Source organism: Paenibacillus luteus (assembly GCF_006542765.1).
In the GTDB taxonomy this organism is placed as follows: Bacteria; Bacillota; Bacilli; order Paenibacillales; family Paenibacillaceae; genus Pristimantibacillus; species Pristimantibacillus luteus.
Genome location: NZ_SKCD01000024.1, coordinates 1 through 57,671, shown reverse-complemented (window position 1 = coordinate 57,671; position 57,671 = coordinate 1). Strand labels below are relative to the sequence as shown.

Genomic DNA, 57,671 nt, shown 5'->3' with positions numbered 1-57,671 from the left:
CTCAAGCAAGCAGAAGAGCACACTAGAAAACAATTGGAGGAGCTGAGCAAGAAATATGCCATTTACAAAGCTGACATGCACCCTGCTCACATTATTTGCATCGAAATAGGAATCAAAGAGTACACAGCCAAACTTGAGACCCTTCAAGAAGGCTTGGTGCGCATGGAACAATTAGAACAAGAGGAGAGAGCATAGCCATGGCAAGCACCGGTTCAAATAACAAGCTTATAATTCTAGCGATGGCGCTCGGCTTGTTGATGTCATCTCTCGACAATACCATCGTGGCGTCCTGTGTCAACAAAATTAGTGAGGATTTTAACATTTTTGACAAGGTCAGCTGGGTATTTACGGCCTATATGCTAGCGGCAACGAGCACCATGCTTGTCTTCGGCAAAATGTCGGACCTGTTCGGCCGGAAAATGTTCTATATGATCGGAATTGGCTTATTTCTTCTCGGCTCTGCCCTATGCGGTGTTGCACAAAGCGCTGATCAGCTCATTTGGTTCCGCGTTATTCAAGGAATTGGCTCCGGGGCGCTTTTTCCGATCAGCTTCACCATTATCTACACAATATTTAAAGATCCGAAGGATGCTGCGAAAATGTCCGGCGTATTTGGCGCCATCTTCGGACTTTCCTCCGTTGCGGGGCCACAACTTGGCAGTTTCATTGCTGAGCATATGGGCTGGAGATGGAATTTTTACATTAATGTTCCGATCGGCTTGGCTTCTATGATCGTATTGATGATTGCCCTTAAAGAAACCCGTTCCGACCGCAAACCGAAAATCGATTATTTAGGAACGCTGTTCCTCATGATGACCACAATCTCTTTAATGCTGGCGCTCGAATGGGGCGGCAAAGATTATGCATGGAATTCCTGGCAGGTGATTGGCCTTTTTGTTACATCTGCTGTTATTGGTACTTTATTTATATTGGTGGAGCTGCGAGCTGCCGAGCCGGTGCTGCCGCTTGGCATATTCAAAAATAAGATGGTTCTCGGAACGAGCATCCTCTGTTTCTGTCAGGGCGTAATCATGTTCTCGGCCATTACGTATCTGCCCAGCTTTACGATCGGGGTGCTCGGTCACACGAATTCGAACGGAGTGCTGACGCCCATGATGGCATCCTTGATTGTAGGAGCAATGTTGTTCGGATTTTTGCAATCCAAATTTGCCTTCCGTACCCTCATGCTCTTCACGATGCTCATGACCATCATCGTAGCCTCCCTGCTTGCTAACGTAGGACCGGATGCTTCGAGCGGATTTATGATTGTGCTAATGATCTTGCTCGGACTCGGAGCAGTTGGCCCCTTAATGAGCGTAGCGCAAAGCGCAATTGCCGCTAATGTTGACCCGAAATATATGGGTGTCAGCTCCTCCATTGTTGGCTTCTGGCGCAATATTGGCGGTATATTGGGAGCCTCCATCATGGCAACGATTGTCAATGGCAACTTGACTAGGCTGATTTCGGATGGTGCGGAACAAGCTGGCATTCCTGCCGATAAAATCAGCACATTAGCTAATCCGGAACTGCTCATGCGCGCTGGCGGTGAAATGGAGCCGCACATTCGTCGATTTTTGCAAGAATCGCTAAGCACGGCCATTAACCATGGCTTCATACTTAGTATTTGTGTTGGCGGCCTTGGCTTCGTTACAGCCATCTTTGTAGGCAAGAGCAGACTGACCTCCGTGAAAAATCAGCCAACTGCTGCCTCTCATGTTTAAATAGGCAATAGGAAGAAGCGGCATCATTTGGGATGCCGCTTCTTTTGTATTATAATTTACCCTATAAAAATAAAAGCAATGGAGCTGAGTAACGACGATGAAAACGGAGATTATGAACCGGTTTATTAAATACGCGCAAGTAGAGACCCAATCGGATGATAGCAGCGAGACCTGCCCCTCAACACCGGGACAATGGGTGCTAGCCCGCATGCTCGTAGAAGAGCTTGCCTCGATTGGCATGCAGGAGATTACGATTGATGATAACGGCTATGTGATGGCTACCCTACCCGCCAACACTGACAAGAACATACCAACCATCGGCTTTCTTGCCCACATCGATACGGCTACCGATTTTACCGGTACGAATGTAAAGCCGAAGATCGTTGAAAACTACGATGGGCAGGATATTATTTTGAACGAAGCATTGAATATCATCCTGTCGCCAAAAGAGTTCCCTGAGCTTACCGGTTATCAAGGCCATACCTTGATTACAACCGACGGCACTACGCTGCTCGGCGCAGACGACAAAGCTGGTATCGCCGAAATTATGACGGCTATGGCTCATTTGATCCGCCATCCCGAGCTGAAGCACGGCAAGATCCGTGTAGCCTTTACGCCGGACGAAGAAATCGGCAGAGGTCCGCACAAGTTTGATGTAGCTGCCTTCGATGCCGTCTACGCTTATACGATGGATGGGGGCCCGCTAGGCGAGCTTCAGTACGAGAGCTTTAACGCAGCTGGCGCGCTCATTACTTGCAAAGGCAAAAACGTACACCCTGGCACCGCAAAAGGTAAGATGGTCAACTCGGCCAAAATTGCTATGGAGCTCCATGGCAGGCTGCCTGCGGATGAGGTGCCTGAGCTCACGGAAGGTTATGAGGGCTTCTTCCATCTCACGTCCATTGAGGGCGACGTCGAACAGACCCAGCTTCGTTATTTGATCCGCGATCACGACGGCACGAAGTTTCAAGAACGCAAAGCGTTGCTTAGCAGCATCGTGAAGGATCTGCAAGCTAAATACGGCGAGCATCGGATCGAGCTTGAAATCAAAGACCAGTACTTCAACATGGGCGAGAAAATCGAACCCGTCAAGGAAGTCGTGGACATCGCTCAGCAAGCGCTCGAAAACCTTGGAATTAAGCCATTAATCCAACCGATTCGCGGCGGTACGGATGGCTCGCAGCTATCCTACATGGGCCTGCCGACGCCAAACCTATTTACTGGCGGCGAGAACTACCACGGCCGCTACGAATACGTCTCTGTAGACAATATGGAAAAGGCTGTAAACACTATCCTTGAAATCGTGAAGCTCTATGAGCAAAAAGCCTAGTTACTTGGCGAGTTAATGTAGCGATAAACGATGGCGCATAGTCGGCCTTATATGGGGTTGTCTCATCAGGCTTCATGCCTGCATGGGCAGCTCCTTTTCTTGTCATTCGGGAGTCGGCTCCGTGTCGAAGAAAGGCAGTAACCACAGGTTCCTCCTCACCCCATTTCATCTCATACCGTTTAAACACTGAACCTGCTCGAAATAAGTTTAAAATTAAAACTATGGTATTGCGCACCCCCTCAATGACCGCCAATATGCCGAATTCGAGAGGAATAAGCCTACTTTTTAGATCTATTTTGTTCAAATGAGCAATATTGGAAGGTTTAGATCTAAAAAGTAGACCTATTTAGTCCCACGTCCCCCTCAATGATCGCCAAAATGCCGAATTCGAGCCGAATAAGCCTACTTTTTAGATCTATTTTGTTCAAATGATCAATATTGGAAGGTTTAGATCTAAAAAATAGATCTATTTAGTCGCACGACTCCAAAATGACCACCAATATGCCGAATTCGAGCCGAATAAGGCTACTTTTCAGATCTAATTTGGTCAAATGTGCAATATTGGAAGGTTTAGATCTAAAAAGTAGACCTATTTAGTCCCACGTCCCCCTCAATGATCGCCAAAATGCCGAATTCGAGCCGAATAAGGCTACTTGTACTGTAAAACCAAAGTTTCCACGCTTCAACAGAACCTTTTGCTAGACTCATGAGAGAGTAAAGTGGCGTCCCGTCCTTCATGCATTCCGTATTCGAATAAGAAAAAGGAATAGCAAAGAGGTTGTCACCCATGGTGACAACCTCCGATAACCTCTTCTGCTTATCTTTGGATAGGCTCGATACGGTATAACGTGCCTGCTTGCTCCTCGCGAATCGCCCAGCCGAAGGATAGAACGGCTGCTAGCCGTTCCTTTTCCGAAGGCGTAAGCACAACCAGCACCGATTCGTTGCCTTCCTCGAGTACTAGCTCAGGCTCCTTGCCATAAGCGACCGCGATCCATGAGCGGATACCGCGGACGGTGTTGTATTTAATCGCGTAACCTTCCTTTACCGCTCTCTCAAATGTCTCAGGCTCTGCCGCGGCAAATGCCGCCAATTCCTGATAATCAAAGTGGTACATGCTCTCGTCAGAAGGTAAATCGGCCTCTTTAACTCTGCGCAGCACGACTTCGTCAGACCATCCTAGCGCCCTAAGTCCTTCGAGTAGCAGCGCATCCCATTGGGATAACTTTACCAGATTGTTCGTCTCCATGCTTCAACCTCCTTCCTTTCTTACTTCCTTATTAGCGGTATGCAATATACTATCCGGGATTTACTTCCTTATTCACGGTCCGCTACAAAGTGTTCGGGAATTACTCCCTAACTAATGTTCCGTACCATAGTTTTCGAAACTTTCTCCCTTATTAATGATCTGCAACAAAGTGCCCCGGACTTACTTCCCTTAGCTCTGCGTGCTGCTTGTCACCAGACGCCTCAAAATCATACTTAAACGCGCTTCTTTCCCTCGCCGCTCTAGGATCGGGGATCGGGATTGCGGACAACAGCGCCTTCGTATAGGGGTGCAGCGGGTTATCGTATAACTCGTCGCTATCCGCCACCTCCACGAGGCGCCCGCCATACATAACGCCAATGCGGTCTGAAATATGGCGCACCATAGACAGGTCATGGGCAATGAACAAATAGGTTAGGCCAAATTCAGCCTGCAAATCCTCCAGCATGTTGACCACCTGCGCCTGTACGGATACGTCGAGCGCTGAGATTGGCTCGTCACATACGACAAAATCCGGCCGTACAGACAACGCTCGCGCAATGGATATCCGCTGGCGCTGCCCTCCGCTGAACTCATGGGGATAACGATACAGATGCTCCCTCTTCAGTCCCACCTTCTCGAGCAGAGCGGAGACGACTTCTTTGCGCTCTTCTTCCTTCTTGTACAAGCCATGGATATTCATAGGTTCGCCGATCAAATCGAGCACGTTCATACCTGGGTTTAGCGATGAGTAAGGATCTTGAAAGATGGTTTGGATTCGCCGCCGGAATGGCTTCAACTGCTTATCACCCAGCTTCGACAAGTCATGCCCGTCAAAATAAACCTCGCCCTCCGTATAATCATACAATCGGATAAGGCATCGCCCGACTGTCGACTTTCCGCTTCCGGACTCGCCTACCAGCCCGAACGTTTCCCCTTTGCGAATTTGGAAGCTCACGCCGTCCACGGCTTTCAGCACCTCTGTGCTGCGCCCCCATAAATCGGTCCCTTTAGAGAAATGCTTCTTCAAATTCCGTACATCCACAAGAATGTTATGGTCGCTCATTCGCCAGCCCCCCTTCCGCTAGTGCACCCTCAAGCGTACTCTTCCCATCCAGAAGCCAGCAGAGAGAGCGGTGACCGTCCGCCAACTCGAACATTGGCGGCAGCTCCTTGCACTTAGCGAACGCATAAGGACAACGCTCCATAAAAGGACAGCCTGTCGGTGGATCAATCAGATCCGGAGGTGATCCTTCAATCGGTACAAGCCTTTCCCGGCCCGTGCCACCGCGCTTCGGAAGCGAGCGGAGCAAGCCCTGCGTATACGGATGTCCCGTGCGATAGAAAATATCCTCGACAGTACCTTCCTCCATAACCATTCCGCCGTACATCACAATGACGCGGGAGCACACCTGAGCAACGACGCCCAAATCATGTGTAATCAGGACGACCGCTGTACCCGATTGTTCCTTCAAATCGTGGAGCAGATCAAGAATTTGCGCTTGAATGGTTACATCGAGAGCTGTCGTCGGTTCGTCCGCAATGAGCAGCTCCGGGCTGCAGGAAAGAGCCATGGCAATCATCACCCGCTGGCGCATACCGCCACTGAATTCATGCGGGTATTGATTAACGCGGCGCTCCGGCTGGGAAATACCTACTTTTCGCAGCATCTCTACAGCCTCTCGGAGCGATTCCTCCTTGCCAAGTCCCCGATGCCTGCGGATCACCTCGGCCATTTGGAATCCAATCTTCTTAACCGGATTCAAAGAAGTCATCGGGTCTTGGAACACCATAGCGATTCGGTTGCCCCTGAGCTGGCGCCACTTCTTCTCCGGCAGCTTGTTCAAACTTTCGCCGCGGAACTGAATCTCGCCTCCAAGCACTTGCCCTGGCGGGGGAATAAGCCCCATAATGGCCTTCGCAGTCACGCTCTTGCCGCTGCCTGACTCCCCAACGATGCCGACGGTCTCGCCGGCATCTACATGAAAGCCGACGCCTCGCACCGCCTGATTTTGCCCGTCCCGAGTATGGAACGAAACCTTTAAATCCTCTACGGTCAGCAGCCGTTTTGCCATCGTACTTCACACTCCTTCATGCCGCCGCACAACGACGGTTAACGTTTACCCAGCTTCGGTTCAAAGCCCACTCGCAAAATATCGCCGAGAACGTTAAAGCTAAGCACCGTTAGAAAAATTAATACGCCCGGAAATATAGCTAAGTATGGCGCTTGGGCCAAATAGCCTTGCGCTCCGTTCAGCATGCTGCCCCAAGTCGCATTCGGAGCTTGGACGCCAAATCCCAGAAAGCTTAACGAGGATTCCATCATAATTGCCGATGCGATATTGTTTGTAGCACTAACGATAACAACGGACATTAAGCCTGGTATGATATGTTTGATAATTATGCCGAATGAGCTTTGGCCTGATGCCTTGGCATACATGACATATTCACGTTCTTTCAGCGCCATCGTCTCCGCCCGAATAATACGGGCAATGTTCATCCACATCAATAAAGAAATAATAACGATAATATTGCCTACGCTAGGCTTTAAATAAACGCTTAGCAGCAGAAGGATGAGGAAGGATGGAATCGACATAACGATTTCCAGCAGCCTCATGAGCAAACTGTCAATGAGCCCGCCGAAATAACCGCTAATGACACCAACCGCCACACCGATACTCGTTGCAAAGACCATCGAAACGAAACCAACCATTAGGGAGACACGACCACCATAAAGCGCCCTAGCCAAGTAGTCCCTTCCGTAATCATCCGTTCCGAACCAATGCCCTGCACCTGGCGGCTTAAGCCGATCTAAGACGTTAATTTGATTTGGGTCCTTTGAAGAGAGAAACGCAAGAGCCGCCGCAGAAGCAATAACCAGCAAAAATAGAAAGGCGGTGATACCCAGTTTGTTCGCCAGCAGCTCGCGGATGACATTGCTCCATTTATTCCGATTCATGAGATCACCTCGTTGTTTTGATTCTCGGGTCCGCAAAGCTGTACAAAATATCCGCGAGCAAATTGCCCAGGATCAACATAACGGAGGAGAACAGTGTAATGCCCATGATGACGGGGTAGTCCATTCCGCGCACTGCGGTCATGCCAAGCGAACCAATCCCTGGCCACGAAAATACGGTCTCCGTCACAATAGCGCCCGCAACCAAGTCGCCCATCGACATGCCTAGCAGTGTAATAACAGGAAGCAGCACATGCTTCAGCACATGCCGAAACAGAATTGTCCGCTTCGCAGAACCAAAAGCATACTGGATTTGAACGTAATCCTCTTTGAGCTGGCTGATCGTGCTGGAACGGATATACCGCACATATACGGCCAAAAAACCGATAGTCAGCACCGAGCATGGAAGGATACCATGTAAGAGGACATCAAACGCAGAATCCATGCCGATCGTCCGCATCCCCATACTCGGCAGCCAGTGAAGTTTAATTGAAAAGAAATACATAAGTAAAATAGCAAGCCAAAAAAGCGGAATCGAAACGCCAATATACGCTAATAAATTGACAAGCTTATCGACCAGCTTGCTGCGGTTGGCCCCTGCGAGCAAGCCAAGGGGAATAGCGATTAATACCGCCAAACCAATAGCAGCGCCCATGAGTCCCGCCGTCGCCGGCAAACGCTCCAAAATTTGATCCAGCACGGGCTTATGATTAATAAGCGAATAACCCAAATTGCCGGTCAAGCATTCCTTCAGCCATAAAAAATATTGCACATAGGCGGGTTTGTCCAGCCCGAGGTTATGCCTGATGCGCTCAATGTCTTCCGCATGCATGTTCGGTGTAACGAAGGAAAGCACCGGATCACCCGGTGCCGCCTTCACCATAACAAAGCAGGCGATTGAGACAAAAAACAGCAACGGCAAAGTTTGCAGCAGTCTTCTGAAAATCAATCGTCTCATGCTTCAATTCTCCCAGCCTCGCAGGGACAAAAAAATAAGCTGGATGTTCCAGCTTATTTTTCGCCCATCCTTATTTCAAGTAAAGTTTAGATAGATCCTCGAAAATAACAACGGGTTTCAGTACCGCTTCTTCCAATCCGCCGTACTTTTTGTCGACAGCGACAATCGTCTTCGTATAGGCAATCGGATAAACCGGCGCGTCAACCGCTATAAGCTCTTGCAGCTTATTATAAATTTCGCCGCGCTTCGTTGCATCCGCTTCACCAGCGCCTTGCTTGAACAGCTCGTCCGCCTCTGGATTTCCATAATGAGTATAGTTAGAATCGCCATCAGTTGTATAAAGAATGCTGTACGCGTCCGGATCGTACCCCATAATGTAGCCTGCCGCAGCAAGCTCGAAGTCTGTTGCTTTCGGATCAACGAATTTATCGCCGTATGCAGAAGCATCCATCGCTTTAATCTCTACGGTAACGCCAATTTCCTTCAGCTTCTGCTGAACATAAAGCGAGATCGCTTCCTGTGCTTTATTGCCGCTGGAGACGATAAACCGAAGTTTAAGTCCTTCAGCGCCGTTAGCTTTCAACAGTTCCTTTGCTTTGGCAACGTCATTATCGTAGCTTGTTACATCGTTGTTGTGGAACAAGCCATCCGGCGTAACAAAGGATTTAGCTGGGTCAGCGTAATCGCTTGAATTGTAAGCCACTTGAATCAACTCGTCGCGGTTCAGCGCGTAGGACAGCGCTTGTCTGACCTCTTTTTTGCCAAGCAAGCCGGTATCACTGTTCTCATTAAAGAGCAGGTAAGACAAACGGCCTTCACTGTATGGCAGAACTTCAAATTTATTCGTTCCCTCTATTGTTGCAACATCCTGAGGGTCTAGGTATTTAATATTAATTTCACCGTTCTGCAAAGCCAGATTCGCCGCATTTGTATCTTTCGCGATACGGTAAGTCACGGAATCAAGATGCGGTTTGCCTGCAAAATAGTTATCAAAGCGCTCCAGCGTTACATACTCACCGGTCTTGTATTCTTTGAACTTAAATGCTCCGGAACCCACGGGCGCATTGTTCTTCGTGCTCTTCTGGATATCGGCTTCGTTCTCGAAAATATGCTTCGGAATCGGCGTCACTTGAACAAGCGTCGCTTCAAAAGCAGGACTAACCTGCGGAAGCTTGAATTCAACCGTTGTATCATCAACCTTCACTGCCTGTATAGCTTTGCCTCCGATGATAAAATTCCCTCTCAGAAGACTGTTTTGTTTCTCATCCAAAATCTTCTCGATCGTAAACACGACGTCATCCGCTGTCAGCTTCTCGCCATCATGCCAAGTAAGGCCGCTCTTCAGCTTCAAGGTATAAGTTAAGTTATCCGCGGAAGGCTCAAGGCTGTCCGCCAAATAAAAAGTTTTCTTGCCATTGTTTACTTGAAAAAGCGGCGCGAAAAGCGCCTGGTCAATCGTAAGGCTGACACGATCTCCCGCATAATTCGGATTTAGTAAGACAGGATCTGCTTGTACGGCTATAATTAAATTTCCGCCGTCTTTTGGCTGGCCTTCCGCGGTTGGCTCCGCGTTGTCCGTTGCCGGGCTTGCGCTTGGCGTATTGCTGCCATTATTGCTTGAGCAAGCACTGATCAGCATCGTTAATAATAAAAGCAAGGTTACCCCTAAACGATTTTTATTCATTTTCTCTCATCCTCCGTGTGTCTGTTTCTCTGTAGGTTATTAACCTCTCAAATTGTATATCGGTTTACTTGGAATTACAACTGTAAAAGCTTCCAATATTGTCATTTCGTTCAGTTTTTTGCATTTTCCACTCATTTTATTTTCAAATACCATCTCATTTATGACTATAGTATGCTTCAAACTTCTAATATTATAAGCCCTTCCTTCACTTATTCTTCAAAATAAATAACTTGATTATACTCTCTGAAAACTAAATAATATGAAGCAGGCCTAATGCGCCTATATATGAAACGAACGGGATGGGCGTTTGCTCGTCCGCAAAAGAAAGGTTGACATAGACAGCATGGATTTAACACATCGTATAACCAAGAAACAAGCCGTAAAAGAACCGTTCCCCGTCTCGATTCTATCCCTTACCGTCGGTGCCTTTGCCATTGGCATGACCGAATTCGTCATCATGGGACTACTGCCTAACGTTGCCGAGGATTTGCATGTCAGCATCTCGTCAGCGGGTCAACTAATTACGATGTACGCCCTCGGAGTAGCCGTCGGGGCTCCTATATTAACCGTCCTTACGCACCGCATTCCGCAAAAGCAGCTCCTGATCTTACTTATGCTATTGTTCATTCTCGGCAACGGCATCTCTGTTATCGCGCCAAGCTATGCCGTGCTTATGGGAGCACGCATGCTAACCGCGCTTACTCATGGAACCTTCTTTGGAGTTGGCGCTGTTATTGCCTCCAATCTTGTCCGTCCGGATAAACGCGCGGGAGCCGTTTCGATCATGATGGCAGGGCTCACTATCGCGAATATTATCGGTGTACCGCTTGGAACCTTTATCGGTCAAAATATGGGCTGGCGCTCCTCGTTTGGCGCTATTGCGATTATGGGAATCATTGCCTTGATCGGCATATTCATCTTCATTCCGAAGCTTAAGCAAGATAAACCAGCGAGCATGATTCAACAAATCTCTGCCCTGATCAAGCCAAAGCTCATGGTGTACCTGCTGATAGGAGCGCTGGGCAACGCAGGCCTTTTCGCCGTTTTCACTTATATTACCCCACTGCTTACGCAAATCAGCGGCTTTGCCGAGCATAACGTGACTTGGATTCTCGTCCTGTTCGGCTGTGGGGTCACCATCGGCAATATTGTTGGCGGCAAGCTTGCGGATTGGAAGCTGATGCCTTCTATCCTCGGCTTATATTTTGCCATTTGCTTGATCCTGACGATCTTCACCTTTACCATTCACAATCCTGTTGCTGCTGTGCTGACGATTTTGCTGTGGGGTACTGCCTCATTCGCTGTCTTTCCCGGACTACAGGTCCGGGTGATGAGCCTCGCGCAATCAGCGCCTGCCCTCGCCTCTACCTCCAGCCACTCTGCCGGCAACTTAGGAAATGCAGCCGGCGCATTTATCGGGGGGTGGGTCATTACCCATCTGTCTCTCGGCGCGCTCCCTTGGGTTGGTGCTGTATTGGTCGGCCTAGCCCTGGTTCTCGGCCTTGTTTGCTACATCACAGAGAGCAGAAACAAATTGGCGTAACACACCCGCTGTCTACCTACACAAAATCCCTGCTTCGCTCAGAAGCAGGGATTTTTGTGCACTTATATGCGAAAGGTATCTAAATCTTTTTGACAAACTCCGATTTCAGCTTCATCGCTCCAAAACCGTCAATTTTACAGTCGATATCATGATCTTCGTCCACCAAACGGATATTTTTGACTTTCGTGCCGATTTTGATAACCGATGAGCTTCCTTTTACTTTTAGGTCCTTAATGACGGACACGGAATCCCCATCGTTTAAAATATTGCCGTTGGCGTCTTTCACCACTTTTTTATCATCACTATTTTCGGCACCTGCATCCAAGCTCCATTCATGGGCGCATTCCGGACATACGAGAAGGCTTCCATCTTCATAAGTGTATTCAGACTGACAGCTCGGGCAATTCGGTAATGTAGACATAATATGAAGTTCTCCATTCGTAAACTATGTATTTGGCTTCGTTTTTCCTTATATAAGTATATTTGATAATCATAAATAGTACCAACACAACCGGTAGTTTGCCGTTTATTATTCCTGCTCCAGCCCTTTAAGAAAGCTCAGTACCGCTATCTTCATCTGTTCTAGACCAGGCTGCTCAATCGGGAAGTGTCCCGCTCCTTCTAATAAGATGCATTCTTTCCTGCTTTTCAACCGATTGAAAAAAGGCTCACTCAGAGCAAAAGGCGTCATCGGATCTACTTCGGGATGAACAAGCAGAACCGGACAGCTGAACTCTTCAGGCTTAAGCTTTGGCTTCATATTTAAAAAAGTTCTCAGCAAGCGCAGCGGAACCTTTGTGCCTGCCGCGTGAGGGTCATTTATTATCAACTTCGTCAACGCCTTATGATTGCTAATGAGCTTCATTCTTGACACTCTAGTTACCGGAATATGCACGGAATCCAATACAAAGGGAAAAGCATCCATCACATATTTGCCTAAACGACTGACCACCTTGTTAGGGGCTACTTGATCCCGAACCTTCGGATTGCTCGTATCCACAAATGTCGTTACAATCAATCCTTTGACCTGCTTGCTATTGACCGCCGTATGGTACGCCAGCATGCCGCCAATACTGGACCCCAGCAATACAACCGGTATACCGTCACGTTTCATTTCCTCTCCAATGAGCGCCGTAAGCAGGTCAATCCATTGCTGATAATCGATGAGAGACGATGACTCGCTGAAGCTTAGACCATATGGAGGAAGATCCGGCGAGACAACCTCATAACCGTGCTGTTGCAGCATCCGTGCGTAAGGAGCCAATAATCTCCCGTTGCCGCCTGCGCCGTGAACAAATATGATTTTTATTTTAGAGTCCGTCACCTTCATACGATCCAGATGAACCTGAATCCCGTTCCAAGCCCACCATTCTTCCGTCGGCAAATCTGATCCGCTTAGTCGTATTTCTTCAGGAAAAAACCGCTGATATTGCTTCCAGTAAGAAACTGAATCGTTATAGGATAAGAAGTTGGCTTTTAATGTCATCGTTCCTCCCCCGTTCCCCTCATCGTTTCTGTATATTTGAGGATTATAGCTTACTTTAGACCGTATTGTAATGGAGCAATCTTTTGTGCGACAATCAATAGGGACAAACGAAACAGGAGGCGTAAACAAATGAGGACGATAAAGCTAGGAAGCAGCACCTTAGAGGTACCCGTAATTGCGGTTGGCTGTATGCGAATTAACTCGCTAGACAAACCCGAGGCTGAGCGTTTTGTTCAGACCGCACTCGAAGAAGGCGCAAATTTCTTCGAGCATGCCGACATTTATGGCAGCGGAACCTGTGAGGAAATATTCGCTGACGCCATACATATGAGCGATGATGTACGTGAGAAGATTATTCTGCAATCCAAATGCGGCATCCGGCCGGGTATGTTCGACTTCTCCAAAGAGCATATTCTAACATCGGTGGATGGCATCCTGAAGCGTCTGAAAACCGACTATTTGGACGTTCTGCTTCTGCACCGCCCAGATACGCTCGTCGAACCCGAAGAAGTGGCTGAAGCTTTTGATCTTCTGGAAAGCTCAGGAAAAGTACGTCATTTCGGCGTGTCCAATCAAAAGCCTATGCAAATTGAATTGCTGAAGAAATCGGTGAAGCAGCCGCTTGTTGCTAACCAACTGCAGCTCAGTATTACCAATACAACGATGATCTCGAACGGATTTAACGTGAACATGGAGAACGATGCTGCTGTAAACCGTGATGGCAGTATTCTGGATTACAGCCGTTTGCACGATATGACCATTCAGCCATGGTCGCCATTCCAATACGGTTTTTTTGAGGGCGTATTCCTCGATAATGATAAATTTCCTGACTTAAACAAAAAAATTGACGAGGTAGCGAAAAGCTATAATGTCAGCAATACGACGATTGCCATTGCATGGCTTCTTCGTCATCCTGCTCGCATGCAACCAGTGATCGGCACCATGAATATTGGCCGGCTACAGGATTGCTGCAAAGCAAGCGAGATCTACCTGACTCGCGAAGAATGGTATGGCATCTACCGTGCTGCAGGCAATATACTTCCTTAATGGCCGCGTCTACAAGGTAGGTCTGCCACTATTCTGCGATTGATCTAGTGTGCAGCGTCTCAAATACGAAACAGCCTCCGGTCTAAATAGACCAGAGGCTGTTTCGTATTATAACTAGAGCTTAAATGAGCTAAGCACTCTCCATCTTCGATAGCAGTCTTCTGTATAAAGTGGCTACTTCTAGAGAAGGACTTAACCCAAGCTCCCTGCGCATATTTTCGGTAAATTTACTATACTGCTGGGTCAATCCTTCTTTATCTTTCTTCAAAGCCAACGCGCGCATAAGCAGCTTGAACGTTTCTTCATTTAGCTCATTCCGTACAAACAGCTTCAATAATAACCGAATGGCCATTTGCGTATCGCCTTTGGCTAATAGGGCCGTACAAAGCCGCTGAGTAAAGGAAGAGTAAAGCTGAGAAAGCCGCTCTACCTCGCTCCAAGCCCATGGGAAGGCACGGTCGCCAAACAAATCGCCGACATAAAGCTGCTGAAGCTCAATCGCCTGTTCCAAATTCATCTGGTTCACGACCGGCATCTCTTTGCAGCCTTCTTCAAAGCTAATCATATCCACGCGTACCTGATGTAGATCCAATGAATAATGGTTGTTATCGGAATGCAAACGATCCCTCAAGCCATAGTTATCGAGTAGTCTGCGCAGCTGATAGACGGTCGTGTTTAAATAGATTTCAGCATTTTTCTGCGGCATGTCGCCAAAAATGTCCTCGATTAACCTAGCTCTCGGTACTTGCCGGCTTTTATTGATAAGTAAATAACCAAATAGCTCTGCGCTTTTGCTCGATTTCCACTTGACGATTACATTTTGCGCACTGCGAATTTCCATACCGCCAAGACAGTTGAACATGATTCGAATCGAAGAAGGCTCCCGCAAGGTAAGCGCCTGCTCTACCTGAACTTCAGCCAACGCTCTTTGGACAGTCTGATGCAGTCTCTCTTGCAATACGGGCTTGACGATATAATCAAAAGCATACACATCAAACGCTGAAAGCGCATATTCCTTGTGGGAGGTAACGAATACGATCTTCGTCTGTCTCCCGCTCTCCCGTAAGCGCCCCGCAAACTCCAGGCCACTCTCCTTCGGCATATTGATGTCAACAAAGATCAAATCCGCATCATGATCCTCTAAATAAGAGAAGGCCGCAATCGTATCATGAAAGGTGCCTACAATTTTGACTTGATCCAGCTTGCCAAGCATGCGTTTCAAAATGAGATGCATCGCTTTTTCGTCGTCGACGATAACAATCTTCACACGATTTCCCTTCTTTCATCCCATTCAATAGAGTAAGTAGACGCTTTACGTGAAGTAGGAACTGAGAAATAAAAAGTGCTGCCTTGTTGGGGAGCGCTTTCGAACCAGATTTCCCCGCCGTTTAAGCGGACGAACTCCCTGCATAGCGTTAACCCGAGCCCCACGCCGCGCTCGCCGGCGGTGCCTACCGATGAGGCCGGATAGGCCTCATTCAGCAAGGTATCGGCTTGCTCTAACGGAATTCCGGCTCCAGTATCGCTAACGGAAACGACCATTTTACCATTTGCCAGTTGGGCATCCAGTTGAATGCTACCGCCATAATCCGTGAATTTAATCGCATTGGAAAGCAAATTGCGAATGATCAGATCGAGCATTTCTTTATCCGCAAACACAAGCGTATTCTCAGGTATAAGAGAATGAATATGAATCCCTTTCCCTTCGCTGCGAACCTGCAGAAAACGTATATTCATTTGGATAGCTTGGGCCAAATCCCTGACCACCGGGTTGAATACCATACCTCCCCTTTGGCTTTGAAACCAATCGAGCAAGCTTTCAACCAGAGTAAAGGTATTGTGGATTTGCTCGCCCATTTCTTGGACGATTTCCTCGTGATTCTCTCCGCAATCTTCCATTTCTTCTTCCATTAGCTCCATTAAATTAATAAGTACCGCGAGCGGATCGCGAATGTCATGTGCGACGACATTGAACATTTTGTCCTTAAATGTATTTAGCTCACTGAGCTGCCTTGCATTATCGAGCAGTATTTCCTCGGAACGAACGGACTCCGTAACATCGCTTAGCAAAACCATTTTCCCAACAGGCTTCATACCGTTTTTGGTGATATAGGAAATATGGACATTATAAAATTCCCGGTCTGCTTGGCCTGAAATTTTAATACGACTTCCCAAGGAAGGCTGCTGCATAATCCTCTCCAGCAATACGGGGTAATCCGCAAATATTTCAAGCGCCGAATTCCCAATCCTTTTGTTCGTTAGGCCTTGAATAATTCGCGCTGCCGATTGATTAAAGCTGGTTAAGCTATTTTCCATATCCAGTACAATAACTGCGTCCTGCATCGATTCAAATATTTTCTGAAGCGCCAGTGGCGCCAGTCTCAGCATATTAAATTGGTAGATTCCCCATAAATAGAAAATTCCTGAGATTACGAAACCAAAAGGAGAGATATCAATGGGCATATAGATTACTCCGCTTAAATAGATGAGTGTGAAACCGAAGGGACCCCATGAGCCAATGATCATTAAGGCCACCTGCTTTTTCATACGGCCCTTCTCTTTGATAAACATTTGGAGCATTAAAACCATGCCAATGACAAAAAAAGAATAGGAATAATAAACATGAAAATAGTATAGGGGACCTTTATCCAAGGTAACCAATGGGAAACCTTCCGAATAATTGAGTGTCATACTCTTATAAAACAAATGATGCCATTCATTCGTATGGTGGGCAACGAATGTGATAAGGGGAACAACCATTAGAGCCGCAACGACCCATTTTTTAACCAACGCTTGACGTCCGGTATATTGCAGTACCATGATAAACCAAAATAATGTACCGAACGGAATGCCCATGTATTCCACCCGCAGCCAAAAACGGATATGCTCCAAGGAAGTACTGACAATCTCAAAAGCATAGCCGAGCGTATAGAAGGCACCAGTCAGCGCACCCAGTCCATAACTGATGGCAATGGGGAGCTCCCTTCTTTTCCAGCAAAGATAACACAACACAAGCGAGCAGCAGGTAGCTCCCATTAATAGTGCCGATAAATACAGATTGTAGCTCATTGCTGACTAGCCTCCATGCAGGATAGGGTCTATGAATCTCTACCTTTCATGTTAACAGAAACAAGTCAAAAAAACTTAGAAACTCCCCACGAAATACCGTGAGGAGCTGCTATATTCTACAAAGAATAAAAGAAGAAACCTAGTTGATGAAATGAACATATTGCATTAAGCGTTTCAACATGACCGATGCTTGCGCACGAGTCGCTTTCGCTGAAGGAGCAAAAGTATCCGAGGTCAGTCCTGTGATGATATTGGCCTCCATCGCTTCTGCTACTGCCGCTTGTGCCCAGCTGCTAATTGCAGCTTGATCCTTAAACTTGGATAACGTCTCGTTTTGGCTTGTTGAGGCACCACCTGTGATGCCCGCTGCAGCAATCGCTCTTGTAACCATAACTGCCATTTGCTCGCGGGTGATCGTATCGTTTGGCTTAAAGCGGTTGCCATCAAAGCCGTCAACAAGCTTGGCCTCTGCAGCGGCGCCGATCGCGCCAGCAAACCAATCACTGGATTTCACATCTGCGAAGGCCGCAGAAGAAGTATCCAGGGATAAGCCTAAAGAGCGGACCAATAACGCAGCAAACTCTGCTCTCGTAATGTTGTTGTTTGGAGCAAAACTAGTTTCCGACACGCCGTTAATCACCAGTTTGGAGGCTAGCAGCTCAATATCTGCTTTCGCCCAGTGCTGGCTAATATCAGAAAATGTTTTGGATACAGAGAGAACTGTATAAATGCTGTTTCCATTGCGCTTAAATGCAACTCTCGTGGAGCCGTCTGTCTGCTTCTCGAAGATAGCCGGAACGAACGAAAATTGACCAGAAGTCGGATCATAACGGACGACGGATGCATGAGCAGCATCCACTGAACCTGTGAGTACGACATTTCGCTCCACATAAGTGGAACCGAAAGCCTTCAGCTCGATCGTCTTTCCATTTCCTGAAGCGACTAGAGTAAATTCAATCGCATTTCCAAGTTGTACAGCAGCTATATCCAGTGCACTCTGTTTGATTTTCGAATTCAAGTCAGTAGTGACTGTCGAGATTTTTACAAGAATGCTAATGTTTTCAGTCGTAGTTCCTAAACCTTGCTCTAACGCAGTAAAATCAATAATACTGAGCGGCAAAGAATATTCCCCATCATTAGTTTGTATTGAAATAATTGTGTTTGGCGCGCTCTTTGCAGCAGCTGCCAATACGGATGAACCCAAGCTAAACTGAACCGCCTCGCCCGCTGCATTGTTGAAAGAGACATAAATAATCGGTGCCGCACCATGATTATCCTGCTTGGCTGCTTTGGCAAGGGCGTCTGCAAGAGCTCCGACGTCTTGGGTAACCGTAGTCGTTAGTTGTCCATTTCCAACCGTTACAGATGATGTTGTATTTTTGCTCGTATCTGCAATGACTGGCTCCGCACCCGATTTACCAGGTGTAATCGGTTTGGCTGCCGCTGGGGTTGGGGTTGTAATGGTTCCGATTGGGCCACCGCCGTCGGTGTTACCGCCGTCTCCACCACCCGTGTTAGCCGTTTTAACAACAAACTCTGCATTAGCTACCTCAGTAGCTTGTCCGGCAATGACTTTGTAAGTGCCAGTAGCCTCGCTAGGAGCTAATGTAAATGAGCTTGAAAATTTCCCGCCGCTTACTTTCGTAATATCATAAAACAATACGCTATTACCCGGGCGCAGCACCTTAATAATCACTTCATCTAGCGTAGATGTGCCGGAAATAACCACGGTGCCTCCTGGCGCCTTCTCTCCTATAACATCTAATGTAACCGCTGAGCCGCTTGCAAAAACCGCAGCAGGCACAAGCGATAAACACAGCGTAAAAATCAATAGCAAACTGAGCTTGCGCAATTTCACTTTACATTCCTCGCTTTTCTCTTATTTATTTCTGCTAGTCCAATTCATTGTTGTTTTTCTCATTCAATGCAATATCAAATTCGGTTTGTGTCTTGATAGATGCGAAATTTAGACCAATATCCGCAAGATCAGCGCCGTATTTGCTCACGACATAAGCTTTGACGGTATAATTCGGATTTGTCGCCGCGTCACTGACGTTAAAGTTAGCTGAATATACGCCTGTTCCGAGCTTTAAATTAGCCGCAACAATACTAACTGGCGTAGTCCCGTTGAACAGTTCAAATACAACGGACTGATTGCCTGTATATTGATTTTGATAAGCATTGTTCAAAAGATTAATTTTGGCTGTAATCCCGTTTTCCGTCGTCACAACCGGTGCTGTCATATAAAACAATTCAGACGATCTGTAAGCTCTGCCATCAAAGTATTTAGTGCTATAGCCTTCAGCATTCACAGAAATTTGGTAGTAATATCCTTCTTGAAACACACCTTTAGCAATCGTAATTTTGCCTTCGCTCAGTTGATATTCAGAGCTGTTCAGTTGTCTTCTCATGCCAATTTTTCCATCATATAAAATGATTTCTTTGACTTGGTTTCTCCACAAGGCATTATCTACAAAAGTTAACTCGCTTGCCGTATTGCTTAGCATATATCCTGTAATCTCTGGAGTAGTGTAAGCAAAATCAATCTCTACAGCTATATTTCTTTTATAATCAAACTGATCACTAACCACTTTTTCAGAAATTTTCACTTTGACCGAGCCAACTTTTATAGCATCATGAAACAATATATTGATATTTCTACCATAAATAGATACGACATCGAGCTCATCCAAAGCTTTATAGGTTGCTCCGTGATCGATGGAATAGGTAATGCTCTCTTTCAGATGGGACACTCCGTCCACTAGGGTTTGATCTACGATATCCGTATCCGCATTAAACTGGATGCTTAACCAACGGCCATTGTAAGAAAAATATCCATTGTACAAATTAAAAGTTTTATCGTTAGGGTAGAACCACTTCGTGTCAAAATTATTATTAGGAATATTTCCCGCTAAATCTTTGAACATATTGGAGTTAAATTGGAAATAATATTGATAGCCTGTTAGCGGCGCGGCAAAATGAATAGTAGCCACAGAACCAGAGAACGTTAGCGTAGTACCCTCCGGAAGTCCGGTTTTCCAGTTCTGACTGTTATACCAATACACGCTTTGCAAGAAATTAGCGTCATCTTGTTTTCCGTTTTGAACATCTTCGTTAAATACGATATTTAAATCCTGATAATTATTTGAGAAATAAGAATATTGATACACCGGCAGTGTTGTATCCGCAGGAAATGGATCGACTCCGCCAACATGGGCTTGTAGAGGTGCTGTTACTGACCGTTCCCTTTGAATATTGCCATAGCGATCTTTTAGGACTCCTGCTTCGACATAAATATAATTGCTCGTTCCAGACAAAGCCTCTTTAAAATGGATTTTCAGCTTTCCGGATTCAATTTCCGCTGAATCACCTTCACCTAATCCTTTAGGCTGCGAATTATTATCTTTTTTTAAATAAATATAATTGCTTAGAGGATTACTTAAGTATGTGTTATCAAAAATATCATCGTAGAAAGAAATTGTTACGTCATGATTATCGCTGCTAACGATAGTACTTTGAATGGTAGGAGGAGAAACGTGCAGCAGCAATTCCTCATTCAAGCTGCCTGCTGCATTTTTCAATGTGCCGCCTGCAATTTTAATCACTGTTTTTTCACCTATAACAATTTTCATATCATTATAGTATTCCATGTAGATTTGCCTAGAACCATTCTGATAGACTTCATTCTGCTCACCCAGTACAGGAGAAAAATGCTCTCCGTCTGCAGCAATGCTTATTTGGGATTTCAGAAAAGCATTAGTTAGATCTTGATCGGCATTCACTGGTGCATTAATTGTAAAATCTTTATCAAAATTCAAGTAAACTTCACCACCTGAATCGTAGACATCCGCACCTATGAAAGCAGGAGCAACAAGATCCTGCGCAGCAATATTACGAATTTCCATATTAGAGTTGTATGGATCTTCATCAATATCAAGGAGTGCTCCTGAAGCTATGTTTATAGCGTTTGCATTTCCATTTAAAGCACTTTCTAAATGAATAATCAATGTAGTCGCAGATTCGCTAGTGGAGAAAGAAATGCTGTCGTTAGCAGCAAGAGGTGAATAGCCAGGGGTCTCCGATCTTTCCAAGGTAATTGCATTTTTCAAATCTTCCAACGTACCCGCTTGTTCAGCATATTCACTAAATGTAACGGTTATTTTTTTGTTAAGGTTACTAACGTCAACCGTTAGCCGCGGTGCTCCTTCTGCAAGCACATCGCGAACAAAGCATTGTTTCGCTTGATTTGGTACGGGATCAGAGCCCCAGGTAGGAACGTTGCAATTAAAACTATTTGTCATCTGGCGATAGCCATAGAGATTGTTTATACCAAAACGAACTTCCTTTGTCCCTGAGATTTCACAGGTACTATTTTCGTTGGCGCAGAAAGCCCAATCACCATTGTCCGCAGATGCGGGTGAAACAAATAAAAATGAAGACAACGCCATTATTGCTACTAGCAGACTGATTGAACCCTTTTTAAAAGGCATTACGCTCGAACGAAAGAGCCGTCCAACCACCGGTTGCTTCACATTCTTTTCTTGCTTTGTCGTATACATAGTTCCTTTGTCACTCCTGATTTCATTTTTTTTAGTAATAAAAGCAGTATAAACTACCTTAATGACAGCAAAATGACAAACATCGACAGCAATATGAGCGCTTACCCCTAGACTCTACAAAACAACTTCTTTTTTATCGAAAACAAGACCATTGTCTCTGCTGATGTGATAAAATCTCTTTAGTCTACTCAGGCAATTGCCGATGAATATAGGGATAGATTTTAATTGGAATAAATGAAAGCCTACATATATTAAACCTGGGGGATTTTCTCGTTATGGACCAAATTTCCGAAAAACGACTTCAACACCTGCTCGAAAGCTGTGGCCACAATTCACACACTCATTTATATCATTTAGGTGATAAAGAGACGTTTTGGGATTCGGAGTGCGAGGCTTTACTTGTTTACCGCTCGATTGGAAAGAGGAAAATTGTACTCGGAGATCCTGTCGGAGCCCATGAAGCTTGCTTGCGAGTCATTGAACAATTCATTGCGTATTGCAAGGAGAACAAAACAAAACCAGTATTTTATCAGGCTAAGTCTACTTTTCTTCCTGTGTACAAGCAATTCGGCCTCCAATGTTCCAAAATTGGAGAAGAAGCCCAGATTAATGTATCCGCTTTTCATTTGAATGGGAAACAATGGCTTAAGCTTCGCAATCGTATCAATAAATTCGAACGCAGCGGCTATTCTTTTCAAGTCATGTATCCTCCTTATACAGATTCATTTCTTCACCGGCTTCAAACGATCTCCAACGAGTGGCTCGGTGATCGCAAAGAAAAAAGCTTCTCCGTTGGCTCTTTTGCGCCTGACTATGTGAGCAGGTTTCCCGTCGCTGTCTTAGTCGGTCCTGATGGAACTTATGAGGCATTCGCCACAATTGCAGGGGACCATCCGCCTAGCATGTTCATGCACCAAGAAGATTCTGTTGCCAGACAAATTACGGTAGACTTGATGCGTTATACGAAAGCCTGTCCACCTGGCACCATGGACGTCTTATTTGCCTCTTTATTCAAGTGGGCTCAAGAGCATCAATACTCGCTATGCAGCTTGGGTATGTCTCCCTTGGCCAACGCCTGTGACCTATTTATTATGAAGCTGCTCTACAAGTATGGGAATAGATTGTATAACTTTAAGGGCTTGTATGAATATAAAAATAAGTTTGCACCACACTGGGTAGAGGTCTACTTTGTTTATCAACCTTCCTCTGTCACCTTAACCGTCGCTGCGCTTGCAAGAATCATTCATACGCCGTTGAACAAGCAGCACTCTGGAGGCAAACTATTCTCAAAAAGGTTCATTAATCGGAATTACAAATCACGAAAACGGACCGCTTCCAGCGACCAGAAAAGCTAATGCTTTTAAGGGTATTTACGAGGGTATTGTCTATTATGGTCCCCTATTAAAATAGCCGAATACTCCGTCGGGAGCATTCGGCTATTCCTTTATTCACTGTGATCTGATTGGCTTAAAGAGTTACCTCACTGGAGAACTCATAGCATCCAATAATGTCTTAATATCTGAATTCATTTGAAGAGTATGCAAAATAATCGTTAATGCTTCCGCACGGGAGGACGGTTTGTTTGGTGAGAATTGTCCATTCCCCTGTCCGCTAATTATTCCAGCAGATGCAGCTTTCTGAATTTGATCTTTATTCCAAGCAAGATCAATATCATTGAAAGCAGATGCCGCATCATCCTTCACATCAGCAAGATTAATGATTTTAGAAATAATGGAGATAATCTCGGCACGGCTAATTTCTTTGTTCGGTTTAAATGAACCATCTTCATAGCCAGAAATAACTCCACTTTCGATTAAGGCATTAATGGATGACTCCGCCCAATGCCCGCTCACGTCGGCTAGTTTATTGTCATTAGCCGTAGCAGACAAATCGAACACTTTTGCAATGATTGCGGCAAACTCCCCGCGTGTAATGCTTGCATTGGGATGGAATGTTCCGTCGCTATAGCCTTTCACAAACCCCAATTGAACAAACATATTCACGGTCGATTGCGCCCAATGAGCAGTCGTATCTTTGAATGGAACGTTTGTAGGATTAGCTTTTGCTTCCTCCACTTGTTTGCTCAGTTTAGATGCCAATTTATCAACATCAATAATTTCGTTGTTAAAGCCAACTTCAGGTTTCGCTGTTGGTGTTGGTATTGGCGTTGGTGTCGATGTTTGCACTGGTGTTGTGACCGTTGGCGTCACTGGTGTTACCACTGGCGATGATGTTGGTGTTGTTTCCGGCGTTGGTGATGGTGTCGCTTCTGTCGTCGGTGATGGCGTTGCTTCCGGTGACGGTGTTGGTTCGATAATTTCCTTCGCGGTCACTTGGACCACTTTAGTTCCATAGACAGCACTGCCGTCAACGGCCGTAGCTTTAACCGTGATAGTTCCTGCCGTTTTACCCGTCAGTACGCCATTCACATCAATTGTCGCTGTGCCTGTTCCATTTTCTACAGTCCATTGAATAGCTGGATCCGTTGCGTTTGCTGGAGCAACCGCCGTTGTAAATGTAACGTTCTCATCCACCTCTACGGTAGATACTCCGGTTACTGTAATCGAAGATACTGGTATTGCCGTAATTGTTAGCGTCATGCTGCCAATGACTTCGCTTCCATCCAATGCTTTTGCTTGCACAGTTACTGTGCCTGGGGAACCCGCAGTTAGCAAGCCGCTTTCTGCATCAATGGACGCTGTGCCTGTTTCAGGAAGGACCGACCACGATACTGTTTTATTTGTCGCATTGGCAGGAGCTGCTGCGGCAAAAATTTGAAGCTCCGTGCCTGTTTCTACTGAGGTTACTTCGTCTTCAGCAGTTATGGAGATGGTTTGTACTGGTACAACAGGCTCAGTAATCGTAATCAGCTTGGTTCCGTAAACCGCGCTGCCGTCAACAGCCATAGCCTTTACAGAGACCGTTCCTGCTGTTATTCCAGTCAATACGCCACTCGCGTTAATTGTCGCTGTGCCTGTACCATTTTCAACTGACCATTGAATGGCTTTATCTGTTGCGTTTGCTGGTGCAACTGCCGTTGTAAATGTAACGTTTTTATCCACCTCTACAGTAGATACTCCGGTTACTGTAATGGAAGAGACCGGTACTGCCGTAATCGTTAGCGTCATGCTGCCGATCACTCCGCTTCCATCCAACGCTTCTGCTTCCACGGTTACTGTGCCTGGGGAACCCGCCGTTAGCAAGCCGCTTGCTGCATTAATGGACGCTGTGCCTGTTCCAGGAAGGACTGACCACGACACCGCTTTATTTGTCGCATTGGCAGGAGCTGCTGCGGCATATATTTGAAGCTCCGTACCTGCTTCTACTGAGATTACTTCCCCAGCAGCAGCTACTGAGATCGTTTGTACTAGTACATCAGGCTCCTTAATTGTAATAAGCTTTGTCCCATAAACAGCACTGCCATCAATAGCCGTAGCTTTTACTGTGACCGTTCCTACTTCCGTTCCGGTCAACACGCCATTGCTATTAATTGTTGCTGCGCCTGTCCCATCTTCCACAGACCACATAACATTGCTGTATAATGCACCAGCCGGCAAAATTTCAGCATACATCGTTAAGGAAGTACCCACATCTAAAGACGATGCATCTTCTTGACTAGTTACATTAATTTTGGTTGCAAGCAAATGATCTGTTTTGAAAGGGTCATTCGTAATGAGCCGAGAGCCGGAATAAATAGAGAGCGGCACTGTTAAAATATCTTCAAGATTGGATTTAATTGAAAAAGTGACCAATCCATTAACTGTATACCAGGAATACCCCTCTTTTACTGTATTATTTCGCGGATTTTGAGTATCGTTTACATCTAAATTATAAAACTCAATGTTAGGATCTGCTGAATGGGCAAATATTTCGGTTTGACCATTCACAAGCTGACCATCGGTGCCATAGACCTTGAAGGTCAGGGAGACATAACCGGTGTTAGAAGGATCGACTACTGGCTTATTGGCTAAAATAATATGATTGATTGGATAGGTCGGTTTCTGTTCTTGAATTCCGCTAATAGTTACATTTGTAAAATAACTCATATTCGGTACCCAACTTCGAGCACCATTGGTCACGTATCCTCCCACAATCGTTCTTGTGGCGTTTGTACTAACGACTACGGAGTTTTCTCCAACAACCAGATCAGGAGCTTGGACAACGCTACCGTCCGAATATCTTAAATAGATATGCTCATCGCTGCCTAGATTGGTACCATTAAAATTAATAATTACTTGGCTTGTTTTGATTACACACCCACTTAATACAATTAAAAAACAGATTGAAATTAAAAATAAAGATCGTACTGAAAATCGTGGCATATCCCTATCTCTCCCTACCCTCATAATAAAATCATATATACGCCTACCCAATTGACAATCTCCTACAACCACACCTCTGACAAATGAATAAATATTATAGTATTTTTCGTAAAAAAACATCCTCTCGGCATTCACCGAGGCAGATGGTACAAGGGTTTCCTTGTATCATCAAACTTGTTTTCCTCCTATCTTCTTAGGGGGTTTTTAATTAACTCCATTTTTCATTAAAGGAAATAGACTAGTTTTCTAGAGATCTTTTTCCTAAATACAACCTTGCTTATGGACGAATACTTAGATCGAGCCCTACGACTCGTGATCTTGCCTCGCTCTTCAATACCAAATATCCTAATATAACTCTTAGGACAATCCTAGTGACTGGTGTCATTAATTTTGTCATATTACATTTTTTTCTGCAGATGGATTCGCTCATTCATGAGGAATGTATTTAGTTACGTCTTTGAGCGTGGATATGTGAATTATGATGCTTATGACTCTTACTCTGAACGCGGAATTCAATTCGTCACTCATCCACTCATTACCTTTTGTTTGCGTATGCTAACTAAAGGAGTAGAGTATACGGACGATACTCAGTATAAATGCACGAATCGCCTGTTCATAAGACACTATTAAAACGGCAAGGCCTCTGTAAATTCAGAGGCCTTGCCGTTTTATCTACAACCTATATTAAAATGGATATGACGACTTTGTCGCCTCCGATAGGTTCAATCCTATTCAACTTCATGTAGAGTTAAAATCTTAACTCATTTCTAGCAATAATTTTTTCAAGTCTATATTCAATTGAAGAGTATGCAAAATAATCGTTAATGCTTCCGCACGGGAGGACGGTTTGTTTGGTGAGAATTGTCCATTCCCCTGTCCGCTAATTATTCCAGCAGATGCAGCTTTCTGAATTTGATCTTTATTCCAAGCAAGATCAATATCATTGAAAGCAGATGCCGCATCATCCTTCACATCAGCAAGATTAATGATTTTAGAAATAATGGAGATAATCTCGGCACGGCTAATTTCTTTGTTCGGTTTAAATGAACCATCTTCATAGCCGGAAATAATTCCACTTTCTATCAAGGCATTAATGGATGACTCAGCCCAATGCCCGCTTACGTCAGCTAGTTTATTGTCATTAGCAGCAGACAGATCGAACACTTTTGCAATGATTGTGGCAAACTCGCCGCGTGTAATGCTTGCATTGGGATGGAATGCTCCGTCGCTATAGCCTTTCACAAACCCCAATTGAACAAAAATATTCACTGTCGATTGGGCCCAATGAGCAGTCGTATCTTTGAATGGAACGTTTGTAGGATTAGCTTTTGCTTCCTCCACTTGTTTGCTCAGTTTAGATGCCAATTTATCAACATCAATAATTTCGTTGTTAAAGCCAACTACAGGGGTTGGTGTCTGCACTGGTGTTGCTACTGGCGACGGCGTTGGTAGTGTCACTTCCGTTGTCGGTGCTGGTGTTGCTACTGGCAACGGCGTTGGTAGTGTCACTTCCGTTGTCGATGTTGGTGTTGCTTCTGGCGACGGCGTTGGTAGTGCCACTTCCGTTGTCGATGTTGGTGTTGCTTTTGGCGACGGCGTTGGTAGTGTCACTTCCGTTGTCGATGTTGGTGTTGCTTCTGGCGACGGCGTTGGTAGTGTCACTTCCGTTGTCGATGTTGGTGTTGCTTCTGGTGTTGCCACTGGTGACGGTGTTGGCGTTACTTCCGGCGCCATGACCTGAATCACTTTAGTCCCATAAACCGCACTGCCGTCAACAGCCGTCGCTTTAACCGTAACTGTTCCTGCTGTCTTACCCGTCAATACGCCACTCGCATTGATTATCGCTGTGCCTGTCCCATTTTCTACCGTCCATTGAATCGCTTGATCTGTTGCGTTTGCTGGAGCAACCGCCGTTGTAAATGTAATGTTCTCATCCACCTCTACGGTAGATACGCCGGTTACTGTAATGGAAGAGACTGGTATTGCCGTAATCGTTAGCGTCATGCTGCCGATCACTCCGCTTCCATCCAATGCTTCAGCTTGCACAGTTACTGTACCAGGGGAAACCGCCGTTAACAAGCCGCTTTCTGCATCAATGGACGCTGTGCCTGTTCCAGGAAGGGCTGACCACGATACGGTTTTGTTTGTCGCATTGGTAGGAGCTACTTCGGCAAAAATTTGAAGTTCCGCGCCTGTTTCTACTGAGGTTACTTCGTCTTCAGCAGTTATGGAGATGGATTCTACCGGCACCACAGGGTCTGTAATCGTTATAAGCTTCGTTCCATAAACAGCACTGCCATCAACAGCCGTAGCTTTTACCGTGACCGTTCCTGCTGTTGTTCCGGTCAACACGCCACTCGCGTTAATTGTCGCTGTGCCTGTCCCATTTTCAACAGACCACTTAAATTTTTTGTATAATGCATTTGCGGGCAAAACTTCAGCAATCATGTCTAATGTATACCCTACTTCTAAAGATGATGCATCGTCATGACTAGTTACATTAATCTCGGTTACAAGCAAAGGATCTATGTTGAAAGGGTCGTCCGTAATGAGCTGGGGACCGGAGTAAATCGATAGCGGCACCGTTGAAATATCTTCAAGAGTGGATTTAACTGAAAAAGTGACCAATCCATTAACTGTATACCAGGAATACCCTTCTTTTACTGTATTATTTCGCGGATTTAGTGAATCACCTACATCTAAATTATAAAACTCAATGTCAGGATCTGCTGAATGGGCAAATATTTCGGTTCGACCATTCACAAGCTGACCATCAGTGCCATAGACCTCGAAGGTCAGTGTGACAAAACCGGTGTTATTACTATCCTCTGTTGGTTTTTTGGCTATAATATGATCGATTGGATAGGTCGGTTTCTGTTCTTGAATCCCGCTAATAGTTACACTTGAAAAATAATTCATAGTCGGTACCCAACTTAGAGTACCATTGGTCACATATCCTCCTACAATCGTTTTTGTGTCAGTTGTATTTACAGTTACGTAGTTTTGTCCAATAGTCCGATCAGGCGCTTGAACAACGCTACCGTCCGAATATCTTAAAAAGATATGCTCATCACTGCCCAAAGAGGTATTGTCAAAATTAATACTCACTTGGTTTGTTCGAATTACACACCCACTTAATACAATTAAAAAACAGATCGAAACTAAAAATAAAGAACGTACTGAAAATCGTTGCATATCCATCTCTCTCCCTATCCTCATAGTAAGATCAAGTATACTCTTCTCCAATGACAGCAAAATGACAACCTCCGCCATCCATACCTATGACAAATTAATCACCATTGTATTATTTTTCAATATCAATTATAATTCGTTTAAGTAATTAAACATTATAACGGAGTGGGAATAATGAACGAATTTGTTGGCAACCAGAAAGCCATATATATTTTCGAAAGTTTGAGTCCCTATTTTCAAGGGCTGGGAGACCCCGTTCGTCAGCAAATCCTATCGTTATTGATTGATAAAGAAAGTATGAATGTGACCCAAATCGCAGAACATATCCCCATGTCGAGGCCAACCGTCTCTCATCACTTGAAGATTTTAAGGCAAGCGAAGCTGTTGAAAGTCCAGAAAAAAGGAACGGAAATGTACTATAGCCTTGAATTTGCCGAGGCAATTGCACTTATGAAGCAGCTTGTCCAGTTCGTAGAAGAGGAATGCCAATACTAGTGCCAGAAACGAGGCTAGTACGCGGTCATTCCTCTTTTCAACAGTATTATGTTTAAAAACTTAAACGTATAAACTTTTAAACGGAGGGAAATAACATGAGTAAAAAAACCATACTTATCGTCGGTGGTTATGGAGCGGTAGGCAGACAAATTGCTCAAATCCTGCTGGATCGACATCTCGATCTGGATATTATATTGGGAGGAAGGTCACCTTCAACAGCATCGCCTCTGGAGTCAGGACATTTTCAAACGGCCATTGTGGATACCAATGCGGAAGACCCGCTCCTTTATGTAGACGCTCCTGTTACACTGATTATCAATTCTGTAAACGATCTCCAAGATCGTTTGCTTCTGTCTGCCGTAAGGAGGAAAATCCCATTTATCGACATTACGCGCTGGACAGAGCTATTCCAACAATCAATCACTAAATTGAAGAATACGGAGCTTCATGCCCCAGTAGTACTGTCGTCGGGATGGATGGCAGGAACTGCTTCACTGATTGCTATGCTGCATTCCGTCTCCCTTCTGAACGTCGAAGTAAACATTCATGCTTTATATTCGCTGCAGGACAAAGCTGGTCCGGACTCCGCGGCGTATATGGATCGAATGACTATTCCCTTTCATATTACGGAACCGTCGGGACGCCGCCTTGTATATCCCATGACTGAACCCATCAAAGTACAATTTCCTAACGGGTATGCATCCAAATGTTATCGACTCGACACCCCAGATCATATTACCCTGCTTAAAGCTGACCACGTGGATTCGGCTAGCTTCCGCATCACCTTTGACAGCAAAGCGTCAACTTACACACTTGTCGGACTAGTCAAGAGTGGTCTGTGGAAGGTTATCAGCGGTGAGCGTTTCCGCTCATTTAGACGAAAGTTGCTTTATAATCCGGGCAGCGGCAGCGCTCATCATATTCATATCCATCTAAAGGGGAGTGATCCTGCTGGAAATCTTGTTGAACGAAGGATTTCCATTTCTGATCCGCTTGGCCAGACTCATCTCACTGCCTTGGGAGCTGCCATACAAGCCGAACAGCTATTGCAGCTGCCGAAGGAAGAATCATTTGCCCCTGGCATTTATTATCCGGAAGACCTTATAAATAAGCGAATGGATGCCACGGCAATTACCGTTTTTTTCAAACAATACGGTGTTCTTTTCTCAAGTTAAAGCTGTCTAGTACAAAAAAAGGTTGGACCTGCTGCGATTTGCAGCTTGTCCAACCTTTTTCACTTTATGCTTATTAAGCTTTGTTCGAAGAACCGAACTCACGCATTTTGCCTTGAACCGTTGCTTTAATCGCATCGCGGCCCGGGGACAAGAATTTACGTGGATCGTAAACTTCTGCGTCCGAAGTCAAAATTTCGCGAGCTACTTTTGTAAACGCGATTTGGTTTTCTGTGTTTACGTTGATTTTTGCAGTTCCAAGGGAGATCGATCTTTTGATATCCGCAGTTGGAATTCCTGTACCGCCATGCAATACCAATGGAAGCTTGATTGTTTGGCAAATTTCTTCCATTTCTTTGAAGCCAAGGTTTGGTTCGCCTTTGTAAGGACCGTGTACGGAACCTAGTGCTGGAGCAAGGCAATCAATACCTGTAAGCTCAACCAACTGCTTACATTCTTGCGGATCAGCGTAGATAACGCCATCAGCGATTACGTCATCTTCTTGTCCGCCAACGGTACCAAGCTCAGCTTCAACGGAAACGCCGCGCTCATGCGCGTAAGCAACAACTTGTTGAGTTGTCTTTACGTTCTCATCGAAAGGCGAGTGTGAAGCATCTATCATAACGGAAGTAAAACCAGCATCGATGGCTGCTTTACATTTTTCGAAGCTTGAACCATGGTCCAAATGGATGGCAACTGGAACCGTGATTTTCATTTCTTCAATTAGGGATTTTACGATTGCAGTTACAACCGTGAAGCCACCCATATAACGAGCTGCGCCTTCAGAAACGCCAAGAATAACTGGGGATTGCTCTGCTTGAGCAGCGCCAAGAATTGCTTGCGTCCACTCTAGGTTATTGATGTTGAATTGACCAACAGCGTAACCTTCTTTAAGTCCTTTGTTCAACATTTCTTTCATTGATTCCAAAGCCATGTTAAATCCTCCTTCAAAATAATTGCATTTTTAAAACTCGATCTTTCAATCATACCCAATTCACCTACAGTTTAAAATGCGTCCGAAAACTGTAGTTATACTGGCACGAACGGCATGGGCTTTTCCACGTTCACGTTCTACTCATCAGTCTACATGTTATCACAAATTTCAGCATAAGACTACCTGCAGCGGGGTTGATCACTTTATCGCACTTCTTCAATTATACCACATTTTCTGCCCAATTATGGCGTTGGCTTTCCTACCCGCAGCAATCCTCTTCAATAACTAGAAAGATCGATCCATTTCCACATTGCACAAGCAAAAACACCTTCGGCGGCGCAGCGCGTTTCATTCCGAGAAATGTAGAGAAAGGATAGCGAATAGGAATGCTTTCCTCTATTTAAAAAAGAGGTTACCCCTTGCAGCCTATTCGGTCGCCGTAGGGATAACCTCAACTTCATTCCTGTTAATTGCTCTCTTGTGCCAGCATTCGCAGCAGAACAGTCACTGCCTCTGCTCTTGTTGTTGTAGCCTTAGGCTCGAACTTATTCGCTCCCTTGCCCGTTACAAGTCCTAACTCATGCAGTGCCGATACGGCTCCTCTCGCCCATTGAGGAATGTCCTTGTTGTCTGCAAAGCTAGTATCAGCATTCGTCTCCGACGAAAGCTTGAGTGCATTCGCGATAATAACCGCTAATTCAGCTCTCGTCAGATTTGCATTTGGACGGAAGGTGCCATCCTCGTAACCGTTAATGAGGTTAGCTTTTACCGCTTGAGCGACCGCCTTCTGTGCCCATGCCCCAATCTTCGCCGTATCTTTGAAGGTTAGTTTGTAGCCATCGTCATTAGACTTCACCGCATTCATTAGCATAACTGCAAATTCAGCACGGGTAATGGTTGCGTTTGGCTTGAAGGTGCCATCCGGGTATCCACTGACCATACCGTTCTGAACAGCCTGCTTAATATTCACCTCTGCCCAGTGTCCAGCAACGTCACTGAAGCTTGCGTCCGTGGATGGCTCTGTTATCGGTAAGCCTGTTGCCTCGTCTACAACGAGTACTGCAAATTTCGTGAAGTGATCCACTTCTGCGCTTATGCGGTTTCCGCTTATAATACCGCTTTTAATATTTACCCATACTTTGGCCAGCTCATCATAATAAAAAACTGCTGCTGTTTGTCCACTCTTCAGTTTTGCCGGATCGAACGATAAGGTGATCGTAACCGGTTTATTGAAGTTATCGGTGAAATTTTTCAAAAGCTCAAATACAGAACTAGCGAGAATTTCTTTATTGCCTAGAAGCGCTTGCGTATTTACAACTTTCTCAATCGTCAATTCCAGTTGCTTGCTTATGGCATTCGCCGGTATGGAAACGACGATGGAACCGTCCTCCACACTCACCTTGCCAGCCTTGCCTACAGGAAGCTTAAGCTTTCCATTTGTGGCAGTAACCAATTCATTGCTCGATCCGCCTCCGGTACCCGGACTTTCAGTTCCAGTTTCTGGCTCTGTAACCGTTGCCGCTTCGCGAGTGACCGTCACAGCATAGGACGTCACACTTCCATCCATAGATGTAATAGCAATTACGATTTTGTTAATGCCAACAATAAGCGGAATAGAACTGCTTGTTTCTCCGCTTGCCAAGTGAATGGGACCAACTAAACGTGTGTTAGTATCATTGTATACGCTAGCTGTCACGCTTCCGTATACAGACTCGTTCACAGTCGCCGCCAAAGTCGTGCTCGATACCGTATTCTTTACACTTGCCGTGTAACCATATACGCTTCCGATTACCGGCTGGTCTAAGGTGATTCCACTTAAATCTAATGCATCCAAGCTTGCATAAGAGCCTAGCGTTGTAAAGGCAACCTCGTCGCCATAGCTTATTCCCAATCCATCAACAGCATACGCCCGTGCGTAATAAGTGGTAAAGGACTGAAGCCCAGTGAGCTCTACTGTAAACGCGCCTTCTCCGCCTTCGTTCGCCTTAGCTCTGAAATCCTTTAGTGTAGGATTAGCTTCTAACGAATATACGATCCCTCGCTCTGCAACTGTGCTGTTTCCATCTACAGTGACATTTCCGCCGACAGCAGCCGACATTGCCGTAATGCCGTCCACGGATGAGTCTGTTGTAACGATTAGATCTAAATGCTTATAAAACCGATAGGTACTTGAAAAAGTGTAGAAACCGACATCGTTAAAAGCTACGACTCTCCAATAATAGTTTTCGCCTTCATTTAAGTCGCTGATTAAAAAGGATGTGTCTGCCGACGGACCTTGATAAACGACATTTTTAAACTCACTATCGGTAGCTACTAATAATAAATATTGGTTAGCGCCGTTTGTGCTGCTCCACTCTAAGGTAGGGTCATTGGGCACCTGTTTGCCATAAGCTGGAGCTATCAGCTTTGGAGACTCAGGAAAACCGTTAGGAATCAGTAGAATAGGATCATAATTGGCACCCGCCGTAAGCGTATAACTGCCTTGCCCATCCGGGGTGAATCGAATCGCAAGCTTCTCATGCAAACTCTTTTTGGCTTGGGAGTAAACAACAAAGTTGCCTGATAAGCCTTGTATGCCAATTAACGCATCCGATCCAAAAGCAACATCACTGCTCGTACCAAGCGCTATTAGGTACGGATATTGCACTTGGATTTCGTTCGTTCCTTCATGCAGGATCACTTGGGCTGTTCCAATCGGAGTGTTATTATCATTTCCATATTCCATCATATTGGTGTATTGAATCACAAATTTCCGATTTGGCGACTCGCCTATGGTCTTATAAAGAACCTTAGTGCCTTGGCCCATAATAAGGTCATCGTAAAAAGCGGTAATAAAATGATCCACCGAGCTATTTTCCATAGTTAAAGGCAAAGCATCATTAGAGTTACAGCATGAGCTTGTCGGATTATTGAAAGTGAGCAGTCCATTCGTGTTAGCGAAAATTTCCGAATGGCTTTCACCATAAAAGCTAAAGTCGAATCCAATAGACAGAGCCTCAGATACGCCATCATCCTCATTATCAAAAGAGATGTTTATGCCGTCTTCCAAAGCTTCCACAGGTGGTATTGGAGACTCATAACCACTGTAATCTAAAGGCACAATGAAACGGCTGGTATTTGAAAAGGTATACCCCGTATCGTTAAGCGCAACAACCTTCCAATAGTAACCTTGCCCCTCTTGCAGTTGGCCGAAGGCATAGGAGGTTTGCGTTATTCCTTTCTGATCCCTTACCACATTAACAAAATCAGCATCCGTCGCAATAAGGATACGATAGGAATCTGCACCATCCGTGCTGTTCCAATGAAAAGGAACAGCTGCAGTCGCATACTCTCCATCCGCTGGTCCCACTAACAAAGGTACTTTAGGATATAGAGCAGGAAGCAAAAGGATTGGGTCATACTCGGCATCACCCACCAACGTATACTCATAATCAACGCCAGGAATGAAACGAATCGCTTGCTTCTCTTTTAAACTTTTCTCATAATCGGAGTAGCTCACATCTTCTTCGTTACTATTACTATAAATAGCAATCCACGAATTACTACCAAATGCTCGATCACCAAACGTATACCCTACTAGATTAGGATATTGGAACTGAATTTCATTGGATCCCTCATACAAAACGACCTGAAAGGTGCCAAGCGGGTCAAGGTCATTAACATAACCATTCAGAAGTACATTCGTATATTGAACAATAAATTTCCGATTTGGAGCTGCCCCAATCGTTGAGTAGAGCACCTTGCTCTTTGGGCCGTAGGTTAAATCATCGGAAGAAAAAGGGGAAATTTCCCCTCTTATATTATTGCTTTCGTCCTTTAAATAAATATTTCCTTTCTTTGACACATATACCCCTTCATAGATATCTCCGTAGAAATCAAATTCGAATCCCGTTGCTACCTCTTCGGATACTAGATTCTGCTCCTGATCAAAAACAACCTCAGCACCATCATATAGATGCTCCATAGGCTGGTTCATAGGCGCAGTAGAAGCACCTGCAGCAGAAGCTTTAGGTAAGCCGAGAGCGGAGCCCCAGCTTGCCATTAAAGTGAAGCATAGAAAAAAGATGAAGCTCTTGCGAAATCTTCGGATAAGTTGCATTTTATTATCTCCTTTTAAATCTATTAATAAGAGTAGAAATGAACACCTCTACCACCTTAGTTCATTTCTCTCGATCAAAATAGTGAGTGTTGTCATTATTTTGTCATGTGACAACATAACTTTTTCCGATGGAGTAAGGAATCTGACCGTTTCAAGGCGAATACCAATGTCTAGATAGGATTCATGAATAAACATGATCATCATTTACACACAGGAGGCGCATACCATTATGATTTTCACTATTAATGATCTAAAAGGTAATAATAACATTGTAATAAAAGAGCAGCTTGGCGGGGAAATCCTCTTTAATTTAAGCGTCAAAGGGAAAGAGATTCTAGCAATCGAAACACCTATACCAGCCGAAGAAGCTGTTGTCATCTATATCCGGTTCAATGGTGATTAACTAGATCTCGCCCCAAAAAACCTCGGTCACATACTCAAAAGCTACGTTTCCGTCCTGTTGGTTACGTTCAAACAGCTCCTTCAACTCGTGCAGCATCACTTCATAATGCTTATCTCCAGGTGCTGGGGTGTAGGAAGACGAACGCAACCGGCCGAAAAGTCCATCCCAATCGAACATTTGCTGATTAACGAATCGCGACTCGTGCAATTTCCCTGATTTAAAAAAGGATGCCATAATTTCCGGTGATATATTTTTGTGATTTACTTTGTTGTAATCGGTGCCGAAGGTTTGAAGCAGCTGCTCATACTCTTCCCGAAATGGGGTGCCTTTTGTAAGACGGGAATTCCATATCAAGATGGCTTTTCCCCCTGGCTTCAAAATCCGTCTGAACTCCACTTGCGCTGCTTGGAGATCAAACCAGTGAAACGCTTGTGCACAAACAATATAATCGACAGATTGGTCTTGCAGCCCCGTAGCCTCAGCAGACCCTGACACCGCCTGAAAATGAGTATTGCCGGTCAGGCCCTGCTCCGCTGCTTCCCTCATCTCCTGATTCGGCTCAACCGCAATGACCTGGCTTCCCCGCTCCAGAAGCAGTGCCGAAAAAATGCCCGTCCCAGCTCCAATATCAGCAACCACGCTGCCCGCACTCAATCCTACCTTGTTATACAAATAATCGATGGCTTCATTCGGATAGCTTGGGCGATACTTCACATACGAATCCACTCGTGTTGAAAACCGGTCTTTACTATTCATGAACAACCACTCTCCCATTAAAGAAATATTTGCAACCAAGAAATCAGTTAGGAACTATTATACAATTATTACCACACGAACGCTATGTTTCATCAAGTGAAACATAGTTTCATTATTCAGCATTATTTTAATTCAGCTTCTATTAAATAGCTAGTGCTGATTCAATTAAGCGGTACACAGCAAGGATACAGAAGCCTACTGTCGAATATCTATTTCGTAATGGTTTTTTTCATCTCTTATTTTAATAACTTCCACAGGAGGCGTATCTCATTATGGCATTTACCATCAATAATTTAAAAGATAACAATAACGTTGTAATCAAAGAGCAGCTTGGCGGGTTTACAGTCATTGAATATAAAGAGGATTTGAGCAGCACAACCTTGGCAGAGGCTGAATCCAACTTCTACATGAGCAAGAGCAATATGCGCAATAAGCAATTAATGATTGAAATTAATAATAGCGAGGTTATGTTGAGCGCAGGAGCCCTGCAGTATATGGTAGGCAATATTGAAATGACTTCGGGGATTAAAGGCGTTGGAGGTTTAATGAGAAACCTGATGTCCAGCGCGGTAACAGGGACGAGTGCTGTCAAACCTCTGTATAAAGGCACCGGTACAATTTTATTGGAAACCACCTATAAATACTTGTGGCTCATTGATGTCGACAATGACCATATCGTAATGGAAGATGGCCTATTTCTCGCTTGCGAAACCACGCTGGAAATCGCCGTCACTGCCCGCAAAAACCTTTCCTCTGCAGCACTAGGCGGGGAAGGACTCTTTAACTTAAGCGCCAAAGGAAAAGGGATTCTCGCACTCGAAGCGCCTATTCCAGCCGAAGAAGCTGTTGTCATCGAATTAAAAAATGACGTACTGAAGGTCGATGGAAACTTTGCGTTAATGTGGTCGAATACGCTGGACTTCACTGTGGAGAAATCCGGAAAAACCCGGTTGGGGTCGGCTGCTTCTGGCGAGGGCCTCGTCAATGTATACCGAGGAACAGGGATGGTATGGTTAGCTCCGCTCATGCAATATTCGAGCGGCCCAGGCCAAATCAAAGGTACGGTCGGATAACGTTTAAAAAAAGTCCTTTAGGCGGAGTTCGCTTAAAGGACTTTTTTCGGATATGCTAAACCATTTTTTCTAAGCGTAAAGATAACAGGGATTAACATTAAGCTTTCAAAAATACCGTTTTGATCGAAGTAAAAAATTCAATAGCCGCTTGACCCTGCTCTCTCGAATGCGAGCTGGATTGCTTCATTCCGCCAAATGGCGCATGCAGCTCCACACCTGCCGTTTCCGCATTTATGCGTACCAAGCCTGCATCCATATCAGAGATAAAGATCAGAATATGACTAATATTTTGCGTATAAATGGAGGCACTCAGTCCATATTCCACGTCATTGGCCAGCGATAAAGCTTCCTTTAGGTCCGCAAAAGGGATGAGCGCCAGTACTGGTCCAAAAATTTCCTCCTTGGCAATTGTCATATTCATGGTTACCTTTTCGAAGACAGTCGGTTGCACGTAATAGCCATTCGTCAATTCCTCGTCCTTCGGTATGCTTCCGCCATAGAGGAGGCTCGCTCCTTCCGCGATTCCCTTATTAATGTAGGAAAGAACGTTATTACGCTGCTTTTCATTGGCACAAGGCCCCATCCATGTGGTGGAATTCTTCCCATTTCCCAGCTTCAACTGTTTTACTTGATCCAGCAGCTTCGCACGGAACGCTTCATAGATGGAGGATTGAACAAGCACTCGGCTCGTAGCCGTACATTTTTGTCCCGTGGATTTTAATCCGCCGCTAATTGCTGCTTCAACGGCAAGATCGAGGTTAGCATCTTCAGCGACGATAAGCGGATTTTTCCCGCCCATCTCCAATTGATACTTGGCTCCTCGGGAAAGAGCCGCTTGGCCAATCTGCTTCCCTACTTTATTGGACCCCGTAAAGGTAATACCTTGAATATTGGAATGATTGGCAATACCGCCTCCAATTAGAGCACCGTCACCTGTGACCATATTGACAACGCCTGGCGGAAAGCCTGCTTCCTCAAAGCATGCAAGCAGCTTAGCTGCCGTAATCGACGTTTCAATTGCTGGTTTTATAATAATCGTATTGCCATAAATAAGCGCTGGAGCCATTTTCCACATCGGGATCGCAACCGGGAAATTCCACGGCGTTATAACACCTACAACACCTAGAGGCACTCGAGTGGTGAACATGATCGCCTCAGAATCAGTTGAAGGAATAACATCACCTGTCTTCCGCATGCCTTCCCCAGCATAATAACGAAGAATGGCAACTCCACGAGCCGTTTCGCCTTTACACTCCGCAAGGGTCTTGCCCATCTCACGCATCATGGTTTCAGCTATATCTCCCAGTCTAGCCTCCAAATGGTTGGCTGCCTTGAACAGATAATCGCCCCGGGCCGCGCCCGAGAGCTTGCGCCATGCTTCTTTGGCACGATTAGCGGCGCTCACCGCAAGATCAAGATCTACTTCATTGGAATCCTGCACATATCCGACGATCTCAGACGAATTCGCAGGATTAATGCTTTCCGTCAACCTTCCGGTTGCGGATACGCTCCATTTTCCATCTATAAAATTCAAATAAGTCTGCTCTATAGTCATTTCTCTATTCACTCCATCCCTTGGGTTATCGCTTTAGCTCACTGAAGGAATTCCCAAACCCTCGGCAAAACTGTCGGATTGAATGGCAGACGAATGATACCTGTCGAGAACTTGAATGCCCAAATGAGCTCTGCGCACTTTCTCCCTGCACTGGGCGATAGCCAGCTCCTTGTTATGAATCCCCGCCGGATACACGCTAACAGCATTCCGAAGCCCGAATTTCAGATAAACCGGTGAAGCGATTCTTACAATTTCCGGAATTTCATAGTTGCGAATAAAACCGCCCAAATCATCCGGCGACTCAATATAGAGATCGATCGGAGCATCAACCACGGTTCGAATCGATGACAGCTGCGGCAGAGTAATATCGCCCGGCAAATTCAAGGTTGTGCCGCCAAGCTCCGTAAAAATCCGCGCATTTACAGGGTTGGTTGGGCTCATCAGCGCTGAAATCTTCACGACCAAATTGGAGGGGAGCTGTCCTTTGATTTTCGCTTGATTGATTAGCCATAATAAGCCTTCGTCCGCCACAAGCACGCTTCGAATGCCTAAATCCGCCGCTCGGAATATTTCTTCCAAACCGTATAGCAACTGATCCATTCCAGCGTGCCTCCCGCCAAGCAGCTTTCCGCTGCTGCTAAGAGACATCGCTCCGATATCGAAGCTCATTCGCGGCCCAACGAAGAGGCATACCTCCATCCCTTCCGCCATGCCCATTTGGACCATATCGCTAATTTCGGAATCGCTTAACAGCATAATTCCGCTGCCCTGGGAGACGCGGTTGATTGTTAGTCCAAATTGCTTGGCTTCAGCAATGACGCTCTCCATAATGGCAGGACCCTCTACCGAAGGGATTTCCACACGGTAATGGGCTCCATCTTCAAATGTTTTTGCGCTTGTCGCGAGCTGATACTGTTCTTTATCCGGCAAGCCAAGACTAGCCGCAAAGGCTTGGGCCTTATTCATCGTTGTTTCCCCCTCGACTCATTCCATATAGGTAAATGACTAACTCCTCTTAACCTCGTCCGACGGTTGGTTCTATAAATTTAGCTTCCTCTTTCGAATTTGGACGCAGAAAATCGAGGTCGCAGCCTTGGTCGGCTTGCAAGACATGATCCGCATGCAGCTTCATAAACCCTCGCTTATGCGGACGAACAGGCGACCAATCACGCAGACGCTCACGTATTTCCGCATCCGTTAGCTCTACGCTAATCGTACCGTGATCGAGATCGACCACAATCCAGTCCCCGCTTCGAATGGCAGCGATAGGCCCTCCAAGCTGGGCTTCCGGTGAAACATGCAAAATATTCGTACCAAAGCTTGTTCCGCTCATTCGGGCGTCGCTGATTCGTACCATATCCCGAATTCCCTGCTTTAGTAGCTTCTTCGGAATCGGCAGCGCTCCCCATTCGGGCATCCCTGCTCCCACCGGGCCGCAGTTTCGCAGAACTAACACGGAGGTCTCATCGACCTCCAGCTGTTCGCTATCAATGGTTTCATACATCTCTTCATAGCTATCGAATACAATCGCTTGGCCTCTATGCCGGTGACTGATTAAGGAACTAGCCGCTCGTTTCAGAACAGCTCCCCCAGGAGCAAGATTGCCTGTTAATATGGCAATGCCCGCTTCCGATTTGAAAGGCTCGGCCACCGAATAAATAACCGTATCCTTATAGGCTGGATAATCGCGATAACATTCTTCAAGCGTAGTTCCAAGTGCGCTCAGACAAGTCGCATCCAATTCGGGCAGCAGTCTGCTGATCACAGCTCCAAGCCCGCCTGCTTCAAAAAAGTCATCCATGCTATGCTCTCCGCTCGGCTGGAGATTGACCAAAAGCGGGATGCCCTTAGATTTTTCTTCATAGTGCTTCAAAGGGATATGAATTCCGAGCCGGCCTGCAATCGCAGTCAAGTGGATAACCGCATTGGTAGAGCCGCCAAGCGCTGCAAGCAGCTTGATGGCATTATCGAATGCAGCTTCCGTCATTAGACGAGCCGGAGTCAACTCTTCCCTAACCATCGAAACAATTCGTTTGCCCGTTTCTTCTGCTGCCCATTTACGGCTGGCATGCGTTGCCGGAATCGTGGAGGTGCCCGGCAGCATCATGCCGAGAATCTCCGATAAGCATTTCATGGTAGAGGAGGTGCCCATGACGGGACATCCGCCCTGCGTGCATGAAATGCATTTTTCCAGCTCGCTCCATTCCTCGTCTGTCAGAAGGCCCGTATTGTAATCATCCATCAACTTCCAAAGATCCGTCCCATAATTCACTTTCTTCCCGCGAAAGGAACCCGATGCCCGGTGTCCGGCAGCAAGCTGCAGCGAAGGAATATTGCTGCTGGCTGCACCCATAAGCTGGGCGGGTGTTGTCTTATCGCATTCGCAAAGCAGCACTGCACCGTCAATGGGCAATGCCCGAATGGATTCTTCAACGTCCATCGCCATCAAATTGCGATAAGGCAGATCCGAAGGCTTCATAAAATCAGCAGGTGTCGTGATCGTGTGCATCTCAAGAGGGTATCCTCCGGCAAGCAGCACTCCGCGTTTGACAAATTCGACTAATTCTTTATGGGGCGCATTACAGCTATTCAAATCACTCCAGGAGTTAAAGATACCAATAATCGGCTTGCCTACAAATGATTCGGGAACATGCCCATTAGCCCTCATGGCCGACAGATGCTGGAATCGCGTTTCCTTTGACGGGTGTTTAAACCATCGGTCACTGCGCAAAGACATGCTCAAATCACCTCTTCCATCCGAATTCGTGTTGTTGTTGTCACTTGCTCGCCAGGCTGAAGAACACGGAAGCCCGTCAGCTCCTGCGGAAGCTGCAAGTTTGGTGCATTCGTTATCCAAGTATAAGGCTCTGGGCACAAATAACCCTGCCGTGCATCATGGTTGTAGACCACCCAATGCTTAAATTGCTCGTCCGCGCTGTACACAACGCGAATGCCGGCATTCAAATCGGTCAGCACCGCTTCATTGGCTCCCGTTCCCGCTGTCTGAAACGCATCGTCCAGCGCGTGCTCGACTAAGCTTTTTCCCTCGCGAAGCTCCTCCAAATAAGGAATATCCACCAGTTCGCCTGTTGGCAAGAAACGTTCGTCCAGCACCCACTGCTTATCCGCATTTAGAGAAAATCGGCACTGCGCCAGATCCCCTGAGGGATCAAACGGATAATTAAACGTCGTATGGTAGCCGAGTCCCCAAGGAAATGGCGCGGCATCCCGGCTGCTAATTGTCGCTTTAATCGTGAGCGTTGCCCGCTCCAAGATGTAACTCATTTGAACACTAAATGAATGTGGAAACCGAGATAAAATCGCTTCATGCTCATCGGAATAAATGATCGTCTCCAGTACGATCCTCTCTCCCTCTGCCTCCGCCCGTAGAAGCTTCCACGGCGCATCGAATAATAAGCCATGGGTATGATTGTGTTCAGCGGCATCATTAATATCAAACTGATAGTCCCTGCCATTAAAAGCGAACCTGCCATCGGCAATGCGATTGGGAGGAAAGAGGATCGGCAGACCATACAAGATAGGATCTGCCTTGTACAACTCCTGACTTTCCGGAAATCGCAGCAATTCAAGATTTTTGTTTTTTAATCGCAAAGATAGTAAATTACTTCCCCAAGCGGGCACTAGTGTGAACTCCAGATCCTCATTTTGCACCCTTATTGCTGTCTCCCCATATAGCTCATACTGTTCGATAGCCATTTTGCCTTTCCCCCTTAATTAAAGTGCTGCCTCATCGCAGCAAGGCTAGGCAATTTAAGGATATCATCCAGCAGTGCACGAGCCTGTTTCTCGGAACGGGTCCACGGATCCATCATAATTAACTGGACAAGATCTTCTAGATTCCCGCTATCATAGGCCTGCAGCTCAATTTCCACGGGAGCGACACGGTCACGAAGCGCAAAGTTAATCAGAGGCTTAGGCAAGCCTTTGGTCTTAATGCCTTGAACGCCGATTCCACTGACGTAACAAGGAATTTCCACCTGAAAATCGAGCGGGATGCCCGGCACGTAGTTGCTGTCATTCAATATATTAAGGATCATCACTCTAGGCACATCACAGGCTATCGCTTCAATAAACGGAATCATCGGTTCTGACGAATGCACCGGCGGGAAATGATCCATCACTGCTTCTGTCGTATTTTCGGAAACCTTCCGAATCCTCTCAACACCAGCAGCGCCTCCTGCGAAGTAAAGGTCCCGCCACCAAGCCTGAGGGTCTTCCTTATAGAGATGCTCCGTCTCTTGATCCGCATGGTGCCAAGCCGGCCAAGAGCCGCCGCCCGGATTTCCCGTATCGCCAATTGGAAATACGCCGAATTTCTTATAGAGATCAAGCGCTTTGGGACCTAACCAGTCGCAGGTCGCGCAGTTTTCGATGTAAGCAGCCGATTTTTCTTCAATCCAACGATCCAAAATAGGAAATGCATTTTCCCCTTTGTATCGGAACTCGGTCAGCCAAATAAAGTGATTCACGCCTGGAATCTCATACGTTATATGATTCGGGTCGAGTCCAATGACCTCAGCAACAGCTTTTACCCCGTTAGAACCATGGCAGAAGCCAGCCAGCTTAGCCTGCGGATACTTGCGCTGCAAGTAGGTTACGCCCGCCATGACCGGGTTGGACACGAGCATATACCAAGCGTCCGGACAAATCTCCAAAATATCCAGCATGACCGATTCCATCAGGCGCAGCTGATCGAAATTAATCCAGAAGCCTTCGTCATGCATCACATGCAGGCTCCCGCCAAACCGATAACCGTGCTTCTGGGCTATATCCCATCCGTCCTTCAAGCGCTGATGGCCTCCGACTAGTGCAGCAAGCACGACGAAGTCGGCTCCGCGCAGCGATTCTCTCCGATCCGTCGTTTTTTCCAGCACCAGATGGATATTAGCTTCTTTGGCGTAGCGTTCGCAAAGGGAATATGCGCTTTCCAATCTCTGCTCATCGATATCCATAAAGCTGACGACACTGCCTTCAAGAGAAGGCGTCAAGCAGATGTCCTTGATTAGGCTGAGGGAGAACATGGCAGATCCTGCTCCGATAATGCTAATTTTAGCCATAGGTATAACCTCCATATGAGAGTGAGTGATTTTAAATAAGGGCTTGTTATCAAATCGCAGCCGATGCTGCTCCGTCAATGCTTAAATTAGAGCCGCTAACGACAACAGATTCGTCGGAGGCTAGGAATAACACGGCATACGCAACCTCGCGTGTGGTTGCCATTCTTCCGAGTGGCTGCTGCTGCTTGATGATCGGGTACAATTTATCCATTCCCCCCATGCTTTCGGCGAGACGGACGTTCATATCGGTCTCCACCCAGCCTGGCGAAATCGAATTGCAGCGGATGCCCTTCTCGGCATAGGAGACGGCAATCTCTTTGGTTAACCCAATAATGCCTGCCTTGGAAGCAGAATAAGCGGTATAGCCAGGCTCCGTTAAAGAGGCCATGACCGAAGATGTATTAATGATAGAGCCACCATTTCTCTTGAGCATCTCAGGGATCGCTTTTTTGCACATTAAGAACATCGACTTCAGGTTAACCTGCAGCACTTCATCCCATGTTTCTTCCTCATAATCCAAAATATCGCCAACAGGCATAATTCCCGCATTGTTAAAAACGATATCAAGCCCGCCGTAAGCATTGACCGCGCTTGCCACCGCATCTTCAGCCGTCTTCATCAAACCCACGCTGCCGCATACGATCTCACAGTTTCCGCCCATTTGGCGAATTTCCGCAGCAACCTCGTTTAACTTCTCCTCATTGATGTCGACCAGGATAAGACTCGCGTCTTCTTCGGCAAAGAGCAGTGCGGCTCCCTTACCGATTCCTGCTGCCGCTCCTGTAATGATCGCTACTTTTGAAAAGAGGCGCCCTTGCTTCGTAATCATGTAATGACATCCTTTCGTATCCTCATTCGATACCGTTTATTTAACAGCTCCGATAACCAGCCCTTTACGAATATAGCTTTGAAAAATAATATAAATCGCAATTGGAGGCAGCGAAGCAAGCAACAGCCCTGACAATAACAGCGGGTAGTCTGAGCTGAACCTGTTGAGTACCGTCGCCACCGCAACGGTTACGGTCTTTAAGCCATCCGATTGCAAATAGATCAGCGGGGTTAACAAATCGTTCCACCAGTTCGTTGCATTAAAGATCGATACCGTGACCACACCCGGCAAGCTCATGGGCAAAATCACTTTGAACATCGCCTGATGATATTTGGCGCCGTCTATTTTTATCGCTTCAAGCACTTCATCGGGCATGGCTCTCATCAGTGAAGTGAGTAAGAAGACCGTGCTCGGAATAGCCGAGACAGACCAGATGGTCACCACGGATATGATATGGTCGGTCCAGCCGATCTTGGACATCAACAAATAGTTTGGAATGATAAAGGTAATACCCGGTATGGTCATCGTGGCGATCATAATAATATAAAACCCGTTGCGGTATTTGAATTTTAATTTGGCAAACGCATAGGCCGCCGGAATAGACAAGGCTAGGGAAGCAACTAAGCTAAGTCCAACATAGACGAGCGTATTGCCAAACAACCGAACAAGAGAGAAGCGATAAATGAGTGCGATGAAGTTATCAAAATACCAGGTTTTTGGAAGACCCATCGGATGTTTGATATATTCTATCGTTGGCTTCATACTACTGATGGCCATGTAGAACAACGGATACATCGCCATGAAGGCAATGACAGCGAGCACGATAAAAATCAGAAATCTGATCATTCTTCTAGAGGCTGTTTTCATAATGTCCTCCTATTGCTCCAAGCGCTTGGATATTTTCAACTGAATCCACGTAATGAACATAACAATGAAGAACAAGAAAACCGACAGTGCGCTCGCATAGCCCATATTTCCGCTTCGGAAGGCTTGAATATAAATCATATAATCGATGGGAGTTGTCTCGTAACCGGGCCCGCCGCCTGTGATCGAATAAACAAGGCCAAACAGACCGACAAAAACATAAATGACATTGACGATCGTAAAGTAGAAAATCGCTGGATATAACGACGGGATGACGATGTACATTAATCGCTGACGCCAATTGGCTCCGTCTATTTTGGCCGCATCAAACAATTCATTGGAGATCGAAGATAGCCCCGATAAAAAAATGAGCGTTCCTTGGCCTAGCGTCTGCCAGTAAAAACATAGAATCAAGATCATAAATTCGGTCGGCACCGTATTCAGCCAATCCGTCGTAAACGCGCCAAGTCCGGCATTTTCCAGAAGCGTATTCACGATCCCTTTGTTCGTAAACATCGATTTTGCCAAAAAACCGATAACGACCGAGGAGAGGATTGCCGGCAAGTAATACACCGAACGAAACAAGCGCCACCCCGGAACCTCCTCATGCAGCAGAACCGACACCGTAAGCGATATGAACAAGATGCCCGGTACCGATAATAAAAAGATCAGATTGTTACGCAGCATAAGCGGCAAATCGCCATTACTGAGGATCGTCTTGAAATTGTCCCAGCCAACGTACGTAGAAGTGACCCCATCCCATTCCGTAAAGCTATGAAAAAATGTGTTGAACATGGGATAACCAACGAATACAGCTAGCAACAGAAAAGCCGGCAGCAAGGAGAACAAACCTACCCATCGTTCTTGCTTGAGACCCATTCCTCTATTCCTCCTTGCCTATCGGCAGAAGCAGCCTCCCGTCGGAGGAGGCCGCTTCTTGGCCGCCTATTTATTTTTTTAGAAGCGAATCGCGTTTCTGATCGATTTTCTTCATAAATTCTTCCGCTGTCATTTTCCCGCTGGAAACTAGGGATTGCAGCGACATCATCTCGCTTGTCAGCTCCGCTGGATATACATTATCCGGCCAGAAAATCGTGCTAGGCTCATTGGCCATATCTTGCATCGTTTTCACTAGCGGCTCGGATACGTACTCGTTCACGTCAACATCGTTAACAACAGTGATGCGTGCTTCGCCCGATTTGATTTTGTTGATTTGTTCTTCTTTGCTCATGAGGAATTTGACGAAATCAGCCGTTTCTTTCTTATGCTCCGAGTAGTTCGTTACCACAAACGCAGCGCCTACCCCGCCTGGGCCGCCATCGTGGATTTTAACATCCTCGCTGAAGTCTGGAATTTTCATAAAGCCGACCTTATCGCCCATCTCCTTGCTGAAGTTCAAGATGTCCGCATTTGCTCCAACCGTCATGCCAAGCTGCTCTTGAATAAACAATTGTCGAACCGAATCGTCGGCAATAACCAAATTTTTCTCGAACAGCTCGCGCCAGCCCTTCATGACATTCACCAGCTTAGGATCGGAGAAATTGGTTGTGCCTTTGACCAAGCTGTCTAGGCCCGGAATATCCACCGTTTGAGCAATCCAATAGTCCGGCACATGAAGGAAGCTGTCCTTAAACAAACCAAGCGGCGTAATATCCTTCGTCTTCACTTTTTCCAGCATGGCTACAAATTCCTGAAAATTTTTCGGGCGCTGGGCAATCGGATCAATGCCGGCATCTGCGAAAATTTTCTTGTTATACGCCAGAAGAAAAGTTCCATCTGTCCCAAACGGAACGCCATAGGCTTTGCCATCTGCCGTAAAGTCCTCCGTCGTTGCGCTCCATCCCACGATTCTGGATCTTTCTTCACCTGAGAAGTAACTATCCATCGGCTCTAAAAATTGCTTAAACCGAAGCATATAGGAACCTGACCAGAGTACCGTTAAATCAGGGCCGTTCTTGGCAATGCTTGCCGTTTGAAACTTAGCAAACAGCTCATCTCCGGAAGGTACGTCCTGCACATCAATCTTCACATTGGGATGGGCTTTCTCATATCGGGCAACGGCCTGAGAAATATAGAAGTCTTCTTTTTTCTTTGCTTTGTTATTTTCATCAATGGTCGCAAAACCTGAATTCCAGAAAACAATGTTGACCTTCTCTTGCCCCTCACTACCCGTAGAAGCGCTTTCATTTTCATTCTTAGTACATGCAGTGAGCGACATTGTAACCAGCATCATTAGAGCTATGCTTAAAACAGACCATCTTCTCATTTTCATGGAAACCTTCCTTCTTTCGTTAGTTGATGTCTTGCTTCCAAGTATAGAAGCTTTCCATAAGCAGATGAATCTCCTAAGCCAACCATTTGATTTATCACTTTATATCCGAAGAGGATGCCATTTATCATTTTTCATGCCGCTGTTAACATTTTTTAATTCTTTTCTGTTTCAGCATAGTGTGAAGGAGCAATCCCCTTAATTTTCTTAAACATGCGGGTAAATGAGCTCAGGTTTAAATAGCCCAGCTTATCTGAGACCTCCGTTAAGGTCATCCCGCTGCGGATCATCGTTTCGGCTTGCTCCACCTTGGCAGTCAATACGGCGGTGCTGAAAGAAATGCCTTTCTCCTCCTTGTAAATCCTGCTGAGATATACGGGGCTTACTCTCAGATGCATCGCGATGGCATTCAAGCTAATTTCATCAAAGCGATGCTCCTGAATAAACCTCTCGGTGGCTTCAACAAACTTCTTTCTTTCATGGCCGTTCTTTTCTTTGAAAGCCGGCTCTTGCAGCACATGAATGGCGTTGTATAGCAAATGTACAGCCTGGGTTAATGAAACGCAGTCCAGTAACTCCGATCTTTGGAAATAGGACTCCTGTGGGCGTCGTCCCGACATTTCGCAGATTTGCTTCAGCTGAAATAAAATATCCTCCAGTACATTGTGCAGCAGGATTGGTTTGGGATAGGGCGGGCCAACAACCTGCTTGAGATCTGCCAACAAATCGCCTGCCTGCTCGAATTGAAAGCTCGACAGCTTGTTCATCATCGCCTTTTTCCATATAAACACAGCATCGGAAAGCGTTGCTGCAGGCAGCTCGCCCTGAAACAGGTGATCATTTTCCCGAAAATATTTGAGGCTTAGCAGTTCGCTAGCTGAACGATCATACACGGTCCATTCCCGCCAGTCTGTAAACCTTTTGCTCACAGCAATGGATAGCGAATGGCCAAGATATTGCGAAACCGAGTCGATCAATAGCTTCGGATCGATATCCGAGCTGTTCGTGCTGCTTAGCAATACATGCCAGCGGTTATCTTTCATATTTTCCACAAACCCAATTAGCCTGCCGCGGTAAAGCTCAACCGCCATATGGTCAATCGAATGGCCTATTTTAACGATTTCTTGGGAAGTTAGCGCGGAATCCTCCTGAGAAGGGTCTAACGCCACGACCCATGCCTCATATTCTCCCTTCTGCAGAAAATATTTATACTCTCCCAGCTTCTCGGCAAACGCTTCTGTCTCCTCACCGTTATATAAGCCGTGCAGCCAATCTCTTAATAAGCTTGCTTTACGAACGAATCTTGAACCTGCTTCCGGCGTCCCTTCTTCCTGAAAATGATGCTCCAGCAGCTTGGCTTTCATCTTGGCTGTCAGCTGCTTCAAAATGAGCTGAAGCTCTTCAATTTCCATCGTTGATTTTACAATGAAATCATGAACGCCAAGGCGCAGCGATTTGCGAACCGTTTCGAAATCCTGATTGCAGGTCAATATAATAAACTCCCCCTCTGGATTCAAGGGTTTCACTTTTTCTATAAAATCAAGCCCATTCATTCTAGGAAGCAAAATATCTACAAGTGCGATGTCCGGCAGAAATCTCTCGTACAACTCAACGGCTTCAACTCCGTCTCTGGCTTCGCAGACGACCTCCAGCCCCATTTCAGACCAAGGTATTAATGATTTGATCCCCATTCTAACTAACATATCGTCTTCAATAATCATCACTTTCATTTCGAATCCCCTCCATTATGATCGATATATGGGAAGGTAAGCGTGACATTCGTCCCTTTACCCACTACACTTCGAATTTCGATGCCATACCGCTCACCATACTCCAGCTGCAAGCGACGATGTACATTTTTGAGCCCGATCCCCGAGGTTCTTTCCTCATCCTCGTTCTCATTTGAATCCGTGATCAGCATACCGGCAATGGAGCTTTCTTCAATTCCGACTCCGTTATCTTTAACCTCCACCCGTACCTGACCGCCTTCTAATACACAGGCTAGTGTCAGCTCCGGTGTACTCCCATCGAGATTAGTGAAACCGTGCATGATCGCATTCTCAACAATCGGCTGCAGCGTCAGCTTCAGAATTCTTGCTCCTCGCACCTCATGCGGCACATCCCATATCGTTTCAATTTTGATGAACATCCGTTTTTCCTGAAACGCAATATAGCTTCTGACATAATCCATTTCCTCGCCGACCGTGCTCCATACGGTTCGTGATTTACTAAGCGTATAGTTCAGCATGCTGCTTAAATTAACAAGAGTCTGGGCAATCATCTTCTCGCCCTTCATTTCCGCCATCCAACGGATCGAGTTAATCGAATTATGCAGGAAATGAGGCTTGATCTGGGACAGCAAGAGATTCAGCTCCAAGCTCGACTTTTCCCGTTCATCCGTTTTAATTCGCTCAATCTGTTCATTAATCCGGCTTAGCATTTGCTGAATGCCCGAGAACAAAATTTCGATTTCTTCCAATCCTTTGTACTGGAAATTTCCAATGACATCCTGCCCCTGCCCAGCATCATTAAAGCGGATTTTTCGCACCATTCTCGATAAATTCAGCACAGGTATCATCGCTTTTTTTGTGAATATATACAGAATAAATGAGATTAAAAGAATGGAAGACACGGTTACCGTGAGCGTATGGCTCCACAATTGCTTAGTAGGACTGGCCAAAAGGTCTTCGGGCGTTAAAGCAATTAAATACCATCTTAAAAAGGGGATGTTTTGGATGGAGCAGAAGTAGCTTTGCCCATTCCACTGAATCAGAAAGCTTTCATATCCCCCACCGTCCACCTTCGCTTTTGATATCGCCTGTCTGGACAACTCCTGCAGGTGGTCGTCATCATCTTCACTAGAAATGAGCAATTCGCCGTCTTCCTGACTTATGAATGCAAGGGTTGAGCTGTTCAGCTGAATTTTGCGCAGCAACCGCTGGAATAGGCTCTCGTTGACCTCAACGTTTAAGAGGCCTAGCGCCGAATTGCCATGTACAATATTTTTGGTGAAATAAAATGCGTTCTGCCCCTCCGAGAGATCGTGAAAATTAGGGCCCACATTGCGATACATGACGTTATTATCATAAGGTATCCTCTCGGAGGGCCAATTAAACTGCTGCACGACTTGCTTTAATCGTTCAACCTCGGTATCATGCAAAACGCTATTGCTGAATACATCTCCTTGATCATTAATAATTTGTACGTATAAGGGCACTCTTAACCGATACGCAGCAGTGAACGACTTCAGCCGGTCTCTGACCGCTTGTTCATTTATGGAAGCGTTATCATTTTTAGTTAACAGCCTCTGCAATTCCTGATCCTGCGACAAGGTGCGAATATAATCCTCGATATGGTTCACATAAAAGTCCAAGCTAATGGAGAGCGACTCCATGTTGCTCGAAACCGATTTATCGTAAAGCGTCTCCACTTGCTTAACCGCTCCTTTGCCTAGCATATAACCTTGGATAAGAACCGGAACAATAATAATACACATAAGCAATAAAATAAGCGTAATCAAGTTCAGCCGGCGTTTTATCCGTATCATCTATAAACCCTCCTCTGCGGCTTAACAATTATTCATGTAATGAATATTGTTTATTTATTTGTTTCCGTAGTCCTATTCAACTATTTCTTATCTTGTAGTGCTATTATATCCAGAATAATAATCAATACCACGATTAATTATTTTTGGCTAGTTATCTCAAGTCTAAAACAAAAAAACTGCAAAGATCGCTGCTGCATGCGGCAGTACGATCTTTGCAGTTTCTTGTTTTTGTATGCTTCTTAAAATGCTGGCGGCTTTATGCTCTTTAGCTTATTTTTGCGGTGCAATATTATTGTAAATCCGCGTTGCATTCACTTTTCCTGTGCTTACATCCTCCGATGTGAAGCCGGACACGATATTGCCCACTTTAAATTCTTTGCCTAGCAGCTCTTCCGATGGCTCAGCAGCCGTCGGGCCTTGGATGCCGAGGCCCGTTTCAGGCGTTACGGTTACCCACAAGTCGCCAACCTTGAAGCTTTGCCCATCTTCGCTTACTTCCGTAATTTGGCCTTCAATATTAACTACTGCTTTGCCTGTAGTAGGCGGGTTCGCTGTATCGTCCTTCTGCGGAGCAATATTGTTGTAGATGACATCTGCTGTCACCTTGCCTGTGCTGACATCCTGGGAGGTGAAGCCCGATACGATGTTGCCCACTTTAAATTCTTTGCCCAGCAGCTCTTCCGATGGTTTCACTGCTGTAGGCTCCTTACTGCCCAGCTCCGTTTTATCGGTTACCTCTACCCATAGGTCTCCAATCTTAAAGCTTTTTCCATCCTCGCTGACCTCGGAAATAACGCCGTCAATATTGACTGCCACTTTGCCCAATGTTGGAGGCTTCGTTGCAACCTCCGAAGGATTAGGGTTATTAATCGTGGGGGCTTGTTGATTCATTGCAAAGAGGCTCACCGATAATACCGCGCATGCTGCTATGCCGACAGTCCAACCTGTTAACGTTTTTCTTTTCGCTTTTTCCATTTTTAAACTCTCCTTTTGATTGATCTGATTGGTTTGTGATGTTTTTTCCATTTCTGAAATCACTTTCTGATAGGTTGCTTCTTTAAAATTCTCACTTGTTTTCACACGAGACATCGCGGATTTATAAACAGATTTCTTCATCCTCTAGGCCTCCAATCTTCTCTTTTAAGATAAGACGTCCTCGTGCAAGCCATGTCCCTACCGTTGCGGGCTTAGACTGCAAAATAACTGCAATCTCCTGAATCGAATAGCCCTCATAATAGTGCAGATGAATCGGAATTCGATATTTCTTGTCCAAGGCCAATACAGCCTGTAAAACATCATTTTCTTCCTTCGGCAGATAGCTTAGATCTTCTGGAACAGGGTTCCTGCTTTTGAACCACCCGGTCTTCAGCATGTTTTTACTTTTATTAATGGTTGTTCGAATCAACCACGCTTTTTCATGTTCACTATTTTCAAATACAGGGTGCTTCTGAAGGTAAGTAAGAAATACTTCCTGTGCCACTTCTTCTGCGTCAGCTATATTTTTCAAGTACGCAAAAGCAATTTTGATCATGCTTTGTGAATATAGATCCAAGGCCCGCCGTACAGATTCATTGAGCTCATATGAATTGTACACCTCAGCACCCCCTTTCACTTTTAATACAACTGAGAGCCCTCATATTTTTCATTGCCGCTAATTTTTTTTTAGCATTCGGATATATACAATAAAATAACCATCCGGTTGTTGCCTTCATCACTGACGGTCGGGTAAGAAAGGAAACCATTGTTGCCTTGTATTCAAGCTGCCTATATAATGGAAGTTACCCTGTTTTTAAGTCAAAAACTAAGGATCTCCTTCATGAGTGCCACAATAGAACTCCTCTTTATGACGGCTTCAGTCATGTTGATCTGCTTTATTTTCATCTCTGTTTATAGCTTTCGGAGAGAACGCGGAGTCGTCTATCTACTTGGTGTAATTATATGTCGAATCATTTACGCAAGCGGTGTCCTTCTGGAAAAAAGCAGCTATCTACTAATAGAAAAGCTTTTTTTCCGAAATATCCATCAGACCGCCCTTAATCTAATGGTTCCTCTCTTCTTTTTATTTGTCCTTGAATTAATTGGTCCTCACAAGCGATTAAAAATGCCATGGAAAATATCAATTCTGGCTGCGTTTGCTCTTTGGTCGCTGCAAATGTGGTTGGATCCCTATTTTCATATGATCTACCTCTCGATCGAGCTCTATGACGGTCATTTAGTAACGACGAAAACTAGCTACTCCATTACATTTACCATGATCTGCTTTATCATAATTGCAGCAAGCTTGTACTTGTTGTTTCAATATATACGCAATATTCGAAGCGACCTGCGAAAACCGGGGCTTTGGGTTATATTTCTGGCCTCATTTTCGTTTGTGCTGGAGATTGTCAAATTCGCAAACCCCGCTTGGTCTCCCTGGTTGCTCCCATTGACGGTTTATTGCGGGTTTACAGGTACGCTTATGCTTTTGATTGTTTTAAGATACAAGTTCTTTTCGATCGTTCCGTTTGCCCGAAATATTGTACTGGATACGCTTCAGGAAAGTATTTTGATTGCCAACTCTTCAGGGAAGGTTATCGATAGCAATCTACAGGCTTATTTATGGTTCAGCAAGATGGGACATTCATCGGTATCTGATCGAAATATTGATCAGCTGCTCGCGAGTTGGCCCGATTGGTATAGGTTATGCAGGTCTATGCAGCAAGGCAGCGTAGAAATAGATGTCCTGCTGGATGGTGAACGGAGAATTTATAGTGTCAACGTTTATCCGCTGCAAGTGCTGCGCAAGCAAGGGCAAGGCAGTATTTCGCTCATTTTTGACATTACGGAGAAGCAAAGGCATTTGGAGCAAATCGCAGAGCTCAACCAACTAAAGGACCAGCTTATGACCATCGTATCGCATGATATTCGCAGTCCGCTGGCACTGCAATTTCAATTGATTGAGTTACTCGAAGAAGATCGAGAAAGCTTCAACCCGGACCACCGGGAAATTATTGAGCTGCTGGGAGACCAGATCCGCAGTACACTCGGTATGACATCTAACTTGTTAGAATGGTTTCGCAGCCAGAAAGAAGATATGTCCCTTCGTCCGCAGCTTCTGGAATTATATGAGGTTGTGGAGGAGTGCTGCTATGCCCTTCATATAACAAGCGAAGCCAAACAAATCATTGTGAACAATCATGTTGCACCTGGCATGCTTGTCTATACAGACCGAGAGGCACTTGGATTAATTTTGCGGAATTTGTTGTCCAATGCGATTAAGTTTACGGGGTTAGGCGGTTTAGTTGAAGTCTCCTCTGTACGATCAGGGGATATGGTGAGTGTTTCGGTCTGTGATAACGGCGTGGGGATGGAAGCGGAGCAGATCGATCAGTTGTTTGCCGAGAAAGAGCTGGGCTCGTTAGTCGGCACGTTCGGAGAGAAAGGGGCTGGACTTGGGCTGCGTGTAAGCCAACAGTTTATACAGCGCAGCGGCGGGAGCTTATCCGTGGAGAGCAAGGCGGGAGAAGGAAGCTCGTTTCGATTTACTCTTAAAGGGGATATGGAGTAATAAAATCAAAAATCCCTGCTTTAATCCCCTTATCATTCTCTCATCCATTACTTGTAGATATCGGCGCGGCTTTTGGAAATCATCATTGATATTGTTCGTAAATCTCGCGAATTTCATCGGAAGGCTGTATGCCAAGCTCTTGCTGCAGCAATTGCGTATAGTGCTCATAGCAGCTGCAAAATGACTGCCGATCCCCCATAGCTCCGAGTATTCTTAGCAGCAGAATATTGGAATCTTCTTCAAATTCGTTCCGTGAGACCATTCTTCTCGCTATTTGTGCGGCTTCTCTATAGCGCTTCTCTGCTGCAAGCCAGCTCGCAAGACGCTTGGCTAAGGAATCATACATAATGGCGAGCCTCTCACGTTCAATGGCTACCCAATCGAAAGATTTATCCTCAAACAGTTCACCGGTATATTGTTCTTCCAACACGATAGCCGCCGCTGCATTTGTCGGGTTTATTTCCGTTATTGCCTTAACGCCTTGCTCGAATTGAATAAAATCAACATCTGCAAGATCGACATTTAAACGGTACTGGTCTTGCACCGAAATGACCATTTCTTTCAACCCGTTCGGAGAGAGCACTTTTCTGATCTGATAAATCGCCGTATGAAGATAAGTCTCGGCATTCTTAAGAGGCATCTCCAAGAAAATATCCTCCAAGATGCGGGTTTTGGTGGTGCCCCTGCCTTGATTAACAAGTAAATAGGCAAATAGCTCCATGCTTTTTTTGGACATCCACTTCACCGTATTCCCTTGATTGTCGCTGACCTCGAAGCACCCCAACCCCCGCACCATGAGCCGATTGGAATTGCTCTCATCCGCATGATCTAAGGGAACGCTATGTCTACTTACCGCCTGCGCAATGGTCTGAGCCAATCGCAACCTTGAAATCGGCTTGACCATATAATCGAGAGGATAAACATCGAAGGCTTGAATGGCAAACTCAGAGTGAGAAGTTGTAAAGACGATATCCAAGGTACGATTAATTAAACGCAGGCTGCGGGCCAGCTCTAATCCATTATCTTCAGCAATTTTAATATCCAGAAAAGCCAGCTCTACCTTCTCCTGCTGAACAAAGTACAGCGCCTCTTTAGCGCTTTGAAAGCTTCCGACCAGCTCTACTCCTTCCATTTTGGAGAGCAGGCGCTTCATAGCAAGCAGCATAGCAGGTTCATCATCAACAATCATAACTTTCACCGCTTCGTTCCCCCCTCTCGCGTTAAATTGCAATATAACCTTTTGTCCTTCTTTTCACAATAACGAATAGGCCCGAAACACTTTACCTCTAGTATACGAATAGGAAAGGATAGAGTACAAGATTGTATGAATATCTCATTTATCATTGCCGTGACTGTTCCGTTAGCTTTTCATTGAGAATAGCCATGTATTTTACACTTTCTTCCCAAGGATTTGGTTAAATTGCCTTATTCTAAATTTTAACAAATGACCATGAAAGACTACTGAAAGAATGGCTTCATCCGCAACCAAACCCATGCAGTGAGATGGCAATCCAACTTTAATGAGGAATTCTAGTGAAGCCTATATAAGATCAACTAATGAGTTTAGACTCAATGGAAATTTGAACGAAGGATTCCATACGGACGGACAGTCGGTCTATGATAGTCCATAGTCCAGCGGCTCCAAATGGACCGACTATGACCTGGTTTTGGAGAAATAGATCTAATTTTTAGATCTAACTTGGCGTAACAGGCCGAAATAGCTGAAATAGGTCTAAAAAATAGATCTAATCTAGCTTAGCGGCTCCAAATGAACCGGATATGGCTGGGTTTTAGAGAAATAGATCTAATTTTGCAGCTAGAATAAAAAGTGGACACCTCATAAGAGAATGCAGATAATAAACAACAAAGAGGAAGAGGTGTCTAGTATGGGTGAGAGCAGGCAGCGGTTTAGTGATGAGTATAAAGAAAAGACAGTC

At 45.5% G+C, this 57,671-nt stretch carries 42 protein-coding genes (1 of these 42 running past the window's edge); 11 read left to right on the top strand and 31 right to left on the bottom strand.

Going from position 1 to position 57,671, the window contains the following annotated elements:
• The 3 genes from E0496_RS19495 to pepT form a co-directional block, all read left to right on the top strand.
• A protein-coding gene (locus tag E0496_RS19495) for a PadR family transcriptional regulator (protein ID WP_141503528.1) crosses the window boundary here: on the top strand, positions 1 to 195 show its 3' end. The gene continues 342 nt to the left of window position 1, outside the view; 195 of the gene's 537 nt are visible here — the last part of the coding sequence; its start codon lies beyond the left edge, outside the window; the stop codon is at positions 193 to 195.
• Between the two features lie 2 nt (positions 196 to 197).
• A complete protein-coding gene (locus E0496_RS19490; protein ID WP_141503527.1) occupies positions 198 to 1,721 on the top strand; it encodes a DHA2 family efflux MFS transporter permease subunit in 1,524 nt (507 codons plus the stop codon).
• 97 nt (positions 1,722 to 1,818) lie between these two features.
• Positions 1,819 to 3,051, top strand: a complete 1,233-nt coding sequence (pepT, locus tag E0496_RS19485; protein ID WP_141503526.1) for a peptidase T — start codon at positions 1,819 to 1,821, stop codon at positions 3,049 to 3,051.
• An 817-nt stretch (positions 3,052 to 3,868) separates the two neighbouring features.
• Here pepT and E0496_RS19480 read toward each other — a convergent pair.
• The 6 genes from E0496_RS19480 to E0496_RS19455 form a co-directional block, all read right to left on the bottom strand.
• Positions 3,869 to 4,300, bottom strand: a complete 432-nt coding sequence (locus E0496_RS19480; RefSeq protein WP_141503525.1) for a hypothetical protein — start codon at positions 4,298 to 4,300, stop codon at positions 3,869 to 3,871.
• 151 nt (positions 4,301 to 4,451) lie between these two features.
• Positions 4,452 to 5,363, bottom strand: coding sequence for an ABC transporter ATP-binding protein (locus tag E0496_RS19475; RefSeq protein ID WP_141503524.1), 912 nt, complete (start codon positions 5,361 to 5,363; stop codon positions 4,452 to 4,454).
• Entirely contained in the window at positions 5,350 to 6,372 is a 1,023-nt protein-coding gene (locus E0496_RS19470; RefSeq protein WP_141503523.1) for an ABC transporter ATP-binding protein, read from the bottom strand. Before E0496_RS19470 ends, E0496_RS19475 begins: the two co-directional genes overlap by 14 nt.
• Before the next feature lie 38 nt (positions 6,373 to 6,410).
• On the bottom strand, positions 6,411 to 7,256 hold the full coding sequence (locus tag E0496_RS19465; protein ID WP_141503522.1) for an ABC transporter permease: 846 nt from the start codon (positions 7,254 to 7,256) through the stop codon (positions 6,411 to 6,413).
• A gap of 4 nt (positions 7,257 to 7,260) precedes the next feature.
• On the bottom strand, positions 7,261 to 8,211 hold the full coding sequence (locus E0496_RS19460) for an ABC transporter permease (protein ID WP_141503521.1): 951 nt from the start codon (positions 8,209 to 8,211) through the stop codon (positions 7,261 to 7,263).
• A 70-nt stretch (positions 8,212 to 8,281) separates the two neighbouring features.
• Positions 8,282 to 9,895 (bottom strand): ABC transporter substrate-binding protein, encoded by a 1,614-nt coding sequence (locus tag E0496_RS19455; RefSeq protein ID WP_141503520.1) that lies wholly within the window; start codon positions 9,893 to 9,895, stop codon positions 8,282 to 8,284.
• Between the two features lie 343 nt (positions 9,896 to 10,238).
• On the opposite strand from E0496_RS19455, the gene E0496_RS19450 reads away from it, so the two are divergent.
• Complete coding sequence (locus E0496_RS19450) at positions 10,239 to 11,438, top strand: MFS transporter (RefSeq protein ID WP_141503519.1); 1,200 nt, start codon at positions 10,239 to 10,241, stop codon at positions 11,436 to 11,438.
• Positions 11,439 to 11,517: 79 nt separating this feature from the next.
• Here the strand turns inward: E0496_RS19450 and E0496_RS19445 are convergent, their stop codons facing one another.
• Complete coding sequence (locus E0496_RS19445) at positions 11,518 to 11,859, bottom strand: zinc ribbon domain-containing protein YjdM (RefSeq protein WP_141503518.1); 342 nt, start codon at positions 11,857 to 11,859, stop codon at positions 11,518 to 11,520.
• A 108-nt stretch (positions 11,860 to 11,967) separates the two neighbouring features.
• Positions 11,968 to 12,924: an alpha/beta hydrolase gene (locus E0496_RS19440; protein ID WP_141503517.1), complete on the bottom strand. Its 957-nt coding sequence runs from the start codon at positions 12,922 to 12,924 to the stop codon at positions 11,968 to 11,970.
• 129 nt (positions 12,925 to 13,053) lie between these two features.
• Between E0496_RS19440 and E0496_RS19435 the strand changes: the two genes are divergently transcribed.
• The gene (locus E0496_RS19435) at positions 13,054 to 13,971 is read left to right on the top strand and encodes an aldo/keto reductase (RefSeq protein WP_141503516.1); all 918 of its coding nucleotides are present in this window, start codon (positions 13,054 to 13,056) and stop codon (positions 13,969 to 13,971) included.
• Positions 13,972 to 14,101: 130 nt separating this feature from the next.
• Here the strand turns inward: E0496_RS19435 and E0496_RS19430 are convergent, their stop codons facing one another.
• From E0496_RS19430 to E0496_RS19415, 4 genes are all read right to left on the bottom strand, one after another.
• Entirely contained in the window at positions 14,102 to 15,238 is a 1,137-nt protein-coding gene (locus tag E0496_RS19430; RefSeq protein WP_141503515.1) for a response regulator, read from the bottom strand.
• A complete protein-coding gene (locus E0496_RS19425) occupies positions 15,235 to 17,040 on the bottom strand; it encodes a sensor histidine kinase (protein ID WP_141503514.1) in 1,806 nt (601 codons plus the stop codon). Before E0496_RS19425 ends, E0496_RS19430 begins: the two co-directional genes overlap by 4 nt.
• Before the next feature lie 139 nt (positions 17,041 to 17,179).
• The gene (locus E0496_RS19420) at positions 17,180 to 18,898 is read right to left on the bottom strand and encodes an S-layer homology domain-containing protein (RefSeq protein WP_141503513.1); all 1,719 of its coding nucleotides are present in this window, start codon (positions 18,896 to 18,898) and stop codon (positions 17,180 to 17,182) included.
• A gap of 34 nt (positions 18,899 to 18,932) precedes the next feature.
• A complete protein-coding gene (locus tag E0496_RS19415; protein WP_141503512.1) occupies positions 18,933 to 21,599 on the bottom strand; it encodes a hemoblobin-interacting domain-containing protein in 2,667 nt (888 codons plus the stop codon).
• A gap of 275 nt (positions 21,600 to 21,874) precedes the next feature.
• Between E0496_RS19415 and E0496_RS19410 the strand changes: the two genes are divergently transcribed.
• The gene (locus E0496_RS19410; RefSeq protein WP_141503511.1) at positions 21,875 to 22,954 is read left to right on the top strand and encodes a phosphatidylglycerol lysyltransferase domain-containing protein; all 1,080 of its coding nucleotides are present in this window, start codon (positions 21,875 to 21,877) and stop codon (positions 22,952 to 22,954) included.
• A 120-nt stretch (positions 22,955 to 23,074) separates the two neighbouring features.
• Here E0496_RS19410 and E0496_RS19405 read toward each other — a convergent pair whose 3' ends face one another.
• Together E0496_RS19405 and E0496_RS19400 are read right to left on the bottom strand one after the other, a co-directional pair.
• On the bottom strand, positions 23,075 to 25,678 hold the full coding sequence (locus E0496_RS19405) for an S-layer homology domain-containing protein (RefSeq protein ID WP_161601495.1): 2,604 nt from the start codon (positions 25,676 to 25,678) through the stop codon (positions 23,075 to 23,077).
• A gap of 999 nt (positions 25,679 to 26,677) precedes the next feature.
• Entirely contained in the window at positions 26,678 to 29,029 is a 2,352-nt protein-coding gene (locus tag E0496_RS19400) for an S-layer homology domain-containing protein (RefSeq protein WP_206669822.1), read from the bottom strand.
• A 258-nt stretch (positions 29,030 to 29,287) separates the two neighbouring features.
• On the opposite strand from E0496_RS19400, the gene E0496_RS19395 reads away from it, so the two are divergent.
• Together E0496_RS19395 and E0496_RS19390 are read left to right on the top strand one after the other, a co-directional pair.
• A complete protein-coding gene (locus E0496_RS19395) occupies positions 29,288 to 29,608 on the top strand; it encodes an ArsR/SmtB family transcription factor (protein WP_141503508.1) in 321 nt (106 codons plus the stop codon).
• A gap of 95 nt (positions 29,609 to 29,703) precedes the next feature.
• A complete protein-coding gene (locus tag E0496_RS19390) occupies positions 29,704 to 30,783 on the top strand; it encodes a saccharopine dehydrogenase (protein ID WP_141503507.1) in 1,080 nt (359 codons plus the stop codon).
• A gap of 73 nt (positions 30,784 to 30,856) precedes the next feature.
• Here E0496_RS19390 and E0496_RS19385 read toward each other — a convergent pair whose 3' ends face one another.
• Together E0496_RS19385 and E0496_RS19380 are read right to left on the bottom strand one after the other, a co-directional pair.
• Complete coding sequence (locus tag E0496_RS19385; protein WP_141503506.1) at positions 30,857 to 31,714, bottom strand: class II fructose-bisphosphate aldolase; 858 nt, start codon at positions 31,712 to 31,714, stop codon at positions 30,857 to 30,859.
• Positions 31,715 to 32,180: 466 nt separating this feature from the next.
• Positions 32,181 to 35,813 (bottom strand): S-layer homology domain-containing protein, encoded by a 3,633-nt coding sequence (locus E0496_RS19380; RefSeq protein WP_141503505.1) that lies wholly within the window; start codon positions 35,811 to 35,813, stop codon positions 32,181 to 32,183.
• Between the two features lie 229 nt (positions 35,814 to 36,042).
• Here E0496_RS19380 and E0496_RS35650 point away from each other — a divergent pair, with 229 nt between their 5' ends.
• A complete protein-coding gene (locus tag E0496_RS35650; RefSeq protein ID WP_161601493.1) occupies positions 36,043 to 36,216 on the top strand; it encodes a hypothetical protein in 174 nt (57 codons plus the stop codon).
• Here E0496_RS35650 and E0496_RS19375 read toward each other — a convergent pair whose 3' ends face one another.
• Positions 36,217 to 36,972: a class I SAM-dependent methyltransferase gene (locus E0496_RS19375; RefSeq protein WP_141503504.1), complete on the bottom strand. Its 756-nt coding sequence runs from the start codon at positions 36,970 to 36,972 to the stop codon at positions 36,217 to 36,219.
• Positions 36,973 to 37,244: 272 nt separating this feature from the next.
• Here E0496_RS19375 and E0496_RS19370 point away from each other — a divergent pair, with 272 nt between their 5' ends.
• Complete coding sequence (locus E0496_RS19370) at positions 37,245 to 38,045, top strand: AIM24 family protein (RefSeq protein ID WP_141503503.1); 801 nt, start codon at positions 37,245 to 37,247, stop codon at positions 38,043 to 38,045.
• A 97-nt stretch (positions 38,046 to 38,142) separates the two neighbouring features.
• Here E0496_RS19370 and gucD read toward each other — a convergent pair whose 3' ends face one another.
• From gucD to E0496_RS19305, 13 genes are all read right to left on the bottom strand, one after another.
• Positions 38,143 to 39,600 carry an alpha-ketoglutaric semialdehyde dehydrogenase GucD gene (gucD, locus tag E0496_RS19365; RefSeq protein ID WP_141503502.1) on the bottom strand — a complete coding sequence of 486 codons (1,458 nt, stop codon included), beginning with the start codon at positions 39,598 to 39,600 and terminating at the stop codon, positions 38,143 to 38,145.
• A gap of 33 nt (positions 39,601 to 39,633) precedes the next feature.
• The gene (locus E0496_RS19360; RefSeq protein WP_141503501.1) at positions 39,634 to 40,566 is read right to left on the bottom strand and encodes a hypothetical protein; all 933 of its coding nucleotides are present in this window, start codon (positions 40,564 to 40,566) and stop codon (positions 39,634 to 39,636) included.
• A gap of 49 nt (positions 40,567 to 40,615) precedes the next feature.
• Positions 40,616 to 42,337 carry a dihydroxy-acid dehydratase gene (locus tag E0496_RS19355; protein ID WP_141503500.1) on the bottom strand — a complete coding sequence of 574 codons (1,722 nt, stop codon included), beginning with the start codon at positions 42,335 to 42,337 and terminating at the stop codon, positions 40,616 to 40,618.
• A 2-nt stretch (positions 42,338 to 42,339) separates the two neighbouring features.
• The gene (locus E0496_RS19350; protein ID WP_141503499.1) at positions 42,340 to 43,317 is read right to left on the bottom strand and encodes an aldose 1-epimerase; all 978 of its coding nucleotides are present in this window, start codon (positions 43,315 to 43,317) and stop codon (positions 42,340 to 42,342) included.
• Positions 43,318 to 43,331: 14 nt separating this feature from the next.
• A complete protein-coding gene (locus tag E0496_RS19345) occupies positions 43,332 to 44,678 on the bottom strand; it encodes a family 4 glycosyl hydrolase (RefSeq protein ID WP_161601492.1) in 1,347 nt (448 codons plus the stop codon).
• Positions 44,679 to 44,727: 49 nt separating this feature from the next.
• Positions 44,728 to 45,507 (bottom strand): SDR family NAD(P)-dependent oxidoreductase, encoded by a 780-nt coding sequence (locus E0496_RS19340; RefSeq protein ID WP_141503497.1) that lies wholly within the window; start codon positions 45,505 to 45,507, stop codon positions 44,728 to 44,730.
• Between the two features lie 36 nt (positions 45,508 to 45,543).
• Positions 45,544 to 46,353: a carbohydrate ABC transporter permease gene (locus E0496_RS19335; RefSeq protein ID WP_206669821.1), complete on the bottom strand. Its 810-nt coding sequence runs from the start codon at positions 46,351 to 46,353 to the stop codon at positions 45,544 to 45,546.
• 30 nt (positions 46,354 to 46,383) lie between these two features.
• Positions 46,384 to 47,250 carry a carbohydrate ABC transporter permease gene (locus E0496_RS19330; protein WP_139996600.1) on the bottom strand — a complete coding sequence of 289 codons (867 nt, stop codon included), beginning with the start codon at positions 47,248 to 47,250 and terminating at the stop codon, positions 46,384 to 46,386.
• Positions 47,251 to 47,320: 70 nt separating this feature from the next.
• Positions 47,321 to 48,643 carry an ABC transporter substrate-binding protein gene (locus tag E0496_RS19325; protein WP_141503496.1) on the bottom strand — a complete coding sequence of 441 codons (1,323 nt, stop codon included), beginning with the start codon at positions 48,641 to 48,643 and terminating at the stop codon, positions 47,321 to 47,323.
• Positions 48,644 to 48,795: 152 nt separating this feature from the next.
• Positions 48,796 to 50,370, bottom strand: a complete 1,575-nt coding sequence (locus E0496_RS19320; RefSeq protein WP_141503495.1) for a response regulator transcription factor — start codon at positions 50,368 to 50,370, stop codon at positions 48,796 to 48,798.
• Entirely contained in the window at positions 50,367 to 52,187 is a 1,821-nt protein-coding gene (locus E0496_RS19315; RefSeq protein ID WP_141503494.1) for a cache domain-containing sensor histidine kinase, read from the bottom strand. The genes E0496_RS19320 and E0496_RS19315 overlap by 4 nt, the downstream gene beginning before the upstream one ends.
• 270 nt (positions 52,188 to 52,457) lie before the next feature.
• Positions 52,458 to 53,303: a hypothetical protein gene (locus E0496_RS19310; RefSeq protein WP_141503493.1), complete on the bottom strand. Its 846-nt coding sequence runs from the start codon at positions 53,301 to 53,303 to the stop codon at positions 52,458 to 52,460.
• Positions 53,284 to 53,781, bottom strand: coding sequence for an RNA polymerase sigma factor (locus E0496_RS19305; protein WP_139996594.1), 498 nt, complete (start codon positions 53,779 to 53,781; stop codon positions 53,284 to 53,286). The genes E0496_RS19310 and E0496_RS19305 overlap by 20 nt, the downstream gene beginning before the upstream one ends.
• A gap of 177 nt (positions 53,782 to 53,958) precedes the next feature.
• Here E0496_RS19305 and E0496_RS19300 point away from each other — a divergent pair, with 177 nt between their 5' ends.
• Positions 53,959 to 55,734 (top strand): ATP-binding protein, encoded by a 1,776-nt coding sequence (locus E0496_RS19300; protein ID WP_141503492.1) that lies wholly within the window; start codon positions 53,959 to 53,961, stop codon positions 55,732 to 55,734.
• Between the two features lie 82 nt (positions 55,735 to 55,816).
• On the opposite strand, the gene E0496_RS19295 is transcribed toward E0496_RS19300, so the two are convergent.
• Positions 55,817 to 56,923, bottom strand: coding sequence for a response regulator (locus E0496_RS19295; RefSeq protein WP_241674892.1), 1,107 nt, complete (start codon positions 56,921 to 56,923; stop codon positions 55,817 to 55,819).
• Positions 56,924 to 57,671: the final 748 nt, after the last annotated feature.

Excerpts from the sequence above, each read along its gene's own strand:
- E0496_RS19490 (WP_141503527.1), top strand. The coding sequence starts at position 198 with ATGGCAAGCACCGGTTCAAATAACAAGCTTATAATTCTAGCGATGGCG.
- pepT (WP_141503526.1), top strand. The coding sequence starts at position 1,819 with ATGAAAACGGAGATTATGAACCGGTTTATTAAATACGCGCAAGTAGAG.
- E0496_RS19480 (WP_141503525.1), bottom strand. The coding sequence starts at position 4,300 with ATGGAGACGAACAATCTGGTAAAGTTATCCCAATGGGATGCGCTGCTA.
- E0496_RS19475 (WP_141503524.1), bottom strand. The coding sequence starts at position 5,363 with ATGAGCGACCATAACATTCTTGTGGATGTACGGAATTTGAAGAAGCAT.
- E0496_RS19470 (WP_141503523.1), bottom strand. The coding sequence starts at position 6,372 with ATGGCAAAACGGCTGCTGACCGTAGAGGATTTAAAGGTTTCGTTCCAT.
- E0496_RS19465 (WP_141503522.1), bottom strand. The coding sequence starts at position 7,256 with ATGAATCGGAATAAATGGAGCAATGTCATCCGCGAGCTGCTGGCGAAC.
- E0496_RS19460 (WP_141503521.1), bottom strand. The coding sequence starts at position 8,211 with ATGAGACGATTGATTTTCAGAAGACTGCTGCAAACTTTGCCGTTGCTG.
- E0496_RS19455 (WP_141503520.1), bottom strand. The coding sequence starts at position 9,895 with ATGAATAAAAATCGTTTAGGGGTAACCTTGCTTTTATTATTAACGATG.
- E0496_RS19450 (WP_141503519.1), top strand. The coding sequence starts at position 10,239 with ATGGATTTAACACATCGTATAACCAAGAAACAAGCCGTAAAAGAACCG.
- E0496_RS19445 (WP_141503518.1), bottom strand. The coding sequence starts at position 11,859 with ATGTCTACATTACCGAATTGCCCGAGCTGTCAGTCTGAATACACTTAT.
- E0496_RS19440 (WP_141503517.1), bottom strand. The coding sequence starts at position 12,924 with ATGACATTAAAAGCCAACTTCTTATCCTATAACGATTCAGTTTCTTAC.
- E0496_RS19435 (WP_141503516.1), top strand. The coding sequence starts at position 13,054 with ATGAGGACGATAAAGCTAGGAAGCAGCACCTTAGAGGTACCCGTAATT.
- E0496_RS19425 (WP_141503514.1), bottom strand. The coding sequence starts at position 17,040 with ATGAGCTACAATCTGTATTTATCGGCACTATTAATGGGAGCTACCTGC.
- E0496_RS19415 (WP_141503512.1), bottom strand. The coding sequence starts at position 21,599 with ATGTATACGACAAAGCAAGAAAAGAATGTGAAGCAACCGGTGGTTGGA.
- E0496_RS19410 (WP_141503511.1), top strand. The coding sequence starts at position 21,875 with ATGGACCAAATTTCCGAAAAACGACTTCAACACCTGCTCGAAAGCTGT.
- E0496_RS19395 (WP_141503508.1), top strand. The coding sequence starts at position 29,288 with ATGAACGAATTTGTTGGCAACCAGAAAGCCATATATATTTTCGAAAGT.
- E0496_RS19390 (WP_141503507.1), top strand. The coding sequence starts at position 29,704 with ATGAGTAAAAAAACCATACTTATCGTCGGTGGTTATGGAGCGGTAGGC.
- E0496_RS19385 (WP_141503506.1), bottom strand. The coding sequence starts at position 31,714 with ATGGCTTTGGAATCAATGAAAGAAATGTTGAACAAAGGACTTAAAGAA.
- E0496_RS19380 (WP_141503505.1), bottom strand. The coding sequence starts at position 35,813 with ATGCAACTTATCCGAAGATTTCGCAAGAGCTTCATCTTTTTTCTATGC.
- E0496_RS35650 (WP_161601493.1), top strand. The coding sequence starts at position 36,043 with ATGATTTTCACTATTAATGATCTAAAAGGTAATAATAACATTGTAATA.
- E0496_RS19375 (WP_141503504.1), bottom strand. The coding sequence starts at position 36,972 with ATGAATAGTAAAGACCGGTTTTCAACACGAGTGGATTCGTATGTGAAG.
- E0496_RS19370 (WP_141503503.1), top strand. The coding sequence starts at position 37,245 with ATGGCATTTACCATCAATAATTTAAAAGATAACAATAACGTTGTAATC.
- gucD (WP_141503502.1), bottom strand. The coding sequence starts at position 39,600 with ATGACTATAGAGCAGACTTATTTGAATTTTATAGATGGAAAATGGAGC.
- E0496_RS19360 (WP_141503501.1), bottom strand. The coding sequence starts at position 40,566 with ATGAATAAGGCCCAAGCCTTTGCGGCTAGTCTTGGCTTGCCGGATAAA.
- E0496_RS19355 (WP_141503500.1), bottom strand. The coding sequence starts at position 42,337 with ATGTCTTTGCGCAGTGACCGATGGTTTAAACACCCGTCAAAGGAAACG.
- E0496_RS19350 (WP_141503499.1), bottom strand. The coding sequence starts at position 43,317 with ATGGCTATCGAACAGTATGAGCTATATGGGGAGACAGCAATAAGGGTG.
- E0496_RS19345 (WP_161601492.1), bottom strand. The coding sequence starts at position 44,678 with ATGGCTAAAATTAGCATTATCGGAGCAGGATCTGCCATGTTCTCCCTC.
- E0496_RS19340 (WP_141503497.1), bottom strand. The coding sequence starts at position 45,507 with ATGATTACGAAGCAAGGGCGCCTCTTTTCAAAAGTAGCGATCATTACA.
- E0496_RS19335 (WP_206669821.1), bottom strand. The coding sequence starts at position 46,353 with ATGATCAGATTTCTGATTTTTATCGTGCTCGCTGTCATTGCCTTCATG.
- E0496_RS19330 (WP_139996600.1), bottom strand. The coding sequence starts at position 47,250 with ATGGGTCTCAAGCAAGAACGATGGGTAGGTTTGTTCTCCTTGCTGCCG.
- E0496_RS19325 (WP_141503496.1), bottom strand. The coding sequence starts at position 48,643 with ATGAAAATGAGAAGATGGTCTGTTTTAAGCATAGCTCTAATGATGCTG.
- E0496_RS19320 (WP_141503495.1), bottom strand. The coding sequence starts at position 50,370 with ATGAAAGTGATGATTATTGAAGACGATATGTTAGTTAGAATGGGGATC.
- E0496_RS19315 (WP_141503494.1), bottom strand. The coding sequence starts at position 52,187 with ATGATACGGATAAAACGCCGGCTGAACTTGATTACGCTTATTTTATTG.
- E0496_RS19310 (WP_141503493.1), bottom strand. The coding sequence starts at position 53,303 with ATGAAGAAATCTGTTTATAAATCCGCGATGTCTCGTGTGAAAACAAGT.
- E0496_RS19300 (WP_141503492.1), top strand. The coding sequence starts at position 53,959 with ATGGAAGTTACCCTGTTTTTAAGTCAAAAACTAAGGATCTCCTTCATG.
- E0496_RS19295 (WP_241674892.1), bottom strand. The coding sequence starts at position 56,923 with ATGATTGTTGATGATGAACCTGCTATGCTGCTTGCTATGAAGCGCCTG.